At 66.5% G+C, this 42,667-nt stretch carries 43 protein-coding genes, 1 tRNA gene and 1 pseudogene (1 of these 45 only partly in view); 16 read left to right on the forward strand and 29 right to left on the reverse strand.

Annotated features, from left to right (window positions below; translation table 11 throughout):
• The 4 genes from AADI75_RS01565 to AADI75_RS01580 form a co-directional block, all read left to right on the forward strand.
• Positions 1 to 281 carry the 3' portion of an S-methyl-5'-thioadenosine phosphorylase gene (locus AADI75_RS01565; RefSeq protein ID WP_341207306.1) on the forward strand. 607 nt of this gene lie to the left of the window's left edge, so the window shows 281 of its 888 coding nt (coding positions 608-888); the start codon falls outside the window, past its left edge; the stop codon is at positions 279 to 281.
• 171 nt (positions 282 to 452) lie between these two features.
• Positions 453 to 1,754: an Nramp family divalent metal transporter gene (locus AADI75_RS01570; protein ID WP_341207307.1), complete on the forward strand. Its 1,302-nt coding sequence runs from the start codon at positions 453 to 455 to the stop codon at positions 1,752 to 1,754.
• Positions 1,755 to 1,824: 70 nt separating this feature from the next.
• A complete protein-coding gene (gene ychF, locus AADI75_RS01575) occupies positions 1,825 to 2,925 on the forward strand; it encodes a redox-regulated ATPase YchF (protein ID WP_341207308.1) in 1,101 nt (366 codons plus the stop codon).
• Positions 2,926 to 3,229: 304 nt separating this feature from the next.
• Complete coding sequence (locus AADI75_RS01580; RefSeq protein WP_341207309.1) at positions 3,230 to 4,195, forward strand: hypothetical protein; 966 nt, start codon at positions 3,230 to 3,232, stop codon at positions 4,193 to 4,195.
• Positions 4,196 to 4,232: 37 nt separating this feature from the next.
• Here the strand turns inward: AADI75_RS01580 and AADI75_RS01585 are convergent, their stop codons facing one another.
• Positions 4,233 to 4,490 (reverse strand): hypothetical protein, encoded by a 258-nt coding sequence (locus AADI75_RS01585; RefSeq protein WP_341207310.1) that lies wholly within the window; start codon positions 4,488 to 4,490, stop codon positions 4,233 to 4,235.
• A gap of 87 nt (positions 4,491 to 4,577) precedes the next feature.
• Between AADI75_RS01585 and AADI75_RS01590 the strand changes: the two genes are divergently transcribed.
• From AADI75_RS01590 to bfr, 7 genes are all read left to right on the forward strand, one after another.
• On the forward strand, positions 4,578 to 5,930 hold the full coding sequence (locus AADI75_RS01590) for an ectonucleotide pyrophosphatase/phosphodiesterase (protein ID WP_341207311.1): 1,353 nt from the start codon (positions 4,578 to 4,580) through the stop codon (positions 5,928 to 5,930).
• Complete coding sequence (locus tag AADI75_RS01595) at positions 5,927 to 6,247, forward strand: ArsC/Spx/MgsR family protein (RefSeq protein WP_341207312.1); 321 nt, start codon at positions 5,927 to 5,929, stop codon at positions 6,245 to 6,247. The genes AADI75_RS01590 and AADI75_RS01595 overlap by 4 nt, the downstream gene beginning before the upstream one ends.
• Positions 6,248 to 6,273: 26 nt before the next feature.
• Positions 6,274 to 7,671 (forward strand): phospholipase D-like domain-containing protein, encoded by a 1,398-nt coding sequence (locus AADI75_RS01600; protein ID WP_341207341.1) that lies wholly within the window; start codon positions 6,274 to 6,276, stop codon positions 7,669 to 7,671.
• Positions 7,672 to 8,125: 454 nt separating this feature from the next.
• Entirely contained in the window at positions 8,126 to 10,342 is a 2,217-nt protein-coding gene (gene purL, locus AADI75_RS01605; RefSeq protein ID WP_341207313.1) for a phosphoribosylformylglycinamidine synthase subunit PurL, read from the forward strand.
• Positions 10,343 to 10,510: 168 nt separating this feature from the next.
• The gene (locus tag AADI75_RS01610) at positions 10,511 to 11,692 is read left to right on the forward strand and encodes a DUF418 domain-containing protein (RefSeq protein ID WP_341207314.1); all 1,182 of its coding nucleotides are present in this window, start codon (positions 10,511 to 10,513) and stop codon (positions 11,690 to 11,692) included.
• A gap of 53 nt (positions 11,693 to 11,745) precedes the next feature.
• Positions 11,746 to 11,916 (forward strand): (2Fe-2S)-binding protein, encoded by a 171-nt coding sequence (locus AADI75_RS01615; protein WP_341207315.1) that lies wholly within the window; start codon positions 11,746 to 11,748, stop codon positions 11,914 to 11,916.
• 89 nt (positions 11,917 to 12,005) lie between these two features.
• Entirely contained in the window at positions 12,006 to 12,521 is a 516-nt protein-coding gene (gene bfr, locus AADI75_RS01620; RefSeq protein ID WP_058755479.1) for a bacterioferritin, read from the forward strand.
• A gap of 209 nt (positions 12,522 to 12,730) precedes the next feature.
• Here the strand turns inward: bfr and AADI75_RS01625 are convergent, their stop codons facing one another.
• From AADI75_RS01625 to AADI75_RS01660, 8 genes are all read right to left on the reverse strand, one after another.
• The gene (locus AADI75_RS01625) at positions 12,731 to 13,207 is read right to left on the reverse strand and encodes an Hpt domain-containing protein (protein WP_341207316.1); all 477 of its coding nucleotides are present in this window, start codon (positions 13,205 to 13,207) and stop codon (positions 12,731 to 12,733) included.
• Positions 13,208 to 13,281: 74 nt separating this feature from the next.
• Positions 13,282 to 14,646 carry a ribosome biogenesis GTPase Der gene (der, locus tag AADI75_RS01630; protein WP_341207317.1) on the reverse strand — a complete coding sequence of 455 codons (1,365 nt, stop codon included), beginning with the start codon at positions 14,644 to 14,646 and terminating at the stop codon, positions 13,282 to 13,284.
• 177 nt (positions 14,647 to 14,823) lie between these two features.
• Positions 14,824 to 16,149: a PQQ-binding-like beta-propeller repeat protein gene (locus AADI75_RS01635; RefSeq protein ID WP_341207318.1), complete on the reverse strand. Its 1,326-nt coding sequence runs from the start codon at positions 16,147 to 16,149 to the stop codon at positions 14,824 to 14,826.
• The gene (locus tag AADI75_RS01640; RefSeq protein WP_341207319.1) at positions 16,146 to 16,883 is read right to left on the reverse strand and encodes a tetratricopeptide repeat protein; all 738 of its coding nucleotides are present in this window, start codon (positions 16,881 to 16,883) and stop codon (positions 16,146 to 16,148) included. The genes AADI75_RS01635 and AADI75_RS01640 overlap by 4 nt, the downstream gene beginning before the upstream one ends.
• Positions 16,884 to 16,952: 69 nt before the next feature.
• Positions 16,953 to 17,831 carry a 3-methyl-2-oxobutanoate hydroxymethyltransferase gene (gene panB / locus AADI75_RS01645; RefSeq protein WP_341207320.1) on the reverse strand — a complete coding sequence of 293 codons (879 nt, stop codon included), beginning with the start codon at positions 17,829 to 17,831 and terminating at the stop codon, positions 16,953 to 16,955.
• Positions 17,832 to 17,854: 23 nt separating this feature from the next.
• Positions 17,855 to 18,292 carry a hypothetical protein gene (locus tag AADI75_RS01650; protein ID WP_341207321.1) on the reverse strand — a complete coding sequence of 146 codons (438 nt, stop codon included), beginning with the start codon at positions 18,290 to 18,292 and terminating at the stop codon, positions 17,855 to 17,857.
• A gap of 3 nt (positions 18,293 to 18,295) precedes the next feature.
• Positions 18,296 to 19,036, reverse strand: a complete 741-nt coding sequence (locus tag AADI75_RS01655; RefSeq protein ID WP_341207322.1) for a Crp/Fnr family transcriptional regulator — start codon at positions 19,034 to 19,036, stop codon at positions 18,296 to 18,298.
• Between the two features lie 185 nt (positions 19,037 to 19,221).
• Positions 19,222 to 19,298: transfer RNA gene (locus AADI75_RS01660), tRNA-Pro, on the reverse strand.
• A 140-nt stretch (positions 19,299 to 19,438) separates the two neighbouring features.
• Between AADI75_RS01660 and yajC the strand changes: the two genes are divergently transcribed.
• From yajC to AADI75_RS01680, 4 genes are all read left to right on the forward strand, one after another.
• Positions 19,439 to 19,777, forward strand: a complete 339-nt coding sequence (yajC, locus tag AADI75_RS01665) for a preprotein translocase subunit YajC (RefSeq protein WP_341207323.1) — start codon at positions 19,439 to 19,441, stop codon at positions 19,775 to 19,777.
• Position 19,778: 1 nt separating this feature from the next.
• Positions 19,779 to 21,380, forward strand: a complete 1,602-nt coding sequence (gene secD / locus AADI75_RS01670; RefSeq protein WP_341207324.1) for a protein translocase subunit SecD — start codon at positions 19,779 to 19,781, stop codon at positions 21,378 to 21,380.
• A 61-nt stretch (positions 21,381 to 21,441) separates the two neighbouring features.
• Positions 21,442 to 22,416 carry a protein translocase subunit SecF gene (gene secF, locus AADI75_RS01675; RefSeq protein WP_341207325.1) on the forward strand — a complete coding sequence of 325 codons (975 nt, stop codon included), beginning with the start codon at positions 21,442 to 21,444 and terminating at the stop codon, positions 22,414 to 22,416.
• A 22-nt stretch (positions 22,417 to 22,438) separates the two neighbouring features.
• Complete coding sequence (locus AADI75_RS01680) at positions 22,439 to 22,825, forward strand: Mth938-like domain-containing protein (RefSeq protein ID WP_341207326.1); 387 nt, start codon at positions 22,439 to 22,441, stop codon at positions 22,823 to 22,825.
• A gap of 50 nt (positions 22,826 to 22,875) precedes the next feature.
• Here AADI75_RS01680 and AADI75_RS01685 read toward each other — a convergent pair whose 3' ends face one another.
• The 20 genes from AADI75_RS01685 to AADI75_RS01780 all read right to left on the reverse strand — a co-directional run bounded on the left by AADI75_RS01685 (position 22,876) and on the right by AADI75_RS01780 (position 42,230).
• Positions 22,876 to 23,289: a DUF983 domain-containing protein gene (locus AADI75_RS01685; RefSeq protein ID WP_341207327.1), complete on the reverse strand. Its 414-nt coding sequence runs from the start codon at positions 23,287 to 23,289 to the stop codon at positions 22,876 to 22,878.
• 44 nt (positions 23,290 to 23,333) lie between these two features.
• Positions 23,334 to 23,612, reverse strand: a complete 279-nt coding sequence (locus AADI75_RS01690; RefSeq protein WP_341207328.1) for a DUF1467 family protein — start codon at positions 23,610 to 23,612, stop codon at positions 23,334 to 23,336.
• Between the two features lie 22 nt (positions 23,613 to 23,634).
• Entirely contained in the window at positions 23,635 to 25,275 is a 1,641-nt protein-coding gene (locus AADI75_RS01695; RefSeq protein WP_341207329.1) for a ribonuclease J, read from the reverse strand.
• An 84-nt stretch (positions 25,276 to 25,359) separates the two neighbouring features.
• Complete coding sequence (locus AADI75_RS01700) at positions 25,360 to 26,148, reverse strand: type III pantothenate kinase (protein ID WP_341207330.1); 789 nt, start codon at positions 26,146 to 26,148, stop codon at positions 25,360 to 25,362.
• Between the two features lie 13 nt (positions 26,149 to 26,161).
• Positions 26,162 to 26,866 carry a biotin--[acetyl-CoA-carboxylase] ligase gene (locus tag AADI75_RS01705; protein WP_341207342.1) on the reverse strand — a complete coding sequence of 235 codons (705 nt, stop codon included), beginning with the start codon at positions 26,864 to 26,866 and terminating at the stop codon, positions 26,162 to 26,164.
• Positions 26,867 to 26,885: 19 nt separating this feature from the next.
• Positions 26,886 to 28,346, reverse strand: coding sequence for an NADH-quinone oxidoreductase subunit NuoN (gene nuoN / locus AADI75_RS01710; RefSeq protein WP_341207331.1), 1,461 nt, complete (start codon positions 28,344 to 28,346; stop codon positions 26,886 to 26,888).
• On the reverse strand, positions 28,346 to 29,884 hold the full coding sequence (locus AADI75_RS01715) for an NADH-quinone oxidoreductase subunit M (protein ID WP_341207332.1): 1,539 nt from the start codon (positions 29,882 to 29,884) through the stop codon (positions 28,346 to 28,348). The genes nuoN and AADI75_RS01715 overlap by 1 nt, the downstream gene beginning before the upstream one ends.
• Before the next feature lie 16 nt (positions 29,885 to 29,900).
• The gene (gene nuoL, locus AADI75_RS01720; protein WP_341207333.1) at positions 29,901 to 32,042 is read right to left on the reverse strand and encodes an NADH-quinone oxidoreductase subunit L; all 2,142 of its coding nucleotides are present in this window, start codon (positions 32,040 to 32,042) and stop codon (positions 29,901 to 29,903) included.
• Between the two features lie 6 nt (positions 32,043 to 32,048).
• The gene (gene nuoK / locus AADI75_RS01725; RefSeq protein ID WP_037489584.1) at positions 32,049 to 32,363 is read right to left on the reverse strand and encodes an NADH-quinone oxidoreductase subunit NuoK; all 315 of its coding nucleotides are present in this window, start codon (positions 32,361 to 32,363) and stop codon (positions 32,049 to 32,051) included.
• 8 nt (positions 32,364 to 32,371) lie between these two features.
• Positions 32,372 to 32,983 carry an NADH-quinone oxidoreductase subunit J gene (locus AADI75_RS01730; RefSeq protein ID WP_159758668.1) on the reverse strand — a complete coding sequence of 204 codons (612 nt, stop codon included), beginning with the start codon at positions 32,981 to 32,983 and terminating at the stop codon, positions 32,372 to 32,374.
• A gap of 85 nt (positions 32,984 to 33,068) precedes the next feature.
• A complete protein-coding gene (gene nuoI, locus AADI75_RS01735; protein WP_028966976.1) occupies positions 33,069 to 33,554 on the reverse strand; it encodes an NADH-quinone oxidoreductase subunit NuoI in 486 nt (161 codons plus the stop codon).
• A gap of 1 nt (position 33,555) precedes the next feature.
• Positions 33,556 to 34,602 (reverse strand): NADH-quinone oxidoreductase subunit NuoH, encoded by a 1,047-nt coding sequence (nuoH, locus tag AADI75_RS01740; protein ID WP_341207334.1) that lies wholly within the window; start codon positions 34,600 to 34,602, stop codon positions 33,556 to 33,558.
• A complete protein-coding gene (gene nuoG, locus AADI75_RS01745) occupies positions 34,599 to 36,593 on the reverse strand; it encodes an NADH-quinone oxidoreductase subunit NuoG (protein ID WP_341207335.1) in 1,995 nt (664 codons plus the stop codon). The genes nuoH and nuoG overlap by 4 nt, the downstream gene beginning before the upstream one ends.
• The gene (nuoF, locus tag AADI75_RS01750) at positions 36,593 to 37,897 is read right to left on the reverse strand and encodes an NADH-quinone oxidoreductase subunit NuoF (RefSeq protein ID WP_341207336.1); all 1,305 of its coding nucleotides are present in this window, start codon (positions 37,895 to 37,897) and stop codon (positions 36,593 to 36,595) included. Before nuoF ends, nuoG begins: the two co-directional genes overlap by 1 nt.
• Positions 37,894 to 38,589, reverse strand: a complete 696-nt coding sequence (locus AADI75_RS01755; RefSeq protein ID WP_341207337.1) for an NAD(P)H-dependent oxidoreductase subunit E — start codon at positions 38,587 to 38,589, stop codon at positions 37,894 to 37,896. The genes nuoF and AADI75_RS01755 overlap by 4 nt, the downstream gene beginning before the upstream one ends.
• Positions 38,589 to 39,869, reverse strand: a complete 1,281-nt coding sequence (locus tag AADI75_RS01760) for an NADH-quinone oxidoreductase subunit D (RefSeq protein ID WP_341207343.1) — start codon at positions 39,867 to 39,869, stop codon at positions 38,589 to 38,591. The genes AADI75_RS01755 and AADI75_RS01760 overlap by 1 nt, the downstream gene beginning before the upstream one ends.
• Before the next feature lie 11 nt (positions 39,870 to 39,880).
• The gene (locus tag AADI75_RS01765; protein WP_341207338.1) at positions 39,881 to 40,729 is read right to left on the reverse strand and encodes an NADH-quinone oxidoreductase subunit C; all 849 of its coding nucleotides are present in this window, start codon (positions 40,727 to 40,729) and stop codon (positions 39,881 to 39,883) included.
• A complete protein-coding gene (locus AADI75_RS01770; RefSeq protein WP_341207339.1) occupies positions 40,726 to 41,316 on the reverse strand; it encodes an NADH-quinone oxidoreductase subunit B family protein in 591 nt (196 codons plus the stop codon). Before AADI75_RS01770 ends, AADI75_RS01765 begins: the two co-directional genes overlap by 4 nt.
• On the reverse strand, positions 41,286 to 41,660 hold the full coding sequence (gene ndhC, locus AADI75_RS01775; RefSeq protein ID WP_058755455.1) for an NADH-quinone oxidoreductase subunit A: 375 nt from the start codon (positions 41,658 to 41,660) through the stop codon (positions 41,286 to 41,288). The genes AADI75_RS01770 and ndhC overlap by 31 nt, the downstream gene beginning before the upstream one ends.
• A gap of 105 nt (positions 41,661 to 41,765) precedes the next feature.
• Entirely contained in the window at positions 41,766 to 42,230 is a 465-nt protein-coding gene (locus tag AADI75_RS01780) for an NUDIX domain-containing protein (protein ID WP_341207340.1), read from the reverse strand.
• A 100-nt stretch (positions 42,231 to 42,330) separates the two neighbouring features.
• Here AADI75_RS01780 and dcd point away from each other — a divergent pair.
• Positions 42,331 to 42,667, forward strand: a pseudogene (gene dcd, locus AADI75_RS01785) (dCTP deaminase); the annotation flags it as partial.

A 42,667-nucleotide genomic window follows, 5' to 3' on the forward strand; every position in this document is an offset into this window, starting at 1 on the left:
CGCTGGTCGGGATGGTCACCGATGACGATTGCTGGCGCGACGATCGCGCCGCGGTCGACGTCGCCGAGATCGTCGTTCAGATGGCCGCGAACGGCCGGATCGCGCGCGCGGCGGTGACGCATCTGCTGCGACACCTGCCGCCCGAGCGGACGCCGTCGCCGATCGACACCGCGCTGGACGGCGCGATCATGACCGCGCCGGGGCAGCGGGACGCGGGGCAGATCGCGCGGAATGCGGCGATCGTGGCGCGGGTGCTGGGGATGAATTTCACAGCGGGCTGAACGGCATTGCGAGCATAGCGAAGCAAACCAGGGCGTCCTGATCCGGCTCTGAATTGCTTCGCTATGCTCGCAATGACGAGGAGTAAGGGCGACGAAGTGCGTGGGTCGGAGAAAGCAGAGCCGCCGCAGGCGGTTGAAACCATCGCGCTTCTCCCGCATTCCTCGCCGCGCATGACGCTTCCCACCCGCTCGCTCGGCGACAGCTTCGCCTCCGTGCCCGTGCCCACGGGCGCAGGCTTCTGGCGCAAGCTGCTGGCGTTCGTCGGCCCCGGCTGGCTGGTCGCGGTCGGTTATATGGACCCGGGCAATTGGGCGACCGACATCGCCGGCGGGTCGGCGTTCGGCTACACCCTGCTCAGCGTCGTCCTGCTGTCGAACCTGATGGCGATCGTGCTGCAATCCCTGGCGGCGCGGCTCGGCGTCGGCGCGGGGCTCGATCTGGCGCAGGCGTGCCGGCAGCATTCGTCGCGCCCGGTGGCGTGGATCTTGTGGCTGCTTGCCGAGATCGCGATCGTCGCCTGCGACCTCGCCGAAGTGCTCGGCACCGCGATCGCGCTCAAATTGCTGTTCGGGATGCCGCTGCTCTACGGCGTGCTGGTCACCGCGCTCGACGTGTTCCTGATCCTCGCGCTCCAGCGCTACGGCTTTCGGCGGCTGGAGGCGTTCATCGCCGCGTTGCTGATTGTCATCGCCGCGTGCTTCGCGTTCGAATTGTTCTGGGCACGCCCGGATTGGGGCGCCGCGGCGGCGGGGCTGGTGCCCTCGCCCGAGATCGTCCGCAACCCGGCGATGCTCTACATCGCGATCGGCATCCTCGGCGCGACCGTCATGCCGCACAACCTCTATCTGCATTCCTCGATCGTCCAGACGCGCGCCTATGGCAGCGACGAGCGCGACCGGCATGAGGCGCTGAAGCTGGCGACGATCGATTCGACCGTCGCGCTGGGGCTCGCCTTCTTCATCAACGCCGCGATCCTGATGCTGGCGGCGGCGGCGTTCCACAGCGCGGGGCGGTTCGAGGTCGCCGAGATCGAGGACGCACACCGGCTGCTCGCGCCGATGCTGGGGGTCGGGGCGGCGAGCGTGCTGTTCGCGGTCGCCTTGCTGGCCAGCGGGCAGAATTCCACCGTCACCGGCACGCTCGCCGGACAGATCGTGATGGAGGGGTTCCTCGACATCCGGCTCGCGCCGTGGCTGCGGCGGCTGATCACGCGCGCGATCGCGATCGTGCCGGCGGTGGCGGTCGTCGCCTCGGCGGGGGATCGCGGCGCGACCGACCTGCTGGTGCTCAGCCAGGTGGTGCTCAGCCTGCAACTGCCGTTCGCGGTGATCCCGCTGGTGCTCTATACCGGAAACCGGCGGCTGATGGGCAGCTTTGCCGCACCACGCTGGCTGGCGACGCTCGCGTGGGTGATCGCGGCGGTGATCGTGGTGCTCAACGGCTATCTGCTGTGGGGGATGGCGGCGGGCTGAACCGCCCCCTAGCCACAGGCCGCGCGCTGGCCTATCTGGCGCGCTTTCCTCATCACACAGGTTCTCCCCAATGGGTTTCCGCTGCGGCATCGTGGGCCTGCCCAACGTCGGCAAGTCCACCCTCTTCAACGCGCTGACCGAGACGGCCGCGGCGCAGGCGGCGAACTATCCGTTCTGCACGATCGAGCCGAACGTCGGCAACGTCGGCGTCCCCGATCCGCGCCTGTCGAAGCTGGCGGCGATCGCCGGCTCGGCCAAGATCATCGAGACGCAGCTCGGCTTCGTCGACATCGCCGGGCTGGTGCGCGGCGCGAGCAAGGGCGAAGGGCTCGGCAACCAATTCCTCGGCAACATCCGCGAGGTCGACGCGATCGTCCACGTGCTGCGCTGCTTCGAGAATGACGACATCCAGCATGTCGACAACCGTGTCGATCCGATCGCCGATGCCGAGACGGTCGAGACCGAGCTGATGCTCTCCGACCTCGAAAGCCTGGAGAAGCGCGTGCCCAACCTCGCCAAAAAGGGGCAGCAGGGCGACAAGGAAGCGAAACTGGGCGCGGTGGTGCTGGGCCGCGCGCTCGACCTGCTCCGCGACGGCAAGCCCGCGCGGCTGACCGAAACCAACGACGCCGACGAGAAGCGCGTGCTCGATCAGGCGCAATTGCTCACCGCCAAGCCGGTCCTCTACGTCTGCAACGTCAACGAGGAGGATGCCGCCAACGGCAACGCGCTGTCGCAGAAGGTGTTCGACAAGGCCGCCGCCGAGGGCGCGCAGGCGGTGGTCGTCTCCGCCGCGATCGAGGCCGAGATCGCGACGATGCCGCACGAAGATCGCGGCGAGTTCCTGTCCGAGCTGGGGCTGGAGGAAACCGGGCTCGCGCGCGTGATCCGCGCCGGTTACGAGCTGCTCCACCTGCTGACCTTCTTCACGGTCGGCCCGAAGGAAGCGCGCGCCTGGACGGTCGAGGCCGGATCGAAGGCGCCGCAGGCGGCGGGCGCGATCCACTCCGATTTCGAGCGCGGCTTCATCCGCGCCGAGACGATCGCGTTCGACGATTACGTCGCCTTCAACGGCGAGGCCGGCGCACGCGAGGCGGGCAAGCTGCGCCAGGAAGGCAAGGAATATGTCGTCCACGACGGCGACGTGCTGCTGTTCCGCTTCAACGTGTGATGCCGACATCGGCGGCGGTCGCCACGATCGCCGCCGCCGCGACGAGAATTTCTTACAAAAGGCGATTTTGATCCGCTTTGGACGGAAAAGCCGAAACGACTTTCTGCCAATAACTTGGCAAGACTTTTCCCGTCACGATCGATCTCTTTGGGTCAGCGCCGGCATTTCGCCCGTGCAACGTTCGTGAAGCAGCGCCGTTTGCCGCCCGTAACAAGAACCGGCGCCCGGCAAGCAGTTCGATACCAGAACATCTTTGCCTGTCGCCGGTGAGAGGCCGCGCCTTCTATGACAGGGAGAGACGAGAATGCGTAAACTACCGTTGTTGCTTCTGCCGTTGCTGCTGACATCCTGCGGCTCCGACGATGACGACCGGTCGACCCCGACCACCGCCGCGACGCCGACCCCAAGCCCCAGCCCCAGCCCCAGCCCGACGCCTTCGCCCTCCCCCACCCCGACGCCAACACCGACCGCATCGAGCGGATATTCGACCTACGCGCAGCTGACCGGCGAAACGTCGCTGAAGACGGCGCAGGCCAGCTACAACGTCACGGCGACGCCGCCGCAATTCCGGTCCTTCGACGCGTTCGGAAGCGGTCCGACGCTGCGCTACAATGCCACCAACCGCAGCTACGACGTGACCGCGGCCACCGCCACCGAAGCCTTTGCCGCCAGCGAGATCGACGGCAGCGCCCCGGCCGGTACGACCCGTTATGCCAAGTCGAACGGCCACACGCTGGCGGTGGTCCAGCCGAGCGCCGGTGGACGCGGGTTCGATTATCTCCGCTTCGCGCGGTGGACCTCACAGGACGCCACGGGTCCGTTCGCCGCCACCTTCCTCACCGGCATCCCGACGCTGGGCACGGACGTGCCGACGACGGGCTCGGTCACGCTGTCGCGGACGGTCGTCGCCGGCGAGGCGTATGTCACCGCCAACGGCACGACGACCGCCTACACGCTGGGCAACAGCCAGCTCACGATCACGATCGATTATGCCAACGGGCTCGTCACCGGGCGGCTGACGTTGGTCGGCACGCCGGTCGGCGGCGGGGCGGACGTAGCGCTGACGACGCTCGATGCCAAGTTCGATTTCTCGGGCCTGGGCGGGTTCACCGTGGCCAGCGGCAGCTACGCCGCTGATTCCACGTCCAAGCTGGCCGGCGTCTTCTTCGGCCCGAAAGCGGCCGAAACCGGGCTGCTGCTTCATCTGAGCGCGTTCAACCCATCCGGCGCGACGCTCAAGCTGGTCGCGACCGGCGCGGCGGGAAGCTGACCGGAAGGCCGGATCGCGGACGATCCGCGATCCGGCCTCATCGCGCCGCGCGGCGCTCGACCACCGGATCGGTCAGCAGGTCGGCATGCGGCGCGCGCAGGTCCGCGTCCTGCGCCGGACGCGGCTTCAGCCACGCGGGCGTGGCGCCGGGTGCGGGCGTGATCTGCATCACCGGGGTGCGCGGGGCGGGAGCGGTCGGACTGGGCAACGGCGCGGGCGGCGGCGTCTTGCTTTCATCGCTCTTTCCGCAGGCGGCGACCGACAGACACAGCAGAGGCAGGAGCGCACGGATCATGCCGTCACAAAGCGCGAAGCCGCACCCGCGTTCCGCGGCGTCGCAACTGGTCTTTGTTCTGCAAGATGTGCCGCGTAAGGGATTGGAATGTCGTTCCGCGTTCCCCTGATCGCCGCGCTGGCCAGCCTGTCCGCCTGCGCCTTTCCCCACACGCCCCCCGCGCTGCCGCCGGTCACCAGCTCGGCGCCGGCCGGCACGACCGCGTTCGCCGCGCCGACCGCCGCACGCGCGCCGGTGACGATCCTGATCTCGATCGACGGCTTCCGCCCCGACTATCTCGACCGCGGGGTCACGCCCACTTTGTCGCGGCTCGCCGCAGCAGGCGTCAGCGCGGCGATGCGCCCGTCGTTTCCGCCGAAGACCGCGCCGAACCACTGGACGCTCGTCACCGGGCTCGTCCCCGATCATCACGGCGTCACCGCCAACAACGTCGAGGACCCGGCCCGCCCCGGTGAAACCTTCACGATGGCGACCGAGGACCCGTTCTGGTGGAACGGCGGCGAGCCGATCTGGGTGACGGCCGAGCGCGCCGGGATCCGCACCGCGACGATGCTCTGGCCCGGCTCCGCGGTCGCCTGGGGCGGCACACGCGCGAAGGACTGGCCGAACGACACGACCGGCGGAACGCGCCCGCACGACTGGCAGGCGTTCAGCATGGCGATCGACAACCGCCAGCGGGTCGATGGCGTCGTCGACTGGCTGCGCCGTCCGGCGGAGACGCGTCCGCGTTTCGTGACGCTCTATTTCGACGCGGTCGATACCGCGGGGCACCTCTATGGTCCCCGCGACCCCCGCACGTTGCAGGCGGTCGCGGGGGTCGATACCGCGATCGGGAAGCTGGTCGGCGATCTCGCCGCGCTCGGCCAGCCCGCCAATCTCGTCATCGTCTCCGATCACGGCATGGCGCCGGCCGACACCAGCCGCGTCGTCGCGCTCGACACGATCGTCGCCGCCAGCGACGCGCGCGTGATCGAAACCGGCTCCTTCGCCACGCTCGAACCATTGCCCGGCCGCGACCCCGCGGTCGCCGCCGCGCTGCTGCGCCCGCACGCGCACATGCGCTGCTGGCGCAAGGGCGCGATCCCGCCGCGTTTCCGTTACGGGACGAACCCGCGCATCCCACCCTATTTCTGCCTTGCCGAGGACGGTCCCGCCGGCGCGTGGACGATCCTGAAAACCGCGCCGACGAAGCCCGTTTCGGCCGGTGCGCACGGCTATGACAATGACGCGCCGGATATGCGCGCATTGTTCATCGCCAACGGCCCGGCGTTCCGCGCGGGCAAGCGGTTGCCGACCTTCGACAATGTCGATGTCGCGCCGCTGCTGCGCGATCTGCTCGGGCTGCCCGCCGGTCGCGGGCTCGACGGCAGCGATCGGCCGTTCCGCGGCGTGCTGATCGCTGGACCGCAGCGTTCCACCCTGCCAAACGGGGCGCGATGAACGCGACGATCCTCCACAATCCGCGCTGCTCGAAATCGCGCGCGGCGCTGGCGCTCCTCACGGAAGCCGGTGCCGAAGTGACGATCGTCGAGTATCTGAAGACCCCGCCGTCACGCGACGAACTCGCGCGGCTGTGCGCGCGCGCCGGAATCACCCCGCGCGCCGCGCTGCGCCCCGATGCGCCCGCCGTCGACACTGACGACGCCGCGCTGGACATGATGGCGCATGATCCCGCCAACATCGAGCGGCCTTTCGTGGAGACCGAAAAGGGCGCGCTGATCGCCCGCCCGCCCGAGCGCGTGCGCGACCTGCTGTGAAGCTGCCGCACGATACCCGCTGGCGCATGGCGCGCGCGAACCGCGCCGCCGCCGTCGTCGACGCCGACAATTATTTCCGCGCCGCGCGTCAGGCCATGCTCAAGGCCAGGCATCAGATCCTGCTGGTCGGCTGGGACTTCGACGCACGCATCCGGCTGGCGTGGGACGACGACCATCCCGAGGCGCCCGCCGACGTCGGTGCGTTCATCACCTGGCTGGTGAAACGTACCCCCGGGTTGCAGGTCCACATCCTGCGCTGGGATACCGGCGCGATGAAGACGCTCGGGCGCGGCAGGACGCTGTGGACGCTGCTCAACTGGCGCTGGCGCCAGCCGCGCATCCACCTGAAGCTCGACGGCCACCACCCGGTCGCCGCCTCGCAGCATCAGAAGATCGTCGTCCTCGACGACTGCCTCGCGTTCTGCGGCGGGATCGACATGACCGACGAGCGTTGGGACACCCGCGACCACCGCGACGACGATCCGCACCGCCGCTCGCCCAACGGCTTCCAGTACAAGCCGTGGCACGACGTCACCACCGCCTTGCAGGGGCCGGTGGCAAAGGCGCTCGGCGAGCTGTGCCGGACGCGCTGGGAAATCGCGGGCGGTGCGCCGATCACCCCGCCTTCCCCGGCTCCCGATGCGGATTGCTGGCCTGAAAGCCTGCCTGCGCAATTCACCGATGTCGATGTCGCGATCTCGCGCAGCCAGCCCGAACATCAGGGCCAGGAGGAAGTGCTCGAGATCGAGCGGCTGTACCTTGCGCTGATCGCGGGCGCGAAGAAGCGCATCTATGCCGAAAGCCAGTATTTCGCCTCGCGCCGCATCGCCGAGGCGATCGCGAAGCGGCTGGTTGAGGACGATCCGCCCGAGATCGTCATCATCAATCCCGTCACTGCGCAGGGCTGGCTCGAGCCGATCGCGATGGACACCGCGCGCGCACGGCTGGTCGCCGAGCTGAAGAAGCGCGACCGCCACGGGCGCTTCCGCATCTATCATCCGGTGACGGCGGGCGGCGAGGCGATCTACTGCCATGCCAAGGTCACGGTGATCGACGAGGTGGCGATCCGCATCGGTTCGTCGAACTTCAACAATCGCTCGCTGCGGCTCGACACCGAATGCGACGTCACGATCACCGAGGAACCCGAGACGATCGCCGCGATCCGCGCTGACCTGCTCGCCGAGCATCTGGGTGCCAATGTCGAAGATGTTTCCGCGCGGATCGAGCGCGACGGGCTGATCGCGACGATCGAGGCGCTGCGCGGGAGCGGGCGGACGCTGGTGCCGTATGAGATCGACGACCTGAACGGCGTCGAGAAATGGCTGGCCGACAACGAGGTGCTCGACCCCGAAGGTCCGGGCGAGATGTTCGAGAGCTTCGAGAAACGCGGCCTTCTCCGGCGCTTGCGGCGGCGGCGCAGGTAAGCGCGATTCCGTCATTCCCGCGCAGGCGGGAATCCAGAACCTCTGACCTCGCGGCTCTCACGAAACCTGCGCGCCTGGATGCCCGCCTCCGCGGGGATGACAAAGCGGGCTTCGAACACCGTCGCCTCTGCACCCCTTTCACCGTCGCCCCTCCGCAGGCAGGGGCCCATGTCTGCATCGTCCGTCGCAATGGCCTGACACAGACGCGGCGCTGCTGTGTCGACCCGCCCACACGAACTCGACAGCCATAGGCCCCTGCCTGCGCAGGGGCGACGGTGGGTGCGGAACCGCCTGTCCTACATCCTCCAACATTTGCTACCCTAGAGCGGCGCGGAGACCCCACGCCGTGCGAACCAACCGCGCGCGCACCCCGTTTGGCGCAAACATCGCCAACATCCGCCCGCCGCCACGCCGCATCTGGCATCCTCGCCCCCGTCCCGCTATGCGCGCGGGCATGACCGTCATCACGCCCCAGATCGTCGCCGACCACGGCCTGTCCCCCGAGGAATATGACCGCGTGCTGGGCGCGCTCGGCCGCGAGCCCAATCTGGTCGAACTCGGCATTTTCTCGGTGATGTGGTCCGAGCATTGCAGCTACAAGTCGAGCCGCATCCACTTGAAAAAGCTGCCGACCGAAGGCCCGCAGGTCATCTGCGGCCCGGGCGAGAATGCCGGCGTGGTCGATATCGGCGACGGGCAGGCGGCGATCTTCAAGATGGAGAGCCACAACCACCCCTCGTACATCGAGCCCTATCAGGGTGCGGCGACCGGGGTCGGCGGGATCCTGCGCGACGTGTTCACGATGGGCGCGCGCCCGGTCGCCAATCTCAACGCCTTGCGCTTCGGCCGGCCCGACCATCCGAAGATGCGCCACCTGATCTCGGGCGTCGTCCACGGGATCGGCGGCTATGGCAATTGCGTCGGCGTGCCCACCGTGGGCGGCGAGGTCAATTTTCACCCCGCCTATGACGGCAACATCCTCGTCAACGCGATGACGGTCGGCGTCGCCGAGACGGACAAGATCTTCTATTCGGCCGCTTCCGGCATCGGCAACCCGATCGTCTATGTCGGGTCGAAGACCGGGCGCGACGGCATCCACGGCGCGACCATGGCCTCGGCCGACTTCGGCGAGGATGCCGATGCGAAGCGCCCGACGGTGCAGGTCGGCGACCCGTTCACCGAGAAGCTGCTGATCGAGGCCTGTCTCGAACTGATGGCCTCCGACGCAATCGTCGCGATCCAGGACATGGGCGCCGCCGGGCTCACCTCATCCTCGGTCGAGATGGCGTCGAAGGGCGGGGTCGGGATCGAGCTGGTCATGGACGACGTACCGCAGCGCGAAGAGGGCATGACCCCCTATGAGATGATGCTCTCCGAATCGCAGGAGCGGATGCTCATGGTCCTGAAGCCGGGCCGCGAGGATTTCGCGCGCGCGATCTTCGAGAAATGGGAGCTGGACTTTGCGGTGATCGGCCATGTCACCGACACCGGGCGGATGGTGCTCAAGTTCAAGGGCGAGACCGTCTGCGACATCCCGCTCGGCCCGCTGGCTGACGACGCGCCGCTCTACGACCGCCCGCATGTCCCCACCCCCGCGCCCAAGGCGCTGATCGACGTGCCGGAGAGCAAGGACCCCGCCGCCGACCTGCTCGCGCTGATGGCGTCGCCCGATATCGCCAGCCGCCGCTGGATTTGGGAGCAATACGACCACATGGTCGGCGCCGACACCGTCCAGCGCCCCGGCGGCGACAGCGCGGTGGTGCGCGTCCACGGGACGGACAAGGCGCTGGCGATGACCACCGACTGCACTCCGCGCTATTGCTTCGCCGATCCGGTTGAGGGCGGGAAGCAGGCGGTCGCCGAGGCGTGGCGTAACCTGACCGCGGTCGGCGCGACCCCGCTGGCGATCACCAACTGCCTCAACTTCGCCAATCCGCAGCGCCCCGAGATCATGGGCCAGATCGTCGGCTGTCTCGACGGCATGGCGCAGGCGTGCCGCGCGCTCGATTTCCCGATCGTGTCGGGCAACGTCAGCCTGTACAACGAATCGAAGGCGACCGGCGGCGGCTCGGCGATCCTGCCGACCCCGGCGATCGGCGGCGTCGGGCTGCTCAAGGACTGGCAGAAGAATGCGACGATCGCGTTCAAGCAGACCGGTGATATCATCGTCGTGGTCGGCACGCGTTCGGGGCATCTCGGCCAGTCGCTGTGGCTGCGCGAGCTGCACGGGCGCGAGGAAGGCCCGCCGCCGCGCGTCGACCTCGATCTGGAGCGCCGTGCGGGCGACTTCATCCGCGCGCAGATCGCCGCCGGGCATCTCGGCGCAGTCCATGACGTCTCCGATGGTGGCATCGCAGTGACGATCGCCGAAATGGCGCTGGCGGGCGGGATCGGCGCGATGATCGACCGCGCGCTCCCCTATGACACCGCCGCCTCGCTGTTCGCCGAAGATCAGGGCGTGTATGTCGTCACCGTCCACGACCATGCCTTGCTCGACTTCCTGCAGGCCGCGCTCGACGCGGGCGTGGAGGCCGAGCCGCTGGGCCGCACGATCGGCACGCGGATCATCTTCGAGCTGGCGGGCGGCGACTTCTGCGTGCCGCTCGACGCGCTGCGCGCTGCACACGAAGGCTTCTTCCCCAAGCTGATGAGCGCCGAGGCGGCGCTATAGACTTTTTTTTGAACGGCCGGGCGGCGTTGAGGCGATATCGCCGCCCCATTTCTCTTCGTCACTCCCGCACAGGCGGGAGTCCAGACGCGCGGTCTTCGCACTTCTTGCTGAAACCTCAGCGTTTCTGGATTTCCGCCGTCGGGGGAATGACGGAGGGAGCCTGATCCGATGACCGACACCCCAGCCCCTCGCATCGTCGCGCTCGACTATTTGCGCGGCGCGGCGGTGCTCGGCATCCTCGTCGCCAACCTGCCCGGCTTCGCGCTGCCCGTTGCCGCCTATTTCTCCCCCGCCGCATGGGGCGGAACGGCGCCCGCCGACGTCGCGGCATGGGCGATTACCTTCGTCTTCGTCGAGGGCAAGATGCGCGGACTGTTCGCCACGCTGTTCGGCGCGTCGATGCTGCTGGTGATCGACCGCGCCGATGCGCGGGGCGGTAATGGTGCGGCGCTCCACCTGCGCCGCATGGCGACATTGTTCGCGATCGGCTGCGCGCACCTCTATTTCGTCTGGAGCGGCGACATTCTCAGCCTCTATGCGCTGGTCGGTTGCGTCGGGCTGCTGTTCAGCGCCGCGCCGCTGCAGCTGTTGCTGTTCGCCGCCGCCGCCTGCCTGCTGCTCGCGCTCGCCAACGGACTGGCGATCGCGGGGCTGGGTGCGGTCGTCGAACAGGTCTTCGGCCGCTCGACCGCCGCCGACCTATCACGCGAGATCGCGGCGATGCGTGGCCGCTGGGCCACCAATGTCGCGTGGCGCTGGCACGAGGAAGCCGGGCCGTTCACCGCCTTCCTTGCCAACGGCCCGGAAACGCTCGCCTATATGCTGTTCGGGATGGCGGGTTTGCGGAGCGGCTTCCTGACAGGCGCCTGGCCGCGCCGCCGCTATGCGATGATCGCAGCGATGGCGCTACTCACCACGCTCCCGATCTTTGCGCTGGTCGCCACGCACACGATCGCACGCAACTTCGACGCGCGAACCGTCGTCCTCGGCAGCTTCGTCGTCGCGCCCTTACTCCGCCCGATCACGGTGGCGGGCTATGCGGCGCTATTGCTGCTGACGGCGGGCGAGGGACGCATCGCCGCCGCGGGACGCGTCGCGCTCAGCAATTACCTGGCGTGCAGCATCGCCTTCACCGCCCTCTTCTACGGTTGGGGCGGGGGGCAGTTCGCGCGCTGGGACCGCGCGACGCTTTACATCCTGCTCATTCCCGCTTGGCCCGCCATGCTGTCGTGGCCACGTTGGTGGCTGGCACGCTTCACCCACGGGCCAGCGGAGTGGCTCTGGCGGTGCTCGGCACGCGGCACATGGGTGACCTTTCGACGCAGTTCTTGCGAACGCGACGCAAATTAGCTTGCGACACGTTCGCATTATCGCTACCCGGAAAAGGACAACGAGGAGCGGTTATGGTCGTCTGCGTTTGTAATGCGATTCGCGAATGTCAGGTCCGCGAAGCGGCACGCGCCGGCGCGACGACAGCCTGCCAGGCATATCGCTGTTATGATCGACAGGCTAAATGCGGACAGTGCGTCGCGTTCGCACGGGAGATCATCGAGCAAGAACGTGCGGCTGCGTAGCGCTCTCATGTTCGTCCAATAGAGTTTTCAGGCTTTCTTCGATACACCCCGGCATGTATTCGGCTTCCATTCTATTGGAGGCAGACACGATGAAGGGTGACCCGAAAGTCATCGAATTTCTGAACGAGTCGCTCAGGAACGAGCTGACCGCGATCAATCAATATTGGTTGCACTACCGTCTGTTCGATCACTGGGGCGTCTACAAGCTCGCCGAGTTCGAGCGCCACGAATCCATCGACGAGATGAAGCACGCCGACTGGTTGGCGGAGCGCATCCTGTTTCTCGATGGCCTTCCCAATTTCCAGCTACTTGGCCGGTTGCGGATCGGTGAGACGGTCGAGGAGATCCTCAAGGCCGATCTGGCGATGGAGATCGAGGCGGTCGCGCAGCTCAAGGCGGCGATCGCTTATTGCGAGGAAGTAAAGGACTTCGTCAGCCGCGAGCTGTTCGCGCGCATCCTTGCCAGCGAGGAAGAGCATGTCGATACGCTGGAGCGGCAGTTCGAGATGATCGAGCGGATGGGTATCCACAATTACATTCAACTCAACTCGATTAGCGAGCACGACAAGCCGGAAAGCGGCGCGGCACCCTATTTGAAGGGGTGATGCCGCACGGCGGTGGGTTCTGCTGACGCGCGTCCCCGCCGCCCTACCCGGTCGCCACTTACTTGATGGGGGGCGGTCAGAGACGTGTTGCCGGCAGCATACCTGCCGTTGTTGTTGAGCTTGTAGAAAGCAGGTGCCGAGCGGCGGGCCCGTCGCAAGCTCGGGGTGAACGGCAGGTGATAGTCGAACCGCCAGCCGAAGCCCGTTCCTCAGCCGATCTTGCGTCCGAAACCGCCCGGACTGCGCGGACGCATCGGCGGTACGAAGGCTGGTGCGGCCGACGCCGGCGGTGTCACCGACACCGGCACCGCTGCGAGCGTCACCCCCGCTTCGCGTTCCAGCAGCGCCAGCGTCTGCAACAGCACCGGGCGCAGCGCGACGACATCCTCGATCGCGCCCTCGGGCGAATCATGATGCTCGATGCACAGCCGTGCGTGATCCTCGATCTTCTCGGCAATCGTCGCCAGCGCCAATGCACCGAACTGCCGCGCCTCGCCTTTCAGCGTGTGCGCCGGGATGACCATCGCCACCGCATTGGCCTTCCGCACCGCCTCTTCCAGTGCGGTAAGCGACTTGATGCCATCTTCGCGGAAATAGCCGAGGATGCGGGCAAAATCGATTCCCAGCTCGGCCTTGGCACGCGCCAGCGCCGGACCATCGACCAGATTGCTCGTTTCCACCGACACCTACGTCTCCCGCCGCCCTTCGGACACCTGCGTTCCGGAATAGCCGCGACCGGTAAACGGCCGGTAAGCGAGCGTTATTTGCCGAACGGATTCTTGGGCGCGCGCAGCATCAACCGCACCGGGACTGCGCCGAATCCCAATTCGCGGCGGATGCCGTTGATAAGGTAGCGTTGATAGCTCATCGGCAATTCGTCGACGCGCGTGCCGAACAACACGAAGCCCGGCGGCCGGGTCTTGGCTTGCGTCAAATACCGCAGCTTGATCCGCTTGCCACCCGGTGCCGGAGGCGGATTGGCCTCGATCGCGCGTTCGAACCAGCGGTTCAGCTCACCGGTGCCCACACGGCGCGACCACGCCTCGCGCGTCTCGAACGCGGCCGCGATCAGCTGGTCGATCCCCTTGCCGGTTGCCGCCGACACTGCGAGCAGCGGCACGCCCTTGACCTGCGCCAGCCCTTCGTCGAGCGCTTTCTTGACGCCGTTGAACAGGCTCGAGGCATTCTCCGCCACGTCCCATTTGTTGAGTGCGATCACCAGCGCGCGGCCTTCCTCCAGCACGCGGTCGGCAATGCGCAAGTCCTGCGCCTCTAGCCCGAGGGTCGCGTCAAGGAGCAGCACCACCACCTCCGCGAAATCGACCGCGTGCAGCGCATCGGCGACCGACAGCTTTTCCAGCTTGTCCTGCACCTTGGCGCGCTTGCGCATCCCGGCGGTGTCGATCAACCGCACCTGCCGCGGACCGTCCGGCCCTTCCCACATCCAATCGATCGCGATCGAGTCGCGCGTGATCCCGGCTTCCGGCCCGGTGATCATCCGGTCTTCGCCGAGCATCCGGTTCACGAGCGTCGACTTGCCCGCGTTCGGGCGTCCGACGATCGCCAGCTTCAGCGGCGCGTCGGGACTTTCGATATCGATCGATTCCTCTGGCTCGGGCTGGAGCGGATCGAGATGCGGCAGCAGCGCCTCGAATAGCTCGACGATCCCCTCGCCATGCTCGGCGGAAAAGGCCACCGGATCACCGAAGCCGAGCGCCATCGCCTCGTAGAAGCCGCCATCGCCCGCACGCCCCTCTGCCTTGTTGGCCAACAACACAATCGGCGTGTCCGACCCACGCAGCCAGCGCGCAATTTCCTCGTCGAGCGGCACGATTCCGGCGCGCGAATCGATCACGAAAAGCGCAACATCGGCGGCATCGATCGCCGCCTGCGTCTGCTGCCGCATCCGGCCGGGCAGCGTGTTGGGATCTTCGTCCTCATACCCTGCAGTGTCGATGATGCGGAAGTCGAGCCCGAGCAGATGCGCATCGCCCTCGCGCCGGTCGCGGGTCACGCCGGGGCGGTCGTCGACCAGCGCGAGCTTCTTGCCGACGAGGCGATTGAACAGCGTCGACTTGCCGACGTTAGGACGGCCGACGATCGCGACGGTGGGAAGGCGGGACATGCGGGTGACCTAAAGATTTATCGGCGTGCGCGATAGGGGCGGGCTTGAGGGGCGCATGTACCCTGCTTTGTTGGACAGGCCTGAACCGCCCGCCATGCGTTCTCGCGAGCGTTGCGAGCAATCTGGAGCCGGACCGAGACGCGCTGGATTGCTTCGCTACACCCGCAATGACGATCATCAGCGCCAGGCGGTAATCACGCCCTTCTCATCGAGCGTGTACAGCGTCTGGTTCGCGATGATCGGACCCATCGAGAACTGATCGCCGGCTTCGATCGTCGTCTGCACGCTGCCGTCGGTCGCCGAGGCGCCGACCAGCTCACCGCGCGAGTTGGTCAGCCAGAGCTTGTCGCCCGCCAGCACCGGGCCGAACCAATTATACGGATCGTTGCGCTTCTCTTCGTTCTTGAACGCGCGCAACTGGCTGATCCAGCGCAGCTTGCCGTTGGCGCGCGACAGGCATACCAGCCGGGCGTCGTCGGTGACGAGGAAGATCCACTCGCCTGCGACCCACGGAGTCGAAATGCCCGCGAGATTCTGCTCCCACATCCGCTGCCCGGTCGCGATCTCCAGCGCGACCATCCGGCCGCCTTCGCCGATCGAATAGACGCGGCCATCGTCGATCACCGGATCGGCGTCGATATCGGCAAGGCTCGACACCGAGGTGGTGATCGAGGTGCGCGACAGTGCGTCCTGCCACAAGGTCCGGCCGTTTTCGTAGCGATAGGCGTTCAGCTCGCCGCTCGAAAAGCCTGCGATGACCGTGCCCGAGCTGGCAGCCGGCGCAGCGACGCCGAACACGCCCTGCGTCTCAAGGCTCGCCGACTGCGTCCAGACGACCTTGCCGTCGCCCTGATCGAGCGCGAAAATCTGATTGTCCTGGCTCAGCACATAGACCTGCCCGTTGGCGACGGTCGGCGCCCCGCGCAGCGGGCCGCCCGGCTTCGCGCGCCACACTACCGCACCATCGGCGGCGTTGACCGCAACGACATCGCCCAGGCCATCGGTGGCGTAGAGCTTGCCTTCGTCGTAGCTGACGCCGCCGCCGAACCGCGCGCTCTTGTTCTCCTCGGTCTCGGTCAGCGCGCGCGTCCACAGCTTCGCGCCGGTGTCGGCGGCGAAGGCGTGCAGCATCGCGTCGACGTCGACCACGAACAGCTTGTTCTCGGCGACGACCGGCCCGGCGGCGAGCCGCGCGCGATTGTTGCCACCGTTAATTTGCGCAGTCCACGCCTTGGCGGGCGTGGCCGAGGCAAGCAGCAGGCTGCCCATCGATTTGGCGGCATTGCCGCCCGGCTGGGTCCAGGCATCGTTGGCGACGCCGACGGGCAGCGTGACGGGAACGTTCTCCAGCCCCTTGTCGACAGTCGCCTGATTCTCCGACATCAGGATCGGAACGCGCTGTCCCACCGTCGGGGTCTTCTTGGGCGCGCCCTTGAAGATGCCGCAGCCGCTCAGTCCCACCAGCGCGGCGAGCGCCAGGCCGGTCGCCACCCGTGTCGTCATCGCGTCGTGTTACCTTCGTTCTTGGCCGGCGCAGCAGCACCAGCGGTCGTCGGCGACGCGGACGTCGCCTTTTCATCCAATACGCCCGCCATCTGAACCGCACGTTGACGCAGCGAGGACGGCACCTGCGTGTCGGCGGCGATCCGCGCGAACACCTGCCCGGCCAGATCGCGGCGCCCCTGTTGCAAATAGGCGGCGGCCATCAGTTCGCCCGCGCTGCCCAGCCAAGGATTGCCCGCGACCGCCAACGGCCGCATCCGCTCCGCAACCACCTCGGGCTTCAACGTGTCAAATTCGGCACTTGTCTGACGGATCAGCGCAAGATCGCGGAACGGTTGCGCCACCGACGCGTCCTGCGCGACGCTGGCGAACTTGGCCGCCGCGCCCTTCAGGTCATTCTTCTGAAGCAGCACATCCGCCTGCGTGAAGGTCGCCAGCACGCGGTAGCCGTCACGCTTCGACTGCGTGAGCGTCGCCAGCGTATCGCTCGCCGACTTCGTGTCGTTGGCGGCAAGCGCGTCATAGGCGGTCTGCAACTGCTCGCCTTCGCGCCCGGCGGCTTGTTCCTGACGATGCTGCCAGAACAGATACGCGCCAAACGCCGCGAGCGCGACCACGACGGCGACGATCAACGCGACGCCGTAGCGCCGCCAGACGTGCAACGCCTGATCGCGACGCAGCTCGTCGTCGACCTCACGCAGGAACGCTTCATTGTTTTGCGGCGTCAGGGCCACCGAATACTCCGGGCTTCACGGAAAAACGCCCGGCGTGTAGCGGTTCGCCGGGATAAACGGAAGGGCCGCCTAGTCCTTGGCCGGATACAACTGCTCCGGACCGGGAAAGGCGCGGGAGCGGACCTCGGCGGCGTACTGTTCCGCGCGTTCGGCGACGAACGTCGCCATGTCGCCATAGCGCTTTACGAAGCGCGGCGTGCGCTCGAACAGCCCCAGCATGTCCTCGGCGACCAGCACCTGCCCGTCACACGCCGCCGACGCGCCGATGCCGATCGTGGGCACGTCGATCGTGCGCGTGATCTCGACCGCGATCGGCTCGATCACGCCCTCGATCACCAGCGCAAACGCGCCCGCCTCGGCGATCGCGCGGGCATCGGCGACGATCTTGCGCGCCTCCGCGGGGCTGCGCCCGCGCGCGCCATAGCCGCCGAGCGCGTTCACCGCCTGGGGGGTGAGCCCGACATGCCCCACGACCGGAATGCCGCGCTCCGACAGGAACTGCACGGTCGGCGCCATCGCGATCCCGCCCTCCAGCTTCACCGCCGCCGCGCCGGTCTGCTTCATCAACGACGCCGCACTCTCGAAGGCCTGCGCGGGCGATGCCTCGTAGCTGCCGAACGGCATATCGATGACCACCGTCGCATGGTGGCTGCCGCGCACCACCGCCGCGCCGTGCGCCGCCATCATCTCCAGCGTGACCGGCACCGTCGAGGGCAGGCCGTAGATCACCTGCCCCAGACTGTCGCCGACCAGCAGCATGTCGCAATGCGGGTCCATGAGTTGCGCCATCCGCACGGTATAGGCGGTCAGCATCACGAGCGGCTCGCCCTTGCCCGCCGCGATCGCCGCCTTGCGCGCGCGTATCGCCGGGACGGTCAGCCGCTTCATTGGCGCAGCGACCGGGGTCGCGCGGCTGGTGGCGGTGTCGATGGTGAAGGTCGTGGACATCGCGCCCTGCTACGCCACGCGCATCAAACGATCCAGCCGCGTCGGCGCGCGACATGCGCCAGATGCAGCGCCAGCGCACCAATCGCCAGGATCAGCAGCGGGAAATAGAGCACATACGGCCCCTTGACCGCGATGATGTCGGTCATCGCGAACATCCAGCCGAACTGAATCATCACCGCGACCAGCGAAACCGTCAGCAGCGCGACCGCATGGCGCGTCCGCGCCAGCAACGCCAGGGCGCCGAGCAGCATCGTGCCGGTCGCAATCGCATAATCGACCCGGTACCAGAGCGGGAGTTGCGCGAACAACGCGCGGTCGTAATCGCTCGCCGCCCCCATCGCGTCTGCGCCGTCGCGCAACTGGCTGACGCACGCCGCGACCCCCATGACACCCCAGAGCACCAGCACCGCCGCAGCGACGTAGAACCACCAGGGCGCGCGCTTCTTTCCTTCGCCTTGCATGGTTCAGTGCATAGCAACCGGGTGGTCGATCGGCGACGCATAATCCGCCATCCGCGCCAGTTCGGCGGGCAGCAGCAGCGTCACCGCCCGCCCCTCCAGCTCGATCAACTGCTGCTGCCGCATCATCTGCAGCGTCCGGTTGACGTGCACACTGGTAAGCCCGAGCGTGTCGGCCAGCATTTCCTGCGTCAGCGGCATCTTGAAGTGCGTGTCGCTCGCCAGCCCGACGCCGCGCAGCCGATCGCGCAGCTCAAGCAGCAGATGCGCGAAACGCTCGATCGCGACCTGTCGCCCCAGCCGCGCGGTGGCATCGAGCAGGCGGTGGACCGTCGCCATCGTGTGCCGCCGCAGCGCGTCGTCGAGCAGCGCAGGATCGGGCAACCACGTGCCGTCGAGGTCAATCAGCGTCACCGGCGTCAAGGCGACGATCGTCGCCGGATAGGCCGCGTCGCGTTCAAGCGGCAACGGATCGCCGGGCAGGAGCAGATGCTGGACCTGTCGCCGCCCGTCGGCGAAGTGACGGACCAGCGCGGCCCAGCCGGCCCGCATCGTCCAGATTCCAGCGACCGCTTCCCCCTCGTGGACGATCTCGCGGCGCGAGCGGACCACGCGCGGCGCGAATCGCCGTTGAGTGAGTCCGATCGACGCCGACAGGCCCGGCACGAGCTGCTCGAGCCGGCGGTGCACTGGATCGTGGCGATCGATCGTCACGCGCGGCGGAGTCGGGCCAGCCGACGTGCTCATGGCGGCGGCCGCGGATGATCCGCACGGCAGGCGAGAACGGCTTTGGCGGGTGACGCCATCTGACCTCCACGCGCCGGAGGTGCGGGAGCCGGGTCAGAAAATCCCGGAGTCGCGCCGAACGGTGCGGCGTACATCGTACCAGCCGCGAGGCAGCGGCGGAATGAAAATCATTGAATTGTAACGATTGGTCGGGGCGACAGGATTCGAACCTGCGACCCCCACACCCCCAGTGTGATGCGCTACCAGGCTGCGCTACGCCCCGACCGAGGGGGCGCCTCTACGCCCGCTCGCGGCACGATGCAAGCGGGTTGGCCGCATGTTGCGTGGGACGCGCCGCAATGATAGCGGCAGCGACTTCGCGCGGCCGTCTCCCGGCCGCCCAACGGTCATGCACGGAAACCGATGCTCATCTCTCCCGCTTATGCGCAGACCGCCAGCGGCGCCGCCCAAGGCGGCGGCCTCGCCGGCTTCATCAGCCTCGCGCCGCTGCTCCTCGTCTTCGTCGTCTTCTACTTCCTGATGATCCGTCCGCAGCAGCGCCGCATGAAGTCGCTCCAGAGCGCGGTCGCCGGCGTGAAAAAGGGCGACACGGTCGTCACCGCGGGTGGGCTGATCGGCAAGGTCACCCGCGTCGAGGACGACACGGTCGAGGTCGAGATCGCGCCCAATACCCGCGTACGCGTCGTCAAGGCGACGCTCGCCGAGGTCACGCCGCTCGGCGGCAAGCCGGCGAACGACTGACATGCTCGACTTTCCCCGCTGGAAGGTCGCCGGCATCTGGCTGCTGCTCGCGGCATTGGTATCGCTGTCGATCCCGACCTTCATTCCTGAAAGCGTGACGCAATCGTGGGGGATCACCCTTCCGCGCGTCAACAAGGGGCTGGATCTGGCCGGCGGCAGCTATCTCCTGCTCGAGGCCGACACCAACGACGTCGCCGCGACTCGCGTCGAGGCGATGCGCGAACAGGTGCAGACCGAGATGCGCCGCCAGAACCCGCGCATCGAGATCGGCGAGATCTCCAGCCGCGGCGGGCAATTGTCGTTCCTGTTGCGCGATCCGCGCCAGGTTGATGCCGCGCGGGAACGGCTGCTCCAGATCACCGGCACCGGCGCGGGAATGACTGGGCAGCGCCAGTGGGACATCCAGGTGGTCGACACCAGCCGCTTCGTCCTGACGCCGACCGCAGAGGGGCTGAAGCAGGCGGTGGAGACCGCGATGGGCGACGCGACCGAGGTCGTGCGCCGCCGCATCGACGAAATGGGCACGCGTGAGCCGACGATCGTCCGTCAGGGCAGCAACCGCATCGTCGTGCAGGTGCCGGGCTTGCAGGACCCGCAGGCGCTCAAGGACCTGCTCGGCAAGACCGCCAAGCTCGAGTTCAAGCTGGTCGACGTCAACGCTGATCCTCAGGCGCTCGCCAAGGGGCAGGCGCCGGCCGGCGACCAGATCCTGCCCTATCCGAACAATCCTTCGGGCATCCCGCTGATCGCGGTGAAGCGGCAGGCGATCATTACCGGCGACATGCTGAGCGACGCACGGCAGGAATTCGAGCCGCAGACCAACCAGCCTCAGGTTTCGATGACCTTCGACAGCCAGGGCGGTCGCCGCTTCGCGCGCACCACGCAGGAGAATGTCGGCAAGCCGTTCGCGATCATCGTCGACAACAGCGTGATCTCCGCGCCCAACATCAACGAGCCGATCATCGGCGGCCGCGCCGCGATCAACGGCGGCTTCACGGTCGAAAGCGCCAACCAGCTCGCGATCGCGCTGCGCTCGGGCAAGCTGCCGGTCGACCTGAAGATCGTCGAGGAATCGACGGTCGGGCCGGACCTCGGCGCCGATTCGATCCGCGCCGGCATCCTCGCCTCGGCGGTCGCTGTCGCGCTGGTCGTCGCGTTCATGCTGGTTACCTACGGCCGCTTCGGCGTTTATGCGAACCTCGCGGTCGTCATTAACGTGTTCGTGATCCTCGGCGTGATGGCGCTGCTCAAGGGCACGCTGACGCTGCCGGGCATCGCCGGCTTCGTGCTGACGATCGGCACCGCGGTCGACGCCAACGTGCTCATCAACGAACGCATCCGCGAGGAACGTCACCGCGGGCGCAACGTGGTGCAGGCGGTCGAGCTGGGCTATAAGGAAGCCAGCCGCACGATCTTCGAGGCGAATGTGACGCACGCGATCTCGGGCATCATCATGTTCGTGCTGGGCTCCGGCCCGGTGAAGGGCTTTGCGGTCGTGCTGCTGATCGGCATCGCCACCAGCGTGTTCACCGCCGTCACCTTCACGCGGATGCTGGTCGCCGGCTGGCTGCGCCGCGCCAAGCCGAAGACGATCAACATATGATCGCGCAGACCCTTCTCTCCCCTAACCGGACCCCGGCCTCGGCCGGGGCGGCGAGGACGTCATGAAATTGCTCAAGCTCGTCCCCGACGACACAAATATTGACTTCGTCCGCCTGCGCGGGCTTGCGTTCGGGCTGACCCTGCTGCTCAGCGTACTCGCGGTCGGGATCACCTTCTACAAGGGGCTGAATTTCGGCGTCGACTTCGAAGGCGGCCTGATGATTGAGGAGCGTTTCGCGCAGACTCCCGATCTCAACCGCGTCCGCAGTGTCGTCGACGCGCAGGGTGTCGGCGAGGCCGCGCTCCAGCAGTTCGGCGACCCGCGCACCGTCACGATCCGCCTCCCCGTCCAGCAGGGCGGTGACGAAGGCGCCACCAACCGCGCGGTTCGCAAGGTAGAAGCCTCGCTGTTGCAGGCATTTCCGGGTGCCGAATTCCGCCGCTACTCGACGGTGTCGGGCAAGGTCTCGGGCGAGTTGATCCGCAACGGCGTGCTCGCGGTCGTGCTCGCGATTCTCGGCATCGGGTTGTTCGCGATCTTCCGCTTCGAATGGCAGTTCGGCGTGTCGACGATCGTCGCGATCGTCCATGACCTGTTGATGACGCTTGGCTTCTTCGCGCTAACGCAGTTCGAGTTCGACCTGAACATCGTCGCGGCGGTGCTGACGATCATCGGTTATTCGATTAACGACAAGATCGTCATCGACGATCGCATCCGCGAGAACATGCGCCGCTATCGCAAGATGGACATGCGTGAGATCATCAACTTGTCGGTCAACGAGACGCTGCCGCGGACCGTGATGACCTCGGTGACGATCCTGCTCGCGCTCGCGGCGCTATTGTTCCTCGGCGGGCACGTGCTGCGCGGCTTCACCGCCGCGATGACGCTCGGCATCATCGTCGGCACCTATTCGTCGATCTACGTCTCGTCGTCGCTGCTCATCACGCTGGGCCTGCGCGCCGAGCCGGAGAGTGAGAAGCCGGTGCGCGGCAAGAGCATCGCCGACAACGCGGAACGCGTCGGGCCGCGCGCCTGACCCGCGCCGGGGAGCACGCACGATGAGGATGGACCGTGAGCGCGACGCCGCCGGCCCGCTGGTGCGCGGCTTCGGCCCGGCTGGGTTCAAGGTCGACGCGCCGGACGGAACGATGGGCGTCTATCCGGCGCTGCTGCTGACCGCGACGCGCGCCGACAGCTGGACCCCTCCCCTATTCGAGACGCTCGACGAAGCGGCGCTGGCGCCGTTGCTGGGCGAGTCGATCGAGTTCGTGCTGCTCGGCACCGGTGCCGAGCTGCGCCGCCCGCCACGCACCTTGGTGGCGTCGCTGGAGAAGCGCGGGATCGGCATTGAGGCGATGGACAGCCGCGCCGCGGCGCGCGCTTGGGGCGTGCTACGCGCCGAAGAACGCCGCATCGCCGCTGCGCTCTACCCGCTGGAGGGGTAAGCGGCGCGAAGGATTATTCGGTTTGCTCCGTCATCAACCTCAGACCGCGCTCAGTCATCCTTAACCAGTCGCCCTTCGCGCGCCTTGAAGTAGAATTGGCTCGCCACCAGCCAGCCTTTGATCGGCCGCAGCGGCAAGACGGTACTGATCAGCAGCACCGGCAGGCTGACGACCACATGCATCCACCACGGCGGATCGGCGAGGATCTGCAACATCAGCGTGAAGATCACACCGGGCAGGCACGCGAACAATTGCACGAACACCGCGGGGCCGTCCGCCGGGTCGGCGTAGGAATAATCCAGTCCGCACACCGGGCAGTGATCGCGGATCGAAAGAAAGCCGCGGAACAGCGCGCCCTTGCCGCAGCGCGGGCAGCAGCCGCGCACCCCAGTCTGTAGCGGCGACAGTCGCGGCCAGACATGGCCGGCGTCGTCGACGAGGCGCGGATCACTGGCGTCGGTCATCGCAACTCCCTACGCCGCCACAAGGCGATCCGCCACAATCCGCGTCAGTTGATCGCGTTGGCCACGTCCATGACGTCGAGCGACTGCGCCGTCACCCAGCCGAATTCGTAATTCGCGACGAACAGCGCGAACAGCGTCGTGGCAACGATCGTTGTCCGCACGATCACCCGTTTCAGCGAAAATTCGTGAGGGGCGCTTTCGGCGGTGCCGGGCATGTGCGCCTCCCCCGCCTCGGCGGAGGTACGCACCCCGAACGGCAGCACCAGAAAGACCGAGAACGCCCAGAAGAGGACGTAGATCGCCAACATCGATGTCCAGCGCATCCGCGTCCTCCCTGGCCAGCGATCAGACCTGAACGATCACGACGTCGACAATCGGCTTCTTGCCGGTCCAGCGCGTCGCGACCTTGCGCACCGCCATCCGCACGTCCTCGCGCAGCCGCTCGCGATCGCGCGGCCGCCCGGCCATCGCCTCGGCTGCCGCTTCAACCGCATCGGCAAGGAACGGCTCGCGCTCCTCCTCGACCGGGACGCCCTGTACGCGCACCTCGGGCGTGCCGCCCGCGCGGCCGTTGCGATCGACCGCGATCCCGACCGAGATCTGGCCGTTGACCGCAACCCGGCGTCGCTCGTTGATCGTGCTGCCATCGGCGGGCAGGATCACGTCCCCGTCGAGCACCAGCCGCCCGATCGGCACGTTGCCGATCTTCTTCGGCGCACCCGGTGCCAGCCGCACCATGTCGCCATTGGTCTGCACCACCGCATTGGCGATACCCTGCGACAGGCCGTAGCGCGCGTGCTCCATCAGGTGCCGCATCTCGCCATGCACCGGCACGAGCGAGGTCGGACGCAGCCAGCCGTACATCTTGGCGAGTTCCGGCCGCCCCGGGTGCCCGGAGACGTGCACATGCGCCTGCTTCTCGGTCACCATCTCGACGCCCTTGGCGGCAAGCTGGTTCTGGATGCGGCCGATCGCGACCTCGTTGCCGGGGATCTGCTTCGACGAAAAGATCACCATGTCACCCATATCGAGTGCGACAGGGTGGCTGCCCGCCGCGATCCGCGCCAACGCGGCACGCTCCTCGCCCTGCCCGCCGGTCGCGACGATCAGGACACGGTTCTTGGGCAGCCGCATCGCGGCATCGACGTCGACGGTCTGTGGGAAGTTCTTGAGATAGCCGGTCGCCTTGGCGACGCGGATGATCCGATCGAGCGAGCGTCCCGTCACGCAGAGCTTGCGTCCGGTTTCCTCGGCGACCTGCCCGAGCGTGTGGAGCCGCGCCGCGTTCGACGCGAAGGTTGTCACTACGACGCGCCCGCGCGCGCGCGCGACACTCTTGGCGAGCCCTTCGCGGACGCTCGCCTCGCTCGGCGACGCTTCGGCGTTGAAGACGTTCGTCGAGTCGCAGACGAGCACGTCGATGCCCTCCGCGCCGATCTCTGCGAGTTCCTCGGGGGTCGCAGGCTGGCCGATCACCGGAGTCGGATCGAGCTTCCAATCGCCAGTGTGGAACACCTTGCCCGCCGCGGTGCCGATCACGAGCGCGTTCGCTTCCGGGATCGAGTGCGACAGCGGCACGACCTCGACCTCGAACGGCCCGACCTTGAACGACTTGCGCGCCTCGACCAGCCGGATCTTGACGCGATCCTCGATCCGCTCTTCTTCCAGCTTCCCGCGCACCAGCCCGGCGGTGAACGGCGTGGCATAGATCGGCACGCCAAGGTCTTCAGCCAAATACGGCAACGCGCCGATATGGTCCTCGTGACCATGCGTCAGCACAATCCCGACCAGATCGTCGATCCGCTCCTCGATAAAGCGCAGATCGGGCAGGATCACGTCGATTCCGGGGTAATGCGCGTCGGCGAAGGTCACGCCGCAATCAACCATCAGCCATTTGCCGGCGTGGCCATAAAGGATCACGTTCATGCCGATTTCGCCGGACCCACCCAGCGCGCAGAAAAGAAGCTCGTTATTCTTCGGTGTCATTATATTCCTTTGAGTGCCGGCACCGCGGCCCGCCCGCATCACAGCGGCAGGCATGGAAGACGGACGATCGCGCCGGCAAAGCGGTCATGCGTCGATATGGGCGCGCGCGTACATGATCGCCAGACCCTGGATCGTCAGGTCCGGCTCGATCGCGTCGAACGCGTTGGTATGTTGTTCAAAAAGCGTGGCGAGGCCGCCGGTGGCGATCACCTTTACGGGGCGGGCGATCTCGCGCTTCATTCGCGCGACCAGCCCCTCGATCATCGCGATGTAGCCCCAGTAGATCCCGATGTTCATCTGGTCGACGGTGTTACGGCCGATCACGCTTTCGTTCGCCGGCGCCTCGATGGCGATCCGCGGCAGCTTGGCGGCGGCCATCACCAGCGCGTCGAGCGACAGGTTGATCCCCGGCGCGATGATCCCGCCCTTGTATGCGCCGTCGAAGTCGGAATGGTCGAAGGTCGTCGCGGTGCCGAAGTCGATCACGATCAGGTCGCCGGCATGGAGCGCATGCGCCGCGATCGTGTTGACCGCGCGATCGGCGCCGAGACTGCGTGGCTCGTCGACGTCGACCGATAGCTGCCACTCGACCGGCGCACGCCCGGCGATCAACGCATCGGTGCGGAAATACTTGCTGGCGAGAACCTCGAGATTGTGAAGGGCGCGCGGGACGACGGTGGAGATAATGACCGCGGTCACATCCTCGCGCGTATAGCCCTCGAGCTGGAGCAACTGGCTAAGCCACACCGCATATTCGTCGGCGGTGCGGCGCGGGTCGGTGGCGATCCGCCAGCGCGCGCGGATCTCGCGCGTCGCCGGCTGGACCAGCGCGAAGACGATATTGGTGTTGCCGGCATCGACCGCGAGCAGCATCGCCTTCCTCTCCCTAGACCACGAACACGTCGCCGGCATGGATGACATGCCGTGTGCCGTCCGCCAAGCCGAGCAACAACGCGCCGCTCGCGTCGAGCCCGAGGAACTGGCCTTCGAGCGCGGTCTGGTCGGGCAGCCGCACCTTCAGCGCGGTGCCGACCGGGTGGGCGCGCGCGTTCCACTGCGCGGCGACGGGCGCGATTCCCTGCGCGCGCCACATGTCGAGCCACGACGCGAAGCGATCGGCGAGGTCCTCGAGCAGCGTGACCGCGTCCACCGTCACCCCGGCCGCGCGGAGGCTGGTCGTAGCGCGGTCGGCAAGCGCCGGATGATGCGCAACGTTCACACCGATCCCGACGACGACGTGCGCTGCACGGCGTTCGAGCAGAATGCCCGACAGCTTCGCGCCAGCCAGCAACAGGTCGTTGGGCCATTTCAGCCGAAGGGCGCTCGGGTCAGGCAACGCGCCGCGCACCGCCTCTTCCAGCGCGACCGCGGCGACGAGCGCCAGCCCCGCCGCTGGCGGATCGCCGGGGCGAAGCGCAACCAACGTGCTTGCGTAGAGATTGCCGGCAGGCGAGTCCCACACGCGCCCCTGTCGCCCGCGACCGGCGGTCTGTTGCTCCGCGCGCAGCCATGTGCCCTCGTCGACCACGCGATCGTCGGCGAGCACCAGCAGGTCGGCGTTGGTCGACCCGGTCGCCGGTACCGTCAGGATCCGGGGCAGCGCCGCCGCCTTAGAAGAGGCTGTTGGCGGCAGTGAGCGTCCACGCCGACAGCGCCGGGATGGCGAGATAGCCGAGCGGCGAAACGAACACCGCTGCGACCGCGATCAGCCCGCCCTCCAGCCGGTCGCCTTCCCCGAATGCGCCGGCCGGCTCGTCGAAGTACATCGTCTTGACGAGGCGCAGATAGTAATAAGCGCCGATCACGCTGAACACGACGCCGACCACCGCCAGCGGGAACAGCCCCGCCTGCACCGCGGCATAGAAGACCGCGAACTTGGCGTAGAAGCCGAACAGCGGCGGAATGCCGGCGAGCGAGAACATGAAGATCGCCAGCGCCGCCGCCAGTCCTGGCCGCGTCCGCGACAGGCCGGCGAGGCTCGCGATCGTCTCGATCGGCTGCCCGTCGGCGTCGCGCATCTGGAGGACGACCAGGAAGCTGCCCAGCGTCATCGCCAGATAGATCGTCATATAGGTCATCACCGAAGCGACGCCCTCCGGCGTGCCCGCAGCAAGCCCGATCAGCGCGAAGCCGACGTTGTTGATCGACGAATAAGCGAGCAGCCGCTTGACGTTCTGCTGCCCGATCGCCGCGACCGCGCCGAGGAGGATCGAGGCGAGCGACGCGAAGATCACGATCTGCCGCCACTGCACCTCGGCCGGCCCCATCGCCTCGACAGCGACGCGGACCGCAAGCGCGATCGCCGCGACCTTGGGGGCCGAGGCGAAGAACGCCGTCACCGGGGTTGGAGCGCCTTCATAGACGTCGGGCGTCCACATGTGGAAAGGCACTGCCGAGATCTTGAACGCCAGCCCGGCAAACACGAACACCAGCCCGAACAACAGCCCCAGCGAACGCCCGCTGCCCGTCAGCGGCGCAGCAGCATACGCTCCTGCAATCTCGTTGAACAAGGTCGAACCGGTGAAGCCGTAAACGAGGCTGATCCCGTAAAGTAGGATGCCGCTCGCCAGCGCACCGAGCACGAAATACTTCAGCCCCGCTTCCGCCGAGCGCGTATCCTGCCGCATGAAGCTCGCCAGCACATAAGCGGCAAGGCTCTGCAGTTCGAGTCCGACATACAGCGTCAGCAGGTCGCCCGCCGACACCATCATCCCCATGCCGCACGCCGACAGCAGGATCAGCACCGGATATTCCGGCCGCAGGTCCGCACCCGCGGTGCGCCGGAAGAAGTCGGGCGCCATCAGGATCGCCACCGCCGCGCCGACGTAGATCAGCACCTTGGCGAACGCCGCGAACGCGTCGGCGCGATACAGGCCGTAAAAGGCGTCGCTGCCGGCCGAGGCCGGGCCGGTCAGCGCGATCAACGCGCCGCCGAGCACCGCGACTGATACCCACGACACCGCTTTGGTCGAGGCCGGGCCACCCCACGCGGCGACCAGCATCAGTGCGATCGCCCCGACCGCGAGCACCAGCTCGGGCAGCGTCATCGCCAGATTGGCGGCGTAATCCATCAGTGCGCGCTCCCATGCGCAGAAGTTTCGGCATGTGCTGCCGGCACGATCCCCGTGCCTTTCGTCGGCAGCGAGTCACCCGCCGGCTTGGCCCGATCGATCCGCGCCAGCAGGATCTGCGTATCCTTGCGCATCGGCGCGAGGAAGCTCTCCGGATAGACGCCCATCCACAGCACCGCCGCGGCAATCGGTACCAGCAGCCACAGTTCGCGCGGCGTCAGGTCGGACATCGCACGGACCTCCTCCGACTCGATCTCGCCGAACACGACGCGACGGTACAGGTACAGCATGTACCCCGCGCCGAGGATGATCCCGGTGGTGCACAGCAATGCGACCGTCGTCGATACCTGATAGGTGCCCATCAGGCTCAACAATTCGCCGACGAAGTTGCTCGTCCCCGGCAGGCCGATCGAGGCCATCGTGAACAGCAGGAACAGGATAGCGTAGCGCGGCATGTTGATCGCCAGCCCGCCGTAGCGGCTGATCTCGCGCGTGTGCAGCCGGTCGTAGATGACGCCGACACACAGGAACAATGCGCCTGACACCAGCCCGTGGCCCAGCATCACCATCATCGCGCCCTCGATTCCCTGCGCGTTGAACGCGAACAGGCCGATCGTCACGATCGCCATATGCGCAACCGACGAATAGGCGATCAGCTTCTTCATGTCCGACTGCACCAGCGCGACGAGGCTGGTGTAGATCACCGCCACCGCGCTCAACCCGAACACCAGCCACACGAGGCTGGCTGACGCTTCCGGGAACATCGGCAGGCTGAAGCGCAGAAAGCCATAACCGCCGAGCTTCAAGAGCACGCCCGCCAGGATCACCGACCCCGCGGTCGGTGCCTGAACGTGCGCGTCTGGCAGCCAGGTGTGGACCGGCCACATCGGCATCTTGACCGCGAACGACGCGAAGAACGCCAGCCAGAGCCACGTCTGGACGCTGGCGGGGAAGTCGTAGTTCAGCAGCACCGGGATGCTCGTCGTGCCTGCGGTGATGCTCATGTAAAGCATCGCAACGAACATCAGCAGCGAGCCGAGCAATGTGTACAGGAAGAACTTGTACGACGCATAGATCCGGTTCGCGCCGCCCCAGATGCCGATGATGAGGAACATCGGGATGAGGCCGGCTTCGAAGAAGATGTAGAACAGGAACAAGTCCTGCGCCGCGAAGGTGCCGATCATCAGCACCTCGGTGAACAGGAACGCGGACATATATTCCGGCACGCGCTTCTCGATCGCCTGCCAGCTCGCGCCGATGCAGATCGGCATCAGGAACACGCTGAGCACGATCAGCAGCAACGCATAACCGTCGATGCCCAGCGCCCAGCCGAAGCGCCCGAACAGCGGGGCATATTCGACGAACTGCCACTGCGCACCGCCGACGTCGAACGACGTCCACAGCACCACGCCCAGCGCGAGGTCGATCAGCGTCGCGGCCAATGCGGTAACGCGCGCCGCGGGAGCGGAGAGAAACAGGCACGCGATGGCGGCGACCGCAGGGACCGCCAGCATCAGCGAGAGGATCGGGAACGACATCTTCCTTCTCCCCCGCTCAGCCCGCGATCGCCCAGGTGATCGCGGCGGTGAGCCCGATCAGCATGACAAAAGCATAAGTATAGACATATCCGGTCTGAAGACGAACCGCCGCGCGGCTACCCACCTGCACCAGCCACGCCGAGCCGTTCGGCCCAAAACGGTCGATCGTCCCCTCGTCACCACGGTGCCACAGCAGTCGGCCGATCGCGAACGCCGGGCGCACGAACAGGAAGTGGTAGAGCTGGTCGAAATACCATTTGTTGAGCAGGAAGCGGTACAGCGGCTGGAACGTGTCCGCGAACTTCGCGGGGGCCTCCGGCGAGCGGATGTACGTCAGGCACGCGATCAGCAGCCCCGACAGCATCACGATCGTCGCCGACAGCTTCACGAACAACGGCACGCCGTGCATTTCGTGCATCAGATGCTCGTTGAAGAACAACGCGCCCTTCCAGAACCCGCCCGCGCTTTCCGGATCGATGAACCAGCGATGGAACACAAACCCGGCCGCAACCGCGCCGATCGACAGCACGATCAGCGGGATCAGCATTACGAGCGGGCTTTCGTGCGGATGATAGCCGCCGGTGCCCTTCTGGATCTCGTTGAACCCGCGCGATTCGACGTGCGGCGCATGGCCGGCGTCCTCGCCCGCGGGATCGGGATGATGCGCGTCGTCATGGGAATGCGCATGCGCGTCGCCATGGTCGTGCGCGTGCCCATGCACCTGATCGTCATGCGCATGATCGCCGTGGCCGTGCGCATCGTGCAACGCGTGCTGGATATGCTCCGACGCCGCCCAGCGCGGTTCGCCCCAGAAGGTGAGGAACATGAGCCGCCACGAATAGAAGCTGGTGAGCAGCGCCGCAAACACGCCGACCATCGATGCGACCGGCGCACCCGCCGCCCAAGAAACTTCGATGATCGCGTCCTTCGAGTGGAAGCCCGCAAAGCCGATGTCGAGGAACGGCAACCCGACCCCGGTGATCGCCAGCGTCCCCAGCAGCATCGCCCAGAAGGTGACCGGGATCGCCTTCCGCAACCCGCCATAGAAGCGCATGTCCTGCTCGTGGTGCATCGCATGGATCACCGAGCCCGCGCCGAGGAACAGCAGCGCCTTGAAGAAGGCGTGCGTGAACAGGTGGAACATCGCCGCGCCGTACGCGCCGACCCCCGCCGCGAAGAACATATAGCCAAGCTGCGAACAGGTCGAATAAGCGATCACGCGCTTGATGTCGGTTTGCGTCGTGCCGATCGTCGCCGCGAACAGGCAGGTCGCGGCGCCGATGAAGGTGACGAAGCCCATCGCGGTCGGCGAGGTCTCGAACATCGGCGACAGGCGGCACACCATGAACACGCCCGCGGTAACCATCGTCGCGGCGTGGATCAGCGCCGACACCGGCGTCGGGCCTTCCATCGCGTCGGGAAGCCAGGTGTGGAGCCCCAACTGCGCCGACTTGCCCATCGCGCCGACGAACAGCAGCAGGCACAGCACCGTCATCGTATCGGCGCGGAACCACAGGAAGCCGATCGTCGACCCCGCCATCGACGGCGCCGCGGCGAGGATCGCCGGGATCGAGACGGTATTGAAGACCAGATAGGTCCCGAAAATGCCGAGCATGAAGCCGAGATCGCCGACGCGGTTGACGACGAACGCCTTGATCGCGGCGGCATTGGCGCTCGGCTTGCGGAACCAGAAACCGATCAGCAGATAGCTGGCGAGGCCGACGCCTTCCCAGCCGAAGAACATCTGGATCAGATTGTCCGCGGTCACCAGCATCAGCATCGCGAAGGTGAACAGCGACAGATAGGCGAAGAAGCGCGGCTGGTCCGGGTCCTCGCTCATATAGCCCCAGCTATAAAGGTGGACGAGCGCCGAGACGCTGGTGATGACCACCAGCATCACCGCGGTCAGCGCATCGACGCGCAGCGCCCATGCCACGTCGAACGTGCCCGAGGTCATGAAGTGCAGCACCGGCGTGACCGACGCCGCGCTGCTGCCCGACAGGAACCCGATGAACACCGGCCACGACAGCGCACACGACAGGAACAGCGCGCCGGTGGTGATCGCCTTGGGCAAGGTCGCGCCGAACGACTTGTTCGCGAAGCCCGCGACGATCGCCGCGAGCAGCGGCAGGAAGACGATGAAAAGGATCGAATGCACCGGAATTTACCCCTTCATCCGGCTGGGATCGTCGACCGAGATCGAGCCACGGCCGCGGAAGAAGATGACGAGAATGGCTAGCCCGATCGCCGCCTCCCCGGCGGCGACGGTCAGCACGAACATCGCGAACACCTGCCCGACGAGGTCCTGCAACGCCGCCGAAAAAGCGACGAGGTTGATGTTCACCGCGAGCAGGATCAGCTCGATCGCCATCAGGATGACGATGATGTTCTTGCGGTTGAGAAAAATCCCCAGCACGCCCATCGTGAACAGGATCGCCGCGACGACGAGATAATGGACGAGGCCGACGCCCCCCGACATGGCCGCGTTCACAGCTGCACCCCCTGCCCGATCTCCGGCCGCACGTTGCGTGTCGCGTCCTGCGGACGGCGCGCATTCTGCCGCGCGATATTCTGGTAGCGCGATCCCGAACGTTCGCGATGCGTCAGCACGATCGCGCCGATCATCGCGACCAGCAGCACCAGCCCCGCGCCCTCGAAGATGAACAGATAGCGCGTGTAGAGCAGATTACCGATCTGGACGATGTTCGGGACGACATGGTCGGTCGGCGCCGCACGCCGCGCGAGATCGATCCCGCCCGCGCTCCACGCACCGACCCCGATCAGGATTTCGGCGACGAGCGCGACGGCCAGCACCAGCCCGATCCCGAAGTACCTGACGAACCCGGCGCGCAGCTCGGCGAAGTCGATGTCGAGCATCATGACCACGAACAGGAACAGCACCGCGACCGCGCCGACATAGACGATGACCAGCAGCATCGCGATGAACTCGGCACCGACCAGCACCATCAGCCCGGCGGCGTTGAAGAAGGCGAGGATCAGCCACAGCACCGAATGCACCGGATTGCGCGACGAGATCGTCATCGCGCCCGACAGCAGCACGACGAGCGCGAACAGATAGAAGGCGATGGCCTGGATCATAGCGCCTTCCCCGCGTCCGCGCGCCCGCGGCGCGCGCTGATTGAAACCGTTAAAATCATCTCGACCCCTGATGTCACGCGAGCGCCTACCGGTACGGCGCGTCGGCGGCAAGGTTCGCGGCGATCGCGCGCTCCCACCGGTCGCCGTTGTCGAGCAGCTTGGCCTTGTCGTAGATCAGCTCCTCGCGCGTCTCGGTCGCGAAATCGAGGTTCGGCCCCTCGACGATCGCGTCGACCGGGCACGCTTCCTGACACAGGCCGCAATAGATGCACTTGGTCATGTCGATGTCGTAGCGCGTCGTGCGGCGGCTGCCGTCGTCGCGCGGCTCGGCCTCGATCGTGATCGCCTGCGCCGGGCACACCGCCTCGCACAGCTTGCACGCGATGCAGCGCTCTTCCCCGTTGGGATAGCGACGCAGCGCATGTTCGCCGCGGAAGCGCGGGCTCAGCGGGTTCTTCTCGTACGGATAGTTGATCGTCGCCTTCGGCTTGAAGAAATACTTCAGCGTCAGCGCATGCGCCTTCACGAACTCGTAGAGCGTGAACGCCTTGATCGTCTGCGCGATACCCATCTTACACTCCCACGCGCATGAACATCAGCACGCCCGATACCAGGAACACCCAGAACAGCGACAGCGGCAGGAACACCTTCCAGCCCAGCCGCATCAACTGGTCGTAGCGGTAGCGCGGCACCGTCGCCTTGATCCACGAGAAGACGAAGAAGAAGAACAGGATCTTGGCGAACAGCCAGATAATCCCCGGCACGACATACAGCGGCGCCCAGTCGAACGGCGGCAGATAGCCACCCCAGAACAAGGTCGCGTTGAGCGTGCACATCAGCAGCACGTTCGCATATTCGCCGAGCCAGTAGAGCGCGAATGCCATTGACGAATATTCGGTCTGATAGCCCGCGACCAGCTCGCTCTCCGCCTCGGTCAGGTCGAACGGCGCGCGCTGCGTCTCGGCGAGCGACGAGATCAGGAACACCACGCTCATCGGGAACAGCAAGGGATTGAACCCAAAGCCGTTGATGAAGCCGTACAGTCCCTTCTGCGCCTCGACGATCGTCGTCAGGTTGAACGATCCCGCCCACATCACCACCGAGATCAGCACGAAGCCGATCGCGACTTCATAGCTGACCATCTGCGCCGCGGCGCGGATCGCCGAGAAGAACGGATATTTAGAGTTCGACGACCAGCCGGCGAGGATGATCCCGTACACGCCCAGCGACGACGCCGCGAGCACGTAGAGCAAGCCGACGTTGATGTTCGCGAGCACCACGCCCGGCTGGAACGGCACCACCGCCCAGACGATCAGCGCGACCGTGAAGGTGATGATCGGCGCGAGCAGGAACAGCCCGCGGTTCGCCGCCGACGGAACGATCGTTTCCTGGAGGAAGACCTTCAGCCCGTCCGCGAACGACTGCAACAGTCCGAACGGGCCGACGACGTTCGGCCCGCGGCGCAGCGCCATCGCCGCCCAGATCTTGCGATCGGCATAGATGATCATCGCCACCGACAGCATCAGCGGCAAGGCGATCAGCAGGATACCGATGATCGTCGCGAGGAACCATGCCCAGCCATAAGGCAGGCCGACGGTATGATTGAAGAAGTCGGTCACTCCGCCGCCTCCGCGAAGCTCTCGCCATGCACCAGTTCCGCCGAGCAGCGCTGCATCGTCGGCGACGCCCGGCAAATGGCGTTGGTGAGATAGAAGTCCTTGATCGGATAGCCTTCCAGCACGCCCTGCGCGGTCGTGCCGAGCGCCGGCGGGTTCCACGCGAAGGTCTTGAGCCCCAGCGTCGCCAGTTCCGGGCAGTCCAGCGCCATCGCCGCGCGCAGCTCGTCGAGCGTGTCGAACGGCAGCGTCTGGCCGAGCCGCTCGCTCAGCGCGCGGAAGATCGTCCAGTCCTCGCGCGCGTCGCCCGGCGGGAACACCGCACGCTCACCGCGCTGGACGCGACCCTCGATGTTGACGAAGGTGCCGCTCTTCTCGGCATAACTTGCGCCCGGCAGGATGACGTCGGCATGGTGCGCGCCCTTGTCGCCGTGGTGACCGACGTACACCTTGACCCCGCGGAAGTTGGCGAAGTCGCACTCGTCAGCCCCCAGGAAGAAGGCGAGCTTCGCATCGTAGGTTGCCGCGATGCCGCCCTGCTGCGCATATCCGAGCATCAGCCCGCCCATCCGCGACGCCGCCATGTGGACGACGTTGAAGCCGTTCCAGCCGTCCTTCACGAGCCCGAGCGTGTCGGCCAGCGCCAGCGCCGCGCCATGCGCGCCCTTGAGCGCCGCACCGCCGACGATCACCATCGGCTTGGCGGCCTTCGCAAACGCCTCGATCACGCGCTCGGGCAAGTTGCCGAGCACCGACAGGTCCGCGCCGAGCCATTCGACCTTGTAAGTCAGCTCAGTCTCCGGCCCGACCGCGAAAACCTTTGCGCCCTTCTTGATCGCCTTGCGGATGCGCGTGTTCACCAGCGGCGCTTCCCAGCGCAGGTTGGTGCCGACCAGCAGGATCGCGTCCGCCTCTTCGGTGCCCGCGATCGTGGTGTTGAAATTCACCGCGGCGAGGCTGGACGTATCATAATCCATGCCGGTCTGCCGCCCTTCGAGCAGCGACGAACCGAGTCCCTTCAGCAGCGCCTTGGCCGCGAACATCGTCTCGCAATCAACCAGGTCGCCGGCGACCGCCGCGACCGCGCCGCCGTGGTCGACCGCCGCGATCGTCGCGAATGCCTCGTCCCAGGTCACCGCATGCAGCTTGCCGTCGCGGCGCACATACGGCCGGTCGAGCCGCTTGCGGACCAGCCCGTCGACCGCGTGGCGGGTCTTGTCGCTCGCCCATTCCTCGTTCACGTCGTCGTTGACGCGCGGCACGCAGCGCAGCACCTGCCGCCCGCGGCTGTCGAGCCGGATGTTGGTGCCGACCGCGTCCATCACGTCGATCGTCAGCGTCTTGCGCAGCTCCCACGGGCGCGCCTCGAACGCATAGGGCTTGCTGGTCAGCGCGCCGACCGGGCACAGGTCGACGACATTGCCCGACAGTTCGGACGTGACCGCTTCCTCCAGATAGGAGGTGATCTGCATGTTCTCGCCGCGATAGATCGCGCCGATCTCCTCGACGCCGGCGACTTCCTCGGCGAAGCGGATGCAGCGCGTGCACTGGATGCAGCGGGTCATAACCGTCTTGACGATTGGCCCCATATATTTCTCGGTGACCGCGCGCTTGTTCTCGTCGAACCGCGAATGGCCGCGGCCGTATGCGATCGACTGGTCCTGCAAGTCACACTCGCCGCCCTGATCGCAGATCGGGCAATCCAGCGGGTGGTTGATGAGCAGGAATTCCATGATGCCCTCGCGGGCATGCTTCACCATCGGCGTGTTGGTAAAGATTTCCTGGTTCTCCGCCGCCGGCAGCGCGCAGCTCGCCTGCGGCTTGGGCGGCCCCGGCTTCACCTCGACCAGACACATCCGGCAATTGCCGGCGATGCTCAGCCGTTCGTGGTAGCAGAAGCGCGGGATCTCCTTGCCGGCCAGCTCGCACGCCTGCAGCACGGTGGCGCCCTGCGGCACCTCGATCTCGACTCCGTCGACTTTGACCTTGGGCATTATTCAGCAGCTTCCTGCATCGGGGCGACGTTGCCGCCACGCTCGTTGATGCGGCGTTCCAGCTCGGGACGGAAGTGACGGATCAGGCCCTGGATCGGCCAGGCCGCCGCATCGCCCAGCGCGCAGATCGAATGGCCCTCGACCTGCTTGGTCACCTGCTGGAGCATGTCGATCTCGCCGATCTCGGCGTCGCCGGTGCGCAGCCGCTCCATCACGCGCCACATCCAGCCGGTGCCCTCGCGGCACGGCGTGCACTGGCCGCAGCTCTCGTGCTTGTAGAAGTACGACAGCCGCGCGATCGCGCGCACCACGTCGGTCGACTTGTCCATGACGATCACCGCCGCGGTGCCGAGCCCGGAGCCGACCGCCTTGAGGCCGTCGAAGTCCATCGGCGCGTCGATGATGTCCTTGGCCGGCACCAGCGGCACCGACGACCCGCCCGGAATCACCGCGAGCAGATTGTCCCAGCCGCCGCGGATCCCGCCGCAATGCTTCTCGATCAGCTCGCGGAACGGGATGCTCATCGCCTCTTCGACGACGCACGGCGTGTTCACATGGCCCGAAATCTGGAAGAGCTTGGTGCCCTTGTTGTTCTCCGCGCCAAAGCTGGAGAACCACGCCGCACCGCGCCGCAGGATCGTCGGCGCGACCGCGATCGACTCAACGTTGTTGACCGTCGTCGGGCAGCCGTACAGCCCCGCGCCGGCCGGGAACGGCGGCTTGAGCCGCGGCTGGCCCTTCTTGCCCTCGAGGCTTTCGAGCATCGCGGTCTCTTCGCCGCAGATATACGCGCCCGCGCCGCGGTGGACGAAGACGTCGAAGTCGTAACCCGACCCGCACGCGTTCTTGCCGACAAGGCCCTTGTCATATGCCTCGGCAACCGCCGCGAACAGCACCTCGGCCTCACGGATATATTCGCCGCGAATGTAGATGTACGCCGCGCGCGCGCGCATCGCGAAGCCCGCGACCAGCGCGCCTTCGATCAGCTTGTGCGGATCGTGGCGGATGATCTCGCGGTCCTTGCACGACCCCGGCTCGGATTCGTCGGCGTTGATGACCAGGAAGTTCGGCCGGTCCGGCTTCGGCTCCTTGGGCATGAACGACCATTTGGTGCCGGTCGGGAAGCCCGCCCCGCCGCGCCCGCGCAGACCCGACGCCTTGATGGTGTCGATGATCTTGTCCTGGCCAAGCTCCAGCAGCGCCTTGGTATTGTCCCAGTCGCCGCGCGCCATCGCCGCGTCCAGCCGCCACGACTGATAGCCGTAGAGGTTGGTGAAGATGCGGTCCTTGTCGAGCAGGCTCATGCGTCCGCTCCCTGTGTCGCGACGTTCCATTCACCGCGATAATCGTGGTTCTCGGTCACCATCGCGGTCAGCGAGGTCGGTCCCCCCTTCGGCTCGACCGTGTGGCGGCCCGGCTCCTGCGTGCCCGGCTTGGGCGCACCGCCGTTCGCCAGCGTCTCGAGGATCGCGATCGTGCGGTCGTAGTCGAGGTCTTCGTAATTGTCGTCGTTGATCTGCACCATCGGCGCCGACGAACAATTGCCCATGCACTCGACCTCGGTTAGCGTGAACAGACCGTCGGGCGTGGTCTTGCCCTTGATGAGCCCCTTGTTCTTGCACGCCGCCAGCACGTCGTCCGACCCGCGCAACATGCACGGCGTCGTCCCGCACACCTGCACGTGAAAGCGGCCGACCGGGGCGAGGTTGAACATGGTGTAGAAGGTCGCGACCTCGTACACGCGCATATACGGCACGCCGATCTCGCGCGCGACGAACTCGATCACCGGGACGGGCAACCACCCTTGCGTCTGCGTCTCGGCGCCAACCTGACGCTGCGCCAGATCGAGCAGCGGGATCGATGCCGATTGTTCGCGCCCGGCCGGATAACGCGACAGGATCGCGTCACGCTTCGCCTTGCTGTCGTCGTTCCACTGGAACGCGCCCCAGCGTGCGCGGACCTCGGCTTCGTCGGGGATTATAGGTGCGTCAGCCATCAGCGGTCACATTCGCCAAAAACGATATCCATCGCGCCCAGGATGGCGGTGGTGTCCGCCAGCATGTGGCCGCGGCTCATGAAGTCCATTGCCTGCAAGTGCGAGAAGGCGGTCGGGCGGATCTTGCAGCGATACGGCTTGTTGCTGCCGTCGCTGACCAGATACACGCCGAACTCGCCCTTGGGGCTTTCGGTCGCGACATACACTTCGCCCGCCGGGACGTGATAGCCCTCGGTATAGAGCTTGAAGTGATGAATCAGCGCTTCCATCGAGCGCTTCATCTCCGCGCGCTTCGGCGGCACCACCTTGCGATCGAGCGACGCGATCGGCCCCTCCGGCATCTCGGCGAGGCATTGCTTCATGATCCGCGCCGACTGGCGGACCTCCTCGACGCGCACCATGAACCGGTCGTAGCAATCGCCGCGCGTGCCGACCGGCACATCGAAGTCCATCTTCGCATAGACGTCGTACGGCTGCGACTTGCGCAGATCCCACGGGATGCCCGCGGCGCGGATCATCGGGCCGGAGAAGCCCCATTTGATCGCGTCCTCACGGCTCACCGTCGCGATGTCGACATTGCGCTGCTTGAAAATGCGATTGTCGGCGACGAGGCTGATCGCATCCTCGAACAACCGCGGCAGCCGCGTGTCGAGCCAGTCGGCGATATCGGTCAACAGCTTGAGCGGCACGTCCTGATGCACCCCGCCCGGGCGGAAATAATTGTGGTGCATCCGCGCGCCGGTCGCGCGCTCAAGGAAGCCGTAGCAATCCTCGCGAATCTCGAACAGCCACAGGTTCGGCGTCATCGCGCCGACGTCCATGACGTGCGACCCGAGGTTGAGCATGTGGTTCGAGATGCGCGTCAGCTCGGCGAAGAACACCCGCAGGTACTGCGCGCGGATCGGCACTTCGAGATCGAGCAATTTCTCGATTGCGAGCACGAAGGTGTGCTCCATGCACGCCGGCGAGCAATAATCGAGCCGGTCGAAATAGGGGATCGCCTGTGCGTAGGTCTTGTATTCGATCAGCTTCTCGGTGCCGCGATGCAGCAGCCCGACGTGCGGATCGATTCGCTCGATGATCTCGCCGTTCAGCTCCATGACGAGCCGCAGCACGCCGTGCGCCGCCGGGTGCTGCGGGCCGAAGTTGATCGTATAGTTCTGGATCGCCACGTCGCCCTCGGTCGGGTGCGCGGCGTCGGTAACATGAAGCAGCTTCTCGATCGCGGGATCGACCTCGCGATCGACCGCCTGCTCCTTCTGGACGTAGGTGTCGGTCATTGGCGTATCGGTCATTGATTCTGCCCTCCGCCCTTCGACGGGACGACATCGGGGTCGCCCGGCTTCGGCTCGGCATCGCTTTCGGCACGTCCCGCGCCAGTCTCGGCGGTGCTCGTCGTGTCCTTTTTGGCATAAGGCTGGCTCGGCGCCGGCGCTTCCTGCTTCGGCGTCTGCGCGGCGCCTGCCTTCTGCACCTCGGTCGCGATCGCCGGGGTCGGCGCGCCCTTCGCCTCGGGCAGCTTCGCCTTCTCGTCACCCGGCAGCACGTATTCGGCGCCTTCCCACGGGCTTTCGAAATCGAAGGTGCGGAAATCCTGCGCCAGCTTCACCGGCTCGTAGACGACGCGCTTCTGCTCTTCGGAATAGCGCAGCTCGACGAAGCCGGTCAGCGGGAAATCCTTGCGGAACGGATGTCCGCGGAAGCCGTAATCGGTGAGGATGCGGCGCAGGTCGCGGTTACCCGAAAACAGCACGCCGTACATGTCGTACACTTCGCGCTCCAGCCAGCCCGCGACCGGCCAGATATCGGTCACCGACGGCACCGGCGTGTCCTCGGTCGCGCCGACATGGACGTGCAACCGGTGATTGCGCGTCAGCGACAACAGGCAATAGACGATCTCGAAGCGCTCCGCGCGCTCCGGATAATCGACGCCCGCGATCTCCATCAGCTGCTGATATTCGAGTCCCGGCGTATCACGAAGCACGGTCAGCGCGGCAACAAGGCCATCGCGCGTGACGTGCAGTTGCACCTCGCCCGCGATCTCGACCGCGTCGACCATCGCGCCACCGATCGCGGCGCGCGCGGCGTCAATTGTCGCGTCGTTGAGCTGTGCTGCAAAGGCAGGAGCCGGCGCCCTCACCGTTCGATGCTCCCGGCGCGGCGGATCTTCCGCTGCAATTGCATTACGCCGTACAACAGCGCCTCGGCAGTCGGCGGGCAGCCGGGGACATAGATGTCGACCGGCACCACGCGGTCGCAGCCGCGCACGACGCTGTAGCTATAGTGATAATAGCCGCCACCATTGGCGCACGAGCCCATCGAGATGACGTATTTCGGCTCCGACATCTGGTCGTAGACCTTGCGGAGCGCCGGCGCCATCTTGTTGCAGAGTGTGCCCGCGACGATCATCACGTCCGACTGGCGCGGCGACGCGCGCGGCGCGGCGCCGAACCGCTCCATATCATAGCGCGGCATGTTGACGTGGATCATCTCGACCGCGCAGCACGCCAGCCCGAACGTCATCCACCACAACGAGCCGGTGCGCGCCCATTGGAACAGGTCCTCGGTCGAGGTGACGAGAAAACCCTTGTCGTTCAACTCGCCGTTCAGGCCGTCGAAGTAGCCCTGGTCCGGCGCGATCACGCCACGTGCGGACTCCGGCGTGTGAACGAGGCCCGCGGCCCCGGCGTGCGCTTCTACTCCCACTCCAGCGCTCCCTTCTTCCATGCGTAGACAAGGCCGAGCGCGAGTTCGGCGATAAAGATCATCATCGAGATCCATGCGGTCCAGCCGAGCGAGAACACGCTGACGGCCCAGGGATAGAGGAACGCCGCCTCGAGATCGAAGATGATGAACAGGATGGCGACCAGATAGAATCGCACGTCGAATTGCGACCGACTGTCCTCAAACGCGGGGAAGCCGCACTCATATTCGGCCAACTTTTCGGGCGTGGGTTTCGCCGCGCCGGTCAGCTTGGCGACCGCCATCGGCAGGAACACGAACGCGCTCGACAGCGCGAGCGCCACCCCCAGGAACAGGAGGATCGGTAGGTATTGCGACAGATCGACCACTATGTCTCTCTCGCCTCTCTCGCAGGTGCGAACGGAACCGGCACGCTCTAGACCCCCGCCTCCGGAGGGGCAAGGCCGTGGGGAGTGAGAATGAATCGCAAGGACCTACCAGTCGTTGCTACGCTCCCGGGCTCCGTTCCACTCCTCGATCCGCCGCCGTGTCGCCGGTGACAAGGTGGCAGGGAGATCGCCAAGCGGGTGGAACGCCGCCTCGGCCAGTTCGCGTCCGTCCGGCACTGGCGTTTCGTCGCTCCGCGCGGTGAAAAGGAAAACGGTGTCACGCCGCCCTTCAGTCCGCGATTCGTATCGTGCCACGATGGTTAGCGCACGCGCGATGCAGCCGGTCTCCTCATGCAACTCGCGGGCAGCCGCCTCCTCCGGCGCCTCGCCACGCGCAATCCCGCCGCCGGGCAGCATGTGCAGGTCGCCGCGGCCGTAGCGATGCCGGACCAGCAGTACGCGTCCGTCGCGATCGAATACCAGCAGCTTCACCCCACGCGTGCGCCATCGGAGCAGCGCCAGCGCGTGGCGACGCACCCGGTGAGCGAACGGAAGGATGAGGCGCAGCATGCCCCGTACGATAGCGTCACAGATGATACCGGAATAGCGATGCGCCTTGCACCGCGCGCGTTCAGCCGCGAAAGCGCGTCCGTTCGAGGGGAATTGCCGTATGTCCGTCATGTCCGACCGCTGGATTCGCGACCGTGCGCTTGCCGACGGGATGATCGAGCCGTTCGTCGAATCGCAACGCCGCGATGGCTGCATCAGCTATGGGCTGTCGAGCTACGGCTATGACGCGCGCGTCGCCGACGAGTTCAAGATTTTCACCAATGTCGACAATGCGTTGGTCGATCCGAAGGATTTCGCGGCGAACAGCTTCGTCGATCGCAAGACCGATGTGTGCATCATCCCGCCCAACAGCTTCGCGCTGGCGCGGACGGTCGAATATTTTCGCGTGCCGCGCGACGTGCTGGTGATCTGCCTCGGCAAATCGACCTATGCGCGCT

It is taken from the genome of uncultured Sphingomonas sp. (assembly GCF_964021865.1).
Taxonomy (GTDB): Bacteria; Pseudomonadota; Alphaproteobacteria; order Sphingomonadales; family Sphingomonadaceae; genus Sphingomonas.

What these genes read in the sequence shown, in the direction of transcription:
- yajC (WP_341207323.1), top strand. Translation starts at nt 19,439, where the DNA reads ATGCTCATCTCTCCCGCTTATGCGCAGACCGCCAGCGGCGCCGCCCAA.
- AADI75_RS01680 (WP_341207326.1), top strand. Translation starts at nt 22,439, where the DNA reads ATGAGGATGGACCGTGAGCGCGACGCCGCCGGCCCGCTGGTGCGCGGC.
- AADI75_RS01570 (WP_341207307.1), top strand. Translation starts at nt 453, where the DNA reads ATGACGCTTCCCACCCGCTCGCTCGGCGACAGCTTCGCCTCCGTGCCC.
- AADI75_RS01610 (WP_341207314.1), top strand. Translation starts at nt 10,511, where the DNA reads ATGACCGACACCCCAGCCCCTCGCATCGTCGCGCTCGACTATTTGCGC.
- AADI75_RS01690 (WP_341207328.1), bottom strand. Translation starts at nt 23,612, where the DNA reads ATGCGCTGGACATCGATGTTGGCGATCTACGTCCTCTTCTGGGCGTTC.
- nuoF (WP_341207336.1), bottom strand. Translation starts at nt 37,897, where the DNA reads ATGAGCCTGCTCGACAAGGACCGCATCTTCACCAACCTCTACGGCTAT.
- ychF (WP_341207308.1), top strand. Translation starts at nt 1,825, where the DNA reads ATGGGTTTCCGCTGCGGCATCGTGGGCCTGCCCAACGTCGGCAAGTCC.
- AADI75_RS01585 (WP_341207310.1), bottom strand. Translation starts at nt 4,490, where the DNA reads ATGATCCGTGCGCTCCTGCCTCTGCTGTGTCTGTCGGTCGCCGCCTGC.
- AADI75_RS01650 (WP_341207321.1), bottom strand. Translation starts at nt 18,292, where the DNA reads ATGCAAGGCGAAGGAAAGAAGCGCGCGCCCTGGTGGTTCTACGTCGCT.
- AADI75_RS01730 (WP_159758668.1), bottom strand. Translation starts at nt 32,983, where the DNA reads ATGATCCAGGCCATCGCCTTCTATCTGTTCGCGCTCGTCGTGCTGCTG.
- der (WP_341207317.1), bottom strand. Translation starts at nt 14,646, where the DNA reads ATGTCCCGCCTTCCCACCGTCGCGATCGTCGGCCGTCCTAACGTCGGC.
- AADI75_RS01635 (WP_341207318.1), bottom strand. Translation starts at nt 16,149, where the DNA reads ATGACGACACGGGTGGCGACCGGCCTGGCGCTCGCCGCGCTGGTGGGA.
- AADI75_RS01780 (WP_341207340.1), bottom strand. Translation starts at nt 42,230, where the DNA reads ATGCTGCGCCTCATCCTTCCGTTCGCTCACCGGGTGCGTCGCCACGCG.
- AADI75_RS01755 (WP_341207337.1), bottom strand. Translation starts at nt 38,589, where the DNA reads ATGGCTGACGCACCTATAATCCCCGACGAAGCCGAGGTCCGCGCACGC.
- AADI75_RS01770 (WP_341207339.1), bottom strand. Translation starts at nt 41,316, where the DNA reads ATGGAAGAAGGGAGCGCTGGAGTGGGAGTAGAAGCGCACGCCGGGGCC.
- AADI75_RS01590 (WP_341207311.1), top strand. Translation starts at nt 4,578, where the DNA reads ATGTCGTTCCGCGTTCCCCTGATCGCCGCGCTGGCCAGCCTGTCCGCC.
- nuoN (WP_341207331.1), bottom strand. Translation starts at nt 28,346, where the DNA reads ATGGATTACGCCGCCAATCTGGCGATGACGCTGCCCGAGCTGGTGCTC.
- AADI75_RS01760 (WP_341207343.1), bottom strand. Translation starts at nt 39,869, where the DNA reads ATGACCGACACCTACGTCCAGAAGGAGCAGGCGGTCGATCGCGAGGTC.
- secD (WP_341207324.1), top strand. Translation starts at nt 19,779, where the DNA reads ATGCTCGACTTTCCCCGCTGGAAGGTCGCCGGCATCTGGCTGCTGCTC.
- AADI75_RS01695 (WP_341207329.1), bottom strand. Translation starts at nt 25,275, where the DNA reads ATGACACCGAAGAATAACGAGCTTCTTTTCTGCGCGCTGGGTGGGTCC.
- panB (WP_341207320.1), bottom strand. Translation starts at nt 17,831, where the DNA reads ATGTCCACGACCTTCACCATCGACACCGCCACCAGCCGCGCGACCCCG.
- secF (WP_341207325.1), top strand. Translation starts at nt 21,442, where the DNA reads ATGAAATTGCTCAAGCTCGTCCCCGACGACACAAATATTGACTTCGTC.
- AADI75_RS01700 (WP_341207330.1), bottom strand. Translation starts at nt 26,148, where the DNA reads ATGCTGCTCGCGGTCGATGCCGGCAACACCAATATCGTCTTCGCGCTG.
- nuoI (WP_028966976.1), bottom strand. Translation starts at nt 33,554, where the DNA reads ATGGGTATCGCGCAGACGATCAAGGCGTTCACGCTCTACGAGTTCGTG.
- purL (WP_341207313.1), top strand. Translation starts at nt 8,126, where the DNA reads ATGACCGTCATCACGCCCCAGATCGTCGCCGACCACGGCCTGTCCCCC.
- AADI75_RS01685 (WP_341207327.1), bottom strand. Translation starts at nt 23,289, where the DNA reads ATGACCGACGCCAGTGATCCGCGCCTCGTCGACGACGCCGGCCATGTC.
- AADI75_RS01580 (WP_341207309.1), top strand. Translation starts at nt 3,230, where the DNA reads ATGCGTAAACTACCGTTGTTGCTTCTGCCGTTGCTGCTGACATCCTGC.
- nuoG (WP_341207335.1), bottom strand. Translation starts at nt 36,593, where the DNA reads ATGCCCAAGGTCAAAGTCGACGGAGTCGAGATCGAGGTGCCGCAGGGC.
- AADI75_RS01655 (WP_341207322.1), bottom strand. Translation starts at nt 19,036, where the DNA reads ATGAGCACGTCGGCTGGCCCGACTCCGCCGCGCGTGACGATCGATCGC.
- bfr (WP_058755479.1), top strand. Translation starts at nt 12,006, where the DNA reads ATGAAGGGTGACCCGAAAGTCATCGAATTTCTGAACGAGTCGCTCAGG.
- AADI75_RS01600 (WP_341207341.1), top strand. Translation starts at nt 6,274, where the DNA reads ATGGCGCGCGCGAACCGCGCCGCCGCCGTCGTCGACGCCGACAATTAT.
- AADI75_RS01615 (WP_341207315.1), top strand. Translation starts at nt 11,746, where the DNA reads ATGGTCGTCTGCGTTTGTAATGCGATTCGCGAATGTCAGGTCCGCGAA.
- AADI75_RS01595 (WP_341207312.1), top strand. Translation starts at nt 5,927, where the DNA reads ATGAACGCGACGATCCTCCACAATCCGCGCTGCTCGAAATCGCGCGCG.
- nuoK (WP_037489584.1), bottom strand. Translation starts at nt 32,363, where the DNA reads ATGTCGGGGGGCGTCGGCCTCGTCCATTATCTCGTCGTCGCGGCGATC.
- AADI75_RS01715 (WP_341207332.1), bottom strand. Translation starts at nt 29,884, where the DNA reads ATGTCGTTCCCGATCCTCTCGCTGATGCTGGCGGTCCCTGCGGTCGCC.